This is a genomic window from Burkholderia sp. AU33545 (assembly GCF_020419685.1).
GTDB lineage: Bacteria > Pseudomonadota > Gammaproteobacteria > Burkholderiales > Burkholderiaceae > Burkholderia > Burkholderia diffusa.
In genome coordinates this window covers 1,028,234-1,082,882 of sequence record NZ_JAIZRQ010000001.1, presented here as the reverse complement: position 1 = coordinate 1,082,882, position 54,649 = coordinate 1,028,234, and the positions used below count along the sequence as shown (strand labels likewise).

General features: G+C 64.3%; 57 protein-coding genes, 6 tRNA genes and 4 pseudogenes (2 of these 67 cut by a window edge). 31 read left to right on the top strand and 36 right to left on the bottom strand.

What is annotated here, in order from left to right:
* Both mnmH and LGM71_RS05030 read right to left on the bottom strand, forming a co-directional pair.
* A protein-coding gene (mnmH, locus tag LGM71_RS05035; protein WP_226114144.1) for a tRNA 2-selenouridine(34) synthase MnmH crosses the window boundary here: on the bottom strand, window positions 1-150 show its start. It extends 978 nt beyond the left edge of the window; only the first 150 of its 1,128 coding nucleotides appear in the window; the start codon lies at window positions 148-150; its stop codon lies off the left edge, out of view.
* Between the two features lie 64 nt (window positions 151-214).
* The gene (locus LGM71_RS05030) at window positions 215-1,168 is read right to left on the bottom strand and encodes a LysR family transcriptional regulator (protein WP_059606636.1); all 954 of its coding nucleotides are present in this window, start codon (window positions 1,166-1,168) and stop codon (window positions 215-217) included.
* A 164-nt stretch (window positions 1,169-1,332) separates the two neighbouring features.
* Here LGM71_RS05030 and LGM71_RS05025 point away from each other — a divergent pair, with 164 nt between their 5' ends.
* Entirely contained in the window at window positions 1,333-2,754 is a 1,422-nt protein-coding gene (locus LGM71_RS05025; RefSeq protein WP_226114143.1) for a M20 family metallopeptidase, read from the top strand.
* Between the two features lie 35 nt (window positions 2,755-2,789).
* Window positions 2,790-4,076 carry an MFS transporter gene (locus LGM71_RS05020; protein WP_226114142.1) on the top strand — a complete coding sequence of 429 codons (1,287 nt, stop codon included), beginning with the start codon at window positions 2,790-2,792 and terminating at the stop codon, window positions 4,074-4,076.
* A gap of 85 nt (window positions 4,077-4,161) precedes the next feature.
* On the opposite strand, the gene LGM71_RS05015 is transcribed toward LGM71_RS05020, so the two are convergent.
* Window positions 4,162-5,214, bottom strand: a complete 1,053-nt coding sequence (locus LGM71_RS05015) for an NADP(H)-dependent aldo-keto reductase (RefSeq protein WP_226114141.1) — start codon at window positions 5,212-5,214, stop codon at window positions 4,162-4,164.
* Between the two features lie 201 nt (window positions 5,215-5,415).
* A complete protein-coding gene (locus LGM71_RS05010; protein WP_059606628.1) occupies window positions 5,416-5,853 on the bottom strand; it encodes a PaaI family thioesterase in 438 nt (145 codons plus the stop codon).
* A gap of 169 nt (window positions 5,854-6,022) precedes the next feature.
* On the opposite strand from LGM71_RS05010, the gene LGM71_RS05005 reads away from it, so the two are divergent.
* Window positions 6,023-6,505 (top strand): winged helix-turn-helix transcriptional regulator, encoded by a 483-nt coding sequence (locus tag LGM71_RS05005; protein WP_059606626.1) that lies wholly within the window; start codon window positions 6,023-6,025, stop codon window positions 6,503-6,505.
* 206 nt (window positions 6,506-6,711) lie between these two features.
* Window positions 6,712-7,335: a phospholipase D family protein gene (locus LGM71_RS05000; RefSeq protein ID WP_264160329.1), complete on the top strand. Its 624-nt coding sequence runs from the start codon at window positions 6,712-6,714 to the stop codon at window positions 7,333-7,335.
* A gap of 182 nt (window positions 7,336-7,517) precedes the next feature.
* Here the strand turns inward: LGM71_RS05000 and LGM71_RS04995 are convergent, their stop codons facing one another.
* Complete coding sequence (locus tag LGM71_RS04995; protein WP_226114139.1) at window positions 7,518-7,736, bottom strand: hypothetical protein; 219 nt, start codon at window positions 7,734-7,736, stop codon at window positions 7,518-7,520.
* A gap of 293 nt (window positions 7,737-8,029) precedes the next feature.
* On the opposite strand from LGM71_RS04995, the gene LGM71_RS04990 reads away from it, so the two are divergent.
* A complete protein-coding gene (locus LGM71_RS04990; RefSeq protein ID WP_226114138.1) occupies window positions 8,030-9,001 on the top strand; it encodes a sensor domain-containing diguanylate cyclase in 972 nt (323 codons plus the stop codon).
* Between the two features lie 73 nt (window positions 9,002-9,074).
* Here the strand turns inward: LGM71_RS04990 and LGM71_RS04985 are convergent, their stop codons facing one another.
* Both LGM71_RS04985 and LGM71_RS04980 read right to left on the bottom strand, forming a co-directional pair.
* Entirely contained in the window at window positions 9,075-9,548 is a 474-nt protein-coding gene (locus LGM71_RS04985) for a VOC family protein (protein ID WP_226114137.1), read from the bottom strand.
* Between the two features lie 119 nt (window positions 9,549-9,667).
* Complete coding sequence (locus LGM71_RS04980; protein ID WP_124522221.1) at window positions 9,668-9,976, bottom strand: phosphatidylserine/phosphatidylglycerophosphate/cardiolipin synthase; 309 nt, start codon at window positions 9,974-9,976, stop codon at window positions 9,668-9,670.
* A 203-nt stretch (window positions 9,977-10,179) separates the two neighbouring features.
* Between LGM71_RS04980 and LGM71_RS04975 the strand changes: the two genes are divergently transcribed.
* Window positions 10,180-10,923 (top strand): DUF695 domain-containing protein, encoded by a 744-nt coding sequence (locus LGM71_RS04975; RefSeq protein ID WP_226114136.1) that lies wholly within the window; start codon window positions 10,180-10,182, stop codon window positions 10,921-10,923.
* A gap of 411 nt (window positions 10,924-11,334) precedes the next feature.
* Here LGM71_RS04975 and LGM71_RS04970 read toward each other — a convergent pair whose 3' ends face one another.
* Complete coding sequence (locus tag LGM71_RS04970) at window positions 11,335-11,880, bottom strand: hypothetical protein (RefSeq protein ID WP_226114135.1); 546 nt, start codon at window positions 11,878-11,880, stop codon at window positions 11,335-11,337.
* A 396-nt stretch (window positions 11,881-12,276) separates the two neighbouring features.
* Here LGM71_RS04970 and LGM71_RS04965 point away from each other — a divergent pair, with 396 nt between their 5' ends.
* Entirely contained in the window at window positions 12,277-12,741 is a 465-nt protein-coding gene (locus tag LGM71_RS04965; protein ID WP_226114249.1) for a plasmid fertility inhibition factor family protein, read from the top strand.
* A 909-nt stretch (window positions 12,742-13,650) separates the two neighbouring features.
* Here the strand turns inward: LGM71_RS04965 and LGM71_RS04960 are convergent.
* Both LGM71_RS04960 and LGM71_RS04955 read right to left on the bottom strand, forming a co-directional pair.
* Window positions 13,651-13,860 (bottom strand): hypothetical protein, encoded by a 210-nt coding sequence (locus LGM71_RS04960; protein ID WP_124906084.1) that lies wholly within the window; start codon window positions 13,858-13,860, stop codon window positions 13,651-13,653.
* Entirely contained in the window at window positions 13,857-14,276 is a 420-nt protein-coding gene (locus LGM71_RS04955) for a class I SAM-dependent methyltransferase (RefSeq protein ID WP_413226849.1), read from the bottom strand. Before LGM71_RS04955 ends, LGM71_RS04960 begins: the two co-directional genes overlap by 4 nt.
* Before the next feature lie 441 nt (window positions 14,277-14,717).
* Here LGM71_RS04955 and LGM71_RS04950 point away from each other — a divergent pair.
* Together LGM71_RS04950 and LGM71_RS04945 are read left to right on the top strand one after the other, a co-directional pair.
* A pseudogene (locus LGM71_RS04950) lies at window positions 14,718-14,993 on the top strand (cytochrome C); the annotation flags it as partial.
* A gap of 31 nt (window positions 14,994-15,024) precedes the next feature.
* Complete coding sequence (locus LGM71_RS04945) at window positions 15,025-15,579, top strand: c-type cytochrome (RefSeq protein ID WP_226114248.1); 555 nt, start codon at window positions 15,025-15,027, stop codon at window positions 15,577-15,579.
* Between the two features lie 108 nt (window positions 15,580-15,687).
* Here the strand turns inward: LGM71_RS04945 and LGM71_RS04940 are convergent, their stop codons facing one another.
* The 3 genes from LGM71_RS04940 to LGM71_RS04930 form a co-directional block, all read right to left on the bottom strand.
* Window positions 15,688-16,035: a hypothetical protein gene (locus tag LGM71_RS04940; RefSeq protein ID WP_124626086.1), complete on the bottom strand. Its 348-nt coding sequence runs from the start codon at window positions 16,033-16,035 to the stop codon at window positions 15,688-15,690.
* A gap of 80 nt (window positions 16,036-16,115) precedes the next feature.
* The gene (locus LGM71_RS04935) at window positions 16,116-16,736 is read right to left on the bottom strand and encodes a hemerythrin domain-containing protein (protein ID WP_151048576.1); all 621 of its coding nucleotides are present in this window, start codon (window positions 16,734-16,736) and stop codon (window positions 16,116-16,118) included.
* A gap of 481 nt (window positions 16,737-17,217) precedes the next feature.
* Window positions 17,218-18,303: an NAD(P)/FAD-dependent oxidoreductase gene (locus LGM71_RS04930; protein WP_226114133.1), complete on the bottom strand. Its 1,086-nt coding sequence runs from the start codon at window positions 18,301-18,303 to the stop codon at window positions 17,218-17,220.
* A 502-nt stretch (window positions 18,304-18,805) separates the two neighbouring features.
* On the opposite strand from LGM71_RS04930, the gene LGM71_RS04925 reads away from it, so the two are divergent.
* From LGM71_RS04925 to LGM71_RS04910, 4 genes are all read left to right on the top strand, one after another.
* Window positions 18,806-19,513 (top strand): succinate dehydrogenase iron-sulfur subunit, encoded by a 708-nt coding sequence (locus tag LGM71_RS04925; protein WP_226114132.1) that lies wholly within the window; start codon window positions 18,806-18,808, stop codon window positions 19,511-19,513.
* A gap of 311 nt (window positions 19,514-19,824) precedes the next feature.
* Window positions 19,825-20,349 (top strand): aspartate carbamoyltransferase, encoded by a 525-nt coding sequence (locus tag LGM71_RS04920; RefSeq protein WP_226114131.1) that lies wholly within the window; start codon window positions 19,825-19,827, stop codon window positions 20,347-20,349.
* Between the two features lie 170 nt (window positions 20,350-20,519).
* Window positions 20,520-20,714 (top strand): hypothetical protein, encoded by a 195-nt coding sequence (locus LGM71_RS04915; protein WP_174919771.1) that lies wholly within the window; start codon window positions 20,520-20,522, stop codon window positions 20,712-20,714.
* Window positions 20,715-20,759: 45 nt separating this feature from the next.
* The gene (locus tag LGM71_RS04910; RefSeq protein ID WP_226114130.1) at window positions 20,760-21,017 is read left to right on the top strand and encodes a hypothetical protein; all 258 of its coding nucleotides are present in this window, start codon (window positions 20,760-20,762) and stop codon (window positions 21,015-21,017) included.
* Window positions 21,018-21,087: 70 nt separating this feature from the next.
* Here the strand turns inward: LGM71_RS04910 and LGM71_RS04905 are convergent.
* The 4 genes and pseudogenes from LGM71_RS04905 to LGM71_RS04890 all read right to left on the bottom strand — a co-directional run bounded on the left by LGM71_RS04905 (window position 21,088) and on the right by LGM71_RS04890 (window position 23,651).
* A protein-coding gene (locus LGM71_RS04905) for an IS3-like element ISBcen15 family transposase (protein ID WP_226114129.1) occupies window positions 21,088-22,217 on the bottom strand; the annotation gives its coding sequence in 2 pieces (ribosomal slippage) (window positions 21,088-21,965 and window positions 21,965-22,217; 1,131 coding nt in all).
* Window positions 22,218-22,356: 139 nt separating this feature from the next.
* Window positions 22,357-22,634, bottom strand: a pseudogene (locus LGM71_RS04900) (transposase); the annotation flags it as partial.
* Window positions 22,635-23,132: 498 nt separating this feature from the next.
* A tRNA-Met gene (locus LGM71_RS04895) sits at window positions 23,133-23,209 on the bottom strand.
* Between the two features lie 142 nt (window positions 23,210-23,351).
* Window positions 23,352-23,651, bottom strand: a complete 300-nt coding sequence (locus LGM71_RS04890) for an H-NS family nucleoid-associated regulatory protein (RefSeq protein WP_124626076.1) — start codon at window positions 23,649-23,651, stop codon at window positions 23,352-23,354.
* 204 nt (window positions 23,652-23,855) lie between these two features.
* On the opposite strand from LGM71_RS04890, the gene LGM71_RS04885 reads away from it, so the two are divergent.
* Window positions 23,856-24,329, top strand: coding sequence for a DNA cytosine methyltransferase (locus LGM71_RS04885; RefSeq protein WP_226114128.1), 474 nt, complete (start codon window positions 23,856-23,858; stop codon window positions 24,327-24,329).
* 184 nt (window positions 24,330-24,513) lie between these two features.
* Here LGM71_RS04885 and LGM71_RS04880 read toward each other — a convergent pair whose 3' ends face one another.
* The gene (locus tag LGM71_RS04880; protein WP_059683247.1) at window positions 24,514-24,750 is read right to left on the bottom strand and encodes a hypothetical protein; all 237 of its coding nucleotides are present in this window, start codon (window positions 24,748-24,750) and stop codon (window positions 24,514-24,516) included.
* A 609-nt stretch (window positions 24,751-25,359) separates the two neighbouring features.
* Between LGM71_RS04880 and LGM71_RS04875 the strand changes: the two genes are divergently transcribed.
* Window positions 25,360-25,605: an integrase gene (locus tag LGM71_RS04875; protein WP_226114127.1), complete on the top strand. Its 246-nt coding sequence runs from the start codon at window positions 25,360-25,362 to the stop codon at window positions 25,603-25,605.
* An 87-nt stretch (window positions 25,606-25,692) separates the two neighbouring features.
* Here LGM71_RS04875 and LGM71_RS04870 read toward each other — a convergent pair.
* The 8 genes from LGM71_RS04870 to ssuD all read right to left on the bottom strand — a co-directional run bounded on the left by LGM71_RS04870 (window position 25,693) and on the right by ssuD (window position 30,805).
* Window positions 25,693-25,768 (bottom strand) — tRNA-His (locus LGM71_RS04870).
* Between the two features lie 59 nt (window positions 25,769-25,827).
* On the bottom strand, window positions 25,828-26,814 hold the full coding sequence (dusA, locus tag LGM71_RS04865; RefSeq protein WP_264160328.1) for a tRNA dihydrouridine(20/20a) synthase DusA: 987 nt from the start codon (window positions 26,812-26,814) through the stop codon (window positions 25,828-25,830).
* 126 nt (window positions 26,815-26,940) lie between these two features.
* Entirely contained in the window at window positions 26,941-27,195 is a 255-nt protein-coding gene (locus LGM71_RS04860; RefSeq protein ID WP_059524526.1) for a hypothetical protein, read from the bottom strand.
* 55 nt (window positions 27,196-27,250) lie between these two features.
* Window positions 27,251-27,448 carry a hypothetical protein gene (locus LGM71_RS04855; RefSeq protein WP_174908059.1) on the bottom strand — a complete coding sequence of 66 codons (198 nt, stop codon included), beginning with the start codon at window positions 27,446-27,448 and terminating at the stop codon, window positions 27,251-27,253.
* Window positions 27,449-27,588: 140 nt separating this feature from the next.
* Window positions 27,589-27,804 (bottom strand): TOBE domain-containing protein, encoded by a 216-nt coding sequence (locus tag LGM71_RS04850; RefSeq protein ID WP_006400187.1) that lies wholly within the window; start codon window positions 27,802-27,804, stop codon window positions 27,589-27,591.
* A gap of 58 nt (window positions 27,805-27,862) precedes the next feature.
* On the bottom strand, window positions 27,863-28,822 hold the full coding sequence (locus tag LGM71_RS04845) for an ATP-binding cassette domain-containing protein (protein ID WP_226114125.1): 960 nt from the start codon (window positions 28,820-28,822) through the stop codon (window positions 27,863-27,865).
* Window positions 28,819-29,631, bottom strand: coding sequence for an aliphatic sulfonate ABC transporter permease SsuC (ssuC, locus tag LGM71_RS04840; protein ID WP_059603273.1), 813 nt, complete (start codon window positions 29,629-29,631; stop codon window positions 28,819-28,821). Before ssuC ends, LGM71_RS04845 begins: the two co-directional genes overlap by 4 nt.
* 16 nt (window positions 29,632-29,647) lie before the next feature.
* Window positions 29,648-30,805, bottom strand: a complete 1,158-nt coding sequence (gene ssuD / locus LGM71_RS04835; protein WP_124905121.1) for an FMNH2-dependent alkanesulfonate monooxygenase — start codon at window positions 30,803-30,805, stop codon at window positions 29,648-29,650.
* 341 nt (window positions 30,806-31,146) lie between these two features.
* Between ssuD and LGM71_RS04830 the strand changes: the two genes are divergently transcribed.
* Window positions 31,147-31,575 (top strand): hypothetical protein, encoded by a 429-nt coding sequence (locus tag LGM71_RS04830; RefSeq protein WP_124629676.1) that lies wholly within the window; start codon window positions 31,147-31,149, stop codon window positions 31,573-31,575.
* 124 nt (window positions 31,576-31,699) lie between these two features.
* On the opposite strand, the gene LGM71_RS04825 is transcribed toward LGM71_RS04830, so the two are convergent.
* Genes LGM71_RS04825 through LGM71_RS04815 form a run of 3 tightly spaced genes read right to left on the bottom strand, consistent with a single transcriptional unit; the run spans window position 31,700 to window position 33,719 of the window.
* Window positions 31,700-32,848 carry an enoyl-CoA hydratase/isomerase family protein gene (locus LGM71_RS04825; RefSeq protein ID WP_226114124.1) on the bottom strand — a complete coding sequence of 383 codons (1,149 nt, stop codon included), beginning with the start codon at window positions 32,846-32,848 and terminating at the stop codon, window positions 31,700-31,702.
* A gap of 31 nt (window positions 32,849-32,879) precedes the next feature.
* Window positions 32,880-33,218: a DMT family transporter gene (locus LGM71_RS04820; protein ID WP_124629674.1), complete on the bottom strand. Its 339-nt coding sequence runs from the start codon at window positions 33,216-33,218 to the stop codon at window positions 32,880-32,882.
* A 3-nt stretch (window positions 33,219-33,221) separates the two neighbouring features.
* The gene (locus LGM71_RS04815; RefSeq protein ID WP_124629673.1) at window positions 33,222-33,719 is read right to left on the bottom strand and encodes a heme-degrading domain-containing protein; all 498 of its coding nucleotides are present in this window, start codon (window positions 33,717-33,719) and stop codon (window positions 33,222-33,224) included.
* Between the two features lie 216 nt (window positions 33,720-33,935).
* On the opposite strand from LGM71_RS04815, the gene LGM71_RS04810 reads away from it, so the two are divergent.
* From LGM71_RS04810 to LGM71_RS04780, 7 genes and pseudogenes are all read left to right on the top strand, one after another.
* Window positions 33,936-34,012, top strand: a tRNA-Met gene (locus tag LGM71_RS04810).
* A 172-nt stretch (window positions 34,013-34,184) separates the two neighbouring features.
* Window positions 34,185-34,730 (top strand): NUDIX hydrolase, encoded by a 546-nt coding sequence (locus LGM71_RS04805; protein WP_059603283.1) that lies wholly within the window; start codon window positions 34,185-34,187, stop codon window positions 34,728-34,730.
* An 11-nt stretch (window positions 34,731-34,741) separates the two neighbouring features.
* Window positions 34,742-35,506, top strand: a complete 765-nt coding sequence (gene aat / locus LGM71_RS04800; RefSeq protein WP_226114123.1) for a leucyl/phenylalanyl-tRNA--protein transferase — start codon at window positions 34,742-34,744, stop codon at window positions 35,504-35,506.
* Between the two features lie 33 nt (window positions 35,507-35,539).
* Window positions 35,540-36,370, top strand: coding sequence for an arginyltransferase (locus LGM71_RS04795; protein ID WP_059603289.1), 831 nt, complete (start codon window positions 35,540-35,542; stop codon window positions 36,368-36,370).
* A gap of 179 nt (window positions 36,371-36,549) precedes the next feature.
* Complete coding sequence (locus LGM71_RS04790) at window positions 36,550-37,587, top strand: quinone-dependent dihydroorotate dehydrogenase (protein WP_059603292.1); 1,038 nt, start codon at window positions 36,550-36,552, stop codon at window positions 37,585-37,587.
* 102 nt (window positions 37,588-37,689) lie between these two features.
* Window positions 37,690-38,484, top strand: coding sequence for a cystine ABC transporter substrate-binding protein (locus LGM71_RS04785; protein ID WP_059603294.1), 795 nt, complete (start codon window positions 37,690-37,692; stop codon window positions 38,482-38,484).
* A 122-nt stretch (window positions 38,485-38,606) separates the two neighbouring features.
* Window positions 38,607-39,292: pseudogene (locus tag LGM71_RS04780) on the top strand (amino acid ABC transporter permease).
* Between the two features lie 64 nt (window positions 39,293-39,356).
* Here LGM71_RS04780 and LGM71_RS04775 read toward each other — a convergent pair.
* The 6 genes from LGM71_RS04775 to rnr form a co-directional block, all read right to left on the bottom strand.
* The gene (locus LGM71_RS04775) at window positions 39,357-40,343 is read right to left on the bottom strand and encodes a Gfo/Idh/MocA family protein (protein WP_124629671.1); all 987 of its coding nucleotides are present in this window, start codon (window positions 40,341-40,343) and stop codon (window positions 39,357-39,359) included.
* A gap of 101 nt (window positions 40,344-40,444) precedes the next feature.
* The gene (locus LGM71_RS04770) at window positions 40,445-41,161 is read right to left on the bottom strand and encodes a FadR/GntR family transcriptional regulator (protein WP_059603302.1); all 717 of its coding nucleotides are present in this window, start codon (window positions 41,159-41,161) and stop codon (window positions 40,445-40,447) included.
* Window positions 41,162-41,444: 283 nt separating this feature from the next.
* Window positions 41,445-42,137 (bottom strand): ribose-5-phosphate isomerase RpiA, encoded by a 693-nt coding sequence (gene rpiA / locus LGM71_RS04765; RefSeq protein ID WP_175816708.1) that lies wholly within the window; start codon window positions 42,135-42,137, stop codon window positions 41,445-41,447.
* A 107-nt stretch (window positions 42,138-42,244) separates the two neighbouring features.
* Window positions 42,245-43,117: an N-acetylmuramoyl-L-alanine amidase gene (locus tag LGM71_RS04760; RefSeq protein WP_226114122.1), complete on the bottom strand. Its 873-nt coding sequence runs from the start codon at window positions 43,115-43,117 to the stop codon at window positions 42,245-42,247.
* 117 nt (window positions 43,118-43,234) lie between these two features.
* Window positions 43,235-43,978, bottom strand: coding sequence for a 23S rRNA (guanosine(2251)-2'-O)-methyltransferase RlmB (gene rlmB / locus LGM71_RS04755; protein WP_059467602.1), 744 nt, complete (start codon window positions 43,976-43,978; stop codon window positions 43,235-43,237).
* Window positions 43,979-44,129: 151 nt separating this feature from the next.
* Window positions 44,130-46,583, bottom strand: a complete 2,454-nt coding sequence (rnr, locus tag LGM71_RS04750) for a ribonuclease R (RefSeq protein ID WP_226114121.1) — start codon at window positions 46,581-46,583, stop codon at window positions 44,130-44,132.
* 249 nt (window positions 46,584-46,832) lie between these two features.
* Between rnr and LGM71_RS04745 the strand changes: the two genes are divergently transcribed.
* From LGM71_RS04745 to LGM71_RS04735, 3 genes and pseudogenes are all read left to right on the top strand, one after another.
* Window positions 46,833-46,919 (top strand) — tRNA-Leu (locus tag LGM71_RS04745).
* 183 nt (window positions 46,920-47,102) lie between these two features.
* A pseudogene (locus LGM71_RS04740) lies at window positions 47,103-47,841 on the top strand (hypothetical protein).
* 113 nt (window positions 47,842-47,954) lie between these two features.
* Window positions 47,955-48,041 (top strand) — tRNA-Leu (locus tag LGM71_RS04735).
* A gap of 340 nt (window positions 48,042-48,381) precedes the next feature.
* On the opposite strand, the gene LGM71_RS04730 is transcribed toward LGM71_RS04735, so the two are convergent.
* Window positions 48,382-48,945, bottom strand: a complete 564-nt coding sequence (locus LGM71_RS04730; RefSeq protein WP_059532936.1) for a flavodoxin family protein — start codon at window positions 48,943-48,945, stop codon at window positions 48,382-48,384.
* Between the two features lie 433 nt (window positions 48,946-49,378).
* On the opposite strand from LGM71_RS04730, the gene LGM71_RS04725 reads away from it, so the two are divergent.
* From LGM71_RS04725 to LGM71_RS04705, 5 genes are all read left to right on the top strand, one after another.
* Window positions 49,379-49,465: transfer RNA gene (locus tag LGM71_RS04725), tRNA-Leu, on the top strand.
* Window positions 49,466-49,804: 339 nt separating this feature from the next.
* Window positions 49,805-51,052 carry an ROK family protein gene (locus tag LGM71_RS04720; RefSeq protein ID WP_059608591.1) on the top strand — a complete coding sequence of 416 codons (1,248 nt, stop codon included), beginning with the start codon at window positions 49,805-49,807 and terminating at the stop codon, window positions 51,050-51,052.
* Complete coding sequence (locus LGM71_RS04715) at window positions 51,039-52,592, top strand: sugar ABC transporter ATP-binding protein (RefSeq protein WP_151050873.1); 1,554 nt, start codon at window positions 51,039-51,041, stop codon at window positions 52,590-52,592. The genes LGM71_RS04720 and LGM71_RS04715 overlap by 14 nt, the downstream gene beginning before the upstream one ends.
* Window positions 52,593-52,632: 40 nt before the next feature.
* Window positions 52,633-53,670 carry an ABC transporter permease subunit gene (locus LGM71_RS04710; protein WP_059532942.1) on the top strand — a complete coding sequence of 346 codons (1,038 nt, stop codon included), beginning with the start codon at window positions 52,633-52,635 and terminating at the stop codon, window positions 53,668-53,670.
* Between the two features lie 100 nt (window positions 53,671-53,770).
* Window positions 53,771-54,649 carry the 5' portion of an ABC transporter substrate-binding protein gene (locus LGM71_RS04705; RefSeq protein ID WP_124625723.1) on the top strand. Its footprint extends 66 nt past the window's final position, so the window shows 879 of its 945 coding nt (coding positions 1-879); the start codon lies at window positions 53,771-53,773; its stop codon lies off the right edge, out of view.

Below are 54,649 nucleotides of genomic sequence, written 5' to 3'. Positions count from 1 at the left end.
CGTGCCGACGATCACGCGCTCCTCGTTGCTGAGCACGGGCGCGTTCATCGCGCCGGGAATATGGTCCTCGGCGAACTCGAGCGGCGTGCGCACGTCGATGATCTCGTCGAACTCGCCAGCGCGATCGAGGGTGACAATCAGGTTCTTCAATTTGGCGTCGAACAGGGGCGATGCGGCTCGGCGAGCCGCACGGGAATGGAAGGCGGATTCGCGATTATCTCATGCCCGGGCGTCTCGGGCCGCGCACGGCAACCGGCGGGGGCGATGCGCTGCTCATCACGTCGATCAGATGGTCGCGAAACGCGCGCACCGACGCGGGAAGATCGCGCCCCGCCATCGTCTGCACCTGGATGCTGCGCTCACGCAACTGGGGATTCGTGACGGGCACGGCGACGAAGCCGTCCGCGTCGAAACGGTCCCGCACCGACAGCAGCCCCGTGAACATCACCGCGCCGGTACGCTGCGCGTAGCGATACATCACCGCGGTGTTGTTGCTGGTCAGTTCCGGCTCGAGCATGAGCCCGTCGAGCACGCACGCGATGTCGATCAGCTGGCGCACCGTCGTGCCGGCCTCGGGCAGCACATGCGGGTGCCGCGCGACATCGGCGAGCGACACCGAATCGCGCGCCGCGAGCGGATGGTCGCGCCGCACGAGCGCGAAGACCGGCGCACGCTCCGTGTGTTCGACGCGCACGCCCTGCTCCGGCGCGAGGCTGAACGTCAGCCCGATGTCTGCATCGCCGTCGCGCACGCGCCGTGTCGCCTCCGCCGGCGACACGACCCACACCGAGAAATCGACGCCCGGGTGGCGCGCCTTGAAGCTTGCCAGCACGCCTGGCAGGAAATCGATCGCGAACCCCTCCGAGCAGGCGACCTTCAACAGGCTGCCGTGCAGCGCCTCCAGCCCGCCGATTTCCTTCATCACATGCTCGGCCTCCAGCAGGCTACGCTGCGCGAAGCCCAGCAGCCGTTCGCCGGCCTCCGACAACGCCATCCCGCGCGGCCGGCGCTCGAACAGCGGCGCGCCGAGCTCGCTCTCGAGCTTCGCGATCTGCCGGCTGATCGCCGAGACGGCCACGTGCAGCCTCGTGGATGCGTCGCTGATCGACCCGGTGCGCGCGACTTCGACGAAATACCGCAACGCAAGCCCATGCAGGAAAACCGCCATCGTTCTGTCCCCGGGCCCGTCGTCCAGGCCGCTCCGCTTTGCCTTTTCGGCAAAGAAATGTTCGAAATTCGATCATTGTGACAAAAAAAACGGCTTTCTAGAATCGATCGCACTCCCGGCCCTGCGCGCCGCGCCCGCCGGAAAACCGATACAGGAGACACGTCTTGAGCCGTACCGCCGCCATCCAGCACGCGCTGAACCAGTTCGAATCGGGCGCGGTCTTCGCGACCCTGAGCCGCCGCGTCGGCCTGCGCACCGAAAGCCAGGACAGCAGCTCGAGCGCCGCGCTGCGCGCCTACCTGACCGACGAGATCGCGCCGGAGGCCACGCGTCTGGGTTTCACGTCGCGCATCGTCGAGAACCCCGTCGACGGCGGCGGCCCGTTCCTGCTGGCGTCGCGCCACGAGGACGACGCGCTGCCGACCGTGCTCGTCTATGGTCACGGCGACGTCGTGCGCGGCTACGACGCGCAATGGCGCGCGCCGCTGTCGCCGTGGACGTTGACCGTCGACGGCGATCGCTGGTACGGCCGCGGCAGTGCCGACAACAAGGGTCAGCACACGATCAACCTGGCCGCGCTGGCGAGCGTGCTCGACGCGCGGGGCGGCCGGCTCGGCTTCAACGCGAAGCTGCTGATCGAGATGGGCGAGGAAACGGGGTCTCCGGGCCTCGACGCGCTGTGCCGCCAGGAGCGCGACGCGCTCGCGGCCGACGTGCTGATCGCGTCCGACGGACCGCGCGTCACCGCCGAACGTCCGACCGTGTTCCTCGGCTCGCGCGGCTCCGTCAACTTCAAGCTCAGCCTGCGCGCACGCGACGGCGGCCATCACTCGGGCAACTGGGGCGGCCTGCTGCGCAACCCGGCGACCGTGCTCGCGAATGCGCTCGCGAGCCTCGTCGACGCGCGCGGCGCGATCCGTGTCGCCGGGCTGCGCCCGCCGCCGATCCCGGCCGCCGTGCGCGCCGCGCTCGCCGACCTGTCCGTCGGCGGCGGTCCCGGCGATCCGGCGCTCGACGCCGACTGGGGCGAGCCGGGCCTCTCCGCCGCCGAGCGCGTGTTCGGCTGGAACACGTTCGAAATTCTCGCGTTCAAGGCCGGCAATCCCGACCATCCGGTCAATGCGATTCCGCCCGTCGCATTCGCGCACTGCCAGTTGCGTTTCGTGGTCGGCACTGACTGGCAAGCGCTGCATGCGCACCTGCGCGCGCATCTCGATGCGCACGGCTTCAGCGACATCGAGATCGACGTCGAACGTGGCGCGCCGGCGACGCGCCTGCCGCCGGACGATCCGTGGGTCCGTTGGGCTGTCGCGTCGCTCGCGCGCACGACCGGCAAGAAGCCCGCGATCCTGCCGAACCTCGGCGGCACGCTGCCAAACGAAGTATTCGCCGATACGCTGGGGCTGCCGACGCTGTGGGTGCCGCACTCGTATCCGGCGTGCTCGCAGCACGCGCCCGACGAGCACTTGCTCGCGAGCGTCGTGCGCGAGGGACTGCAGATGATGGCCGGCCTCTTCTGGGATCTCGGCGAGGCCGCGCCGCCTGTTCGCCACGCGGCACCCGCCGCGGCCGGCGCCGCCCTGTAACGCGCTTTGCCCCTTTCTCGGGACCTGCTCACACGATGAATACGACCACCCTGACCTCGCAGGACGCCGCGCGACCCAGCGCCGCGAAGATCCGGCGCATCATCTTCGCCGCATCGATCGGCAATGCGCTCGAATGGTTCGACCTGATCGTCTACGGCTTTTTCGCGGTGACGATCGCCAAGCTGTTCTTCCCCACGACGAGCGAGGCGACGTCGCTGCTGCTCACGCTCGGCACGTTCGGACTGTCCTACCTGATCCGGCCGATCGGCGGCTTCGTGCTCGGCGCCTACGCGGACCGCGCGGGCCGCAAGGCGTCGCTGCTGCTGTCGATCGGGATGATGATGGCCGGCACGCTGCTGATCGCGCTGATGCCGACCTATGCATCGATCGGCATCCTCGCACCGCTCGGGATCATGCTGTCGCGGCTGATGCAGGGCTTTTCCGCCGGCGGCGAATTCGCGAGCTCGACCGCGTTCCTCGTCGAACACGCGCCGCAGCGGCGCGGCTTCATGTCGAGCTGGCAGTTCGCGAGCCAGGGCCTCGCGACGCTGCTCGCATCGGGCTTCGGTGCGCTGCTGACATCGACGCTGAGCGTCGCGCAACTCGAAAGCTGGGGGTGGCGCGTGCCGTTCCTCTTCGGTCTCGCGATCGGCCCGGTGGGGCTCTACATCCGCCGCTACGTCGACGAGGGGATCGAGTTCAAAACGCAGGCGCGCTCCGAAGCACCCGTGCGCGAGCTGTTCGCGGACCAGAAGATGCGCGTGCTGCTGTCGATCGGGGTGCTCGTGATCTCGACCGCGATCAACTACATGGTGCTGTACATGCCGACGTATGCGATCAAACAGCTCGGACTGCCCGCGTCGACGGGCTTCGCGGCGACGCTCGCGACCGGCTTCGTGCTGACGCTCGTCACGCCGCTGGTCGGCCATCTGTCCGATCGCACCGGGCGGATCCGCGTGATGGCCGCGGCAGCCATGCTGATGCTCGCCACCGTATGGCCGACGTTCGTGTGGCTCACGCATCACGCGTCGTTCGCGACGATGCTCGCGGCGCTGATCTGGATCGGGCTGCTGAAGGCGACGTACTGCGGCGCGCTGCCGGCGCTGATGGCCGAACTGTTTCCGTCGCAGACCCGCGCGACCGGCCTCGCCGTCAGCTACAACACGGGCGTCACGCTGTTCGGCGGCTTCGCGCCGTTCGTGATCACGTGGCTGATCAGCGCAACCGGCAACCGGCTGTCGCCGGCGCTGTACCTGATGGGTTGCGCGGTGCTGAGTCTCGTCGCACTGATGGTCGCGCGCGCGCGGCTCGGGATGCGCTGAACGCGCTCACGAAGGAAACCGCGGCGCGGCAATGCGCGTCGGACGCGGTCCGTCGCGGCGCCGTGCCGCGCGGGCCGCTCGCCGTTTACGGCGCCGGGTTCGGCTGCAGTTCGTGCAGCGCGTCGATCTCGGCGAGGATCTCGTCGGACAACGTCACGTCGATGCTGCCGATGTTCTCCTTCAGTTGCGCCAGCGACGTCGCGCCCACCAGGTTGCTGCGCACGAACGGCCGGCTGTTGACGAACGCGAGCGCCAGCTGCGCGGGCGACAGCCCGTGTCGTTTCGCGAGCGCGACGTAGCGCGACGTCGCCTCGACGGCCTGCGGCTTGCTGTAACGCTGGAAACGCTCGAACAGCGTGATCCGCGCGCCGGCCGGACGCGCGCCGTTCTCGTACTTACCGGACAGCCAGCCGAACGCGAGCGGCGAATACGCGAGCAGGCCGACGCCATCGCGATGCGTGAACTCGGACAGGCCGTTCTCGAACGTGCGGTTCAGCAGGCTGTACGGATTCTGGATGCTGGCGATGCGCGGCAAATCGAGCTTCTCCGCCGCGCGCAGGAACTGCGCGACGCCCCACGGCGTTTCGTTCGACACGCCGATCGCGCGGACCTTGCCGGCCTTCACGAATTCCGCGAGCACGCCCAGCGTTTCCTCGATCGGCACCGTGTACGCATCGTCGACCCACGGATACGCGGGGCGGCCGAACGTCGTCGTGCTGCGATCGGGCCAGTGGAGTTGATACAGGTCGACATAGTCGGTCTGCAGGCGCTTGAGACTGCCGTCGAGCGCCTCGGTCAGGTTCTTGCGGTCGAACTGGTTGCCTTCGCCGCGAATATGACGCGGATTGTGCGGCTGCCGCGCCGGGCCCGCGATCTTCGTCGCGAGCACGATCCGGTCGCGCTGCGCACGATGCTGCGCGAGCCAGGTGCCGATGTACTGCTCCGTGCGTCCCTGGGTATCGGGCTTCGGCGGCACCGGGTACATTTCCGCGGCATCGATCAGCGTGACGCCCTGCCCGAGCGCGAAATCGATCTGCTCGTGGGCGTCGCGTTCAGAATTCTGCTCGCCCCACGTCATCGTGCCGAGACCGATCAGGCTGACCTCGATGCCTGAATCGCCGAGTGTGCGGTATTCCATGCTGTTCCTGTCGCGTCAGTGGAAAGCAGGAACGCTATCACATTGAAGCGAGCGCTTCAGACGGCCGATGCGTTCGCTTACAGGCCGCCTTCGATGTGCGCCCGACCCTCGCTCATTCGCGGTACGGCGGCCTTCGCGTGTGCGTGCATGGTCCCGATGATGCCGGACGGCCGGGCTGGCATCAGGACGCCACCCGCCGCGTCATTGCGGCCGCTGAATGAAGCAAGTCGCCGATGCGTGCGCGACGATTTTGTCGTCCGGCGTCTTCAGTGTGCCTTCCGCGACGCCGAGCGAACGCGACAGGTGAATCACGCGCCCCTCCGCGATCAGATCGACGTCGCGCGGCACGGGGCGCAGCATTTTCACGTGGAGGTCGACCGTGCCGTAACCGACGCCCGCATCGAGCATCGAATGCACCGCGCAGCCCGTGACCGAGTCGAGCACCGTCGCGGCGAACCCGCCGTGCACGCCGCCGAGTGGATTCAGGTGCCGGCCGTCCGCACGCGCGGACATCTTCACGTAACCGAGCTCGACGCCCAGCGGCCGCATCGGGATCGTTTCCGAGATCGACGCGAGCGGCAGATCGCCCGCCGCGGCCGCGCGCAGCAGTTCGAGACCGGACAGGGAAAGCGGATTCATCGGGTTGTCTCCTGATTGAAAGCGCGTCGCCGCGCGAGTAAGTTCTAAATTGGAACTTATTATTGACAACCGCACCGGGCTTGTCAACGCAACCACCGCCCGTTGCAACCGAAGGCAAGTTCTATAATCCACCCCGCTCTTACGCTGAACCGCCGCACGAGAATCGATCATGAAATGGGATGACATCGGCACGCTGAACTGTTCGGTCGCGCGCACGCTCGCCGTGCTCGGCGATCGGTGGACCATGCTGATCCTGCGCAACGCGTTTCTCGGCTGCCGCCGCTTCGATGCGTTCCAGACGCAACTGGGCCTCACGCGCCACGTCCTGGCCGAGCGGCTCGCGCGCCTCGTCGACGAAGGCGTGCTCGTCAAGCGCGCGTATCAGGCGCGCCCACCGCGCTTCGAGTACCGGTTGACGGAAAAAGGCCTCGACCTCTACCCGGCCCTGCTCGCGCTGATGACATGGGGCGATCGCTGGAAGGACGACGGCCAGGGGCCGCCGGTGCAATTGCGCCATCGCACCTGTGGTCAGCTGATGCACGCGGTCGCGGTGTGCTCGGCGTGTGGCGAGCCGCTTGACGCGCACGACGTGCAGCCGGAGCCCGGGCCCGGGTGGATCGCACGCGAGGCGGCCGGACCACTCGATGCCTGACGCATGGCGCGAAGCGGGTGTCGTGCCGCATGGCAGCGCCGCACGATCACGGAGCCAATGCAGTTACCGCTCGGCACGATGAACGTCATCACGTCGACCGCGCCGGACCGTCACACGATGTCGCGCATTCGCATCCGCGCGTGACCGCGCCGCCGTGTCTGCGTTACACTCACGGCCCGCTGTCTCAAAATCATTCGCTGTCCAAGATGTTGTCGCGCCAACGCCTCGCCGCTGCCTGCCTCGCCGCCTCCCTGCTCGCCACGCCCTTCGCCGCCTTCGGCAAGACGCAAAATGAATCGCTGCTGCAGCAGGCGATCGACTTCATCGGGCGACTTCTGCCGGCCCCGACACATGAGGCGCCCGCCACGCAGGTTGTCGAATCTGCGTTCTCGCCCGATGGCGGTGCCGAGGCGCTCGTGCTGAAGGCAATCGGCGCCGCGCGCACCTCGATTCGCGTGGCAGCCTACTCGTTCACGTCGCCGCCCGTCACGCGCGCGCTGCTCGCCGCGAAACGGCGCGGCGTGAATGTCGCGGTCGTCGTGGACGACAAGGGCAATCGCGCGAAGAGCAGCAAGCAGGCACTGAACCTGCTCGCCAACGCGGGCATTCCGACACGCACGATCGACGCCTATGCAATCCACCACGACAAGTATGTCGTGGTCGACGCCGAGCATGTCGAGACGGGCTCGTTCAACTACAGCGCCTCGGCAGCCAGCCGCAATTCCGAAAACGTCGTCGTGGTCTGGAACAATCCGCAACTCGCGTCGCGCTACCTTGCGCATTGGCAAAGCCGCTTCGACCAGGGTACGCCGTACCGCTCGACGTACTGACCGTTCGTACGCGTGCGATCGTCAGACGCCGTTCGCATGCGGCGCGGCCGACGCGCATCGTTGCGGGCATTCGCGCCGGGATGTCGTCGATGATCGGTGCGCATAGCACGCCGGTCAATCTGGCCGAATGGCCTGCATACCGGCCATGACGGCGCCGCGATCGGTGGAATCGGTTGATGAAATCAGTGGATGTCGGGTGATCGCTCCGCGATCTGCGTGGTCGCGACACACCAGCTCGCATGCGCACGCGCATCGCTGGCCGAAGGCTGCGGTCGATCGCGAGTCCCGCCCGGCAGCGCGCCGAGCACACAGTCCGCACTGAAGGTCAGCGTGTCCTGGACCATCGGATAGAGCAGATACAGCGCCAACGCGAGATACCCCGCGTACAGAATTCGAACCATGGTGCGGTGGATGAGCGATTGATCTTGCCCTGTTTACGGCATCGCGCCGAAGAGCTTGAGCCGCCGGGCATCAAATTGCATGCCCGGCAGCGACGCACGACATGTGAAATGTTCGCGTCGCATCGACATGGCAACTCCGCACAACACGGCGTGCAGCGCAATGGCGAATGCGCGATACTGTTCGGCGTGCGCGGCGATATCGGCACGAATGCGCCGACGGGCTTGCGCACGCGCCGAGTGACATACAGACGATCGATAACCGGCTCCGCAGCCGGGACCAGAGACAAAAACCAATGCAGATTGCTTCCAAACCGGTCGACGAGGCGGCCCGGCTCGAGACGCTTCATTCATTGTCGATCCTCGACACGCCGCCGGAAGAACGGTTCGACCGCCTTACGCGCCTCGCGCGCCGGCTGTTCGACGTTCCGATCGCACTCGTCAGCCTCGTCGACGAGAATCGCCAGTGGTTCAAGAGTCATCCGGGTCTCGACGCCACGCAGACCTCGCGCGACGTCTCGTTCTGCGCACATGCGCTGCTCGCGGACGACACGATGGTGATCCAGGACGCGCGCAACGACGATCGCTTCCACGACAATCCGCTGGTCACCGGCCAGCCCGGCATCCGCTTCTACGCGGGCCGGCCGCTTGCCGCGCCGAACGGCGCACCCGTCGGCACGCTGTGCCTGATCGACACGCGGCCACGCGAACTCTCCGTCGACGAACTCGCGCTGCTCGGTGATCTCGCGCACATGACCGAACGCGAAATCGCGGCGCTGCATCTCGCGACGACCGACGAGCTGACCCAACTGACGAACCGGCGCGGCTTCGAGATTCTCGCGCGCCACGTGCTGAGCCTGTGCGAGCGCGTGCGCCGGCATGCGGTACTGCTCTTCTTCGACCTGAACGACTTCAAGGCGATCAACGACCGCTTCGGCCATGCCGAAGGCGACCGCGCGCTCGTGGCCTTCGCGGACACGCTGACCGGCGCACTGCGCGACAGCGACGTGATCGCCCGACTCGGCGGCGACGAATTCGTCGTGCTGTTGAGCGCCAGCGATCCGGCCGACGTCGGCGAGCCGATCGAGCGCGTCACGCAGGCACTCGCGCTGCGCAACGCGGCCGACGCACGCGGCTATGCGATCCGGTTCAGTGTCGGCTACGTGGCATACGATCCCGCGCAACATCGCACCGTGGCCGACCTGCTCGAATCGGCCGATCGCCACATGTACGACGACAAGCAGCGCCGCAAAGCCGCCGGCGCCTGAGCACGGATGAACCGCTCGCCGATACGCGGCACCGCCGCCGCAAGCCGCGTTCGGTCCGATACGCGCCGTTCGGTCAGCTTCCGCAGGGGGGCGCGCTCGCCATCGCTTCCGCGATCTGCTCGGGCGTCAGGTCGCGCTTGTGGGTCGCAATCGACCAGCGATGGCCGAACGGATCCTCCACCTGGCCATAGCGATCTCCCCAGAACATGTCGGCGGCCGGCATCCTGACCGTCGCGCCGGCCGCGACGGCCTGCGCGATCGCCGCATCGGTGTCCGGTACGAACAGGTGGAGGCAGACCGGCGTGCCGTTCAGCGTCTTCGGCCCGAGTGCGCCGTGCTCCGGCATTTCATCGACGAGCATCAGTGTCGAATCGCCGATTGCGAGGCACGCGTGCGCGAGCCGGCCGTCCGGGGTCGGCAGGCGAAACCGTTCGGTCGCGTTGAACGCACACTTGTAGAAGTCGATGGCGGCGGCGGCGCCTGCGCAGATCAGATGCGGTGTCAGCGTGCGCATCCCTTCCGGGATCGGTTTGACGGACGTGGCCATGGGTGTCGCTCCTTCAGTCGGTTATCGTGGCGGAAATCGGGACGGACGCACGATGCGCACGCCTCCGATGCTACGACGGGCGGACTCGACGGAAATCGACACGCCTGCAGACATTTTTTTCAGATCTGCGGTAGGTCACGCAGCGTACGCGACTCGCTAGTCGCATCGATGTCGAGTTCGATCCCTTCCGACGCGTCGCGATAGAGCACGCGCTTCAGTCTCGGCCCCACCGCCGTCCCGTCTGCTTCGTCAAACACTGCGCGAACGTCGTTGCCGGCTGCAAGCGCGCGCGCAACTTCCGCCACCGACGCCTCGCTCGGCGTCGCCGCCCACGACCGGTCCGCCGGATTGACGGCCGCCCAGCGCACGTGCGTCACACGCGCGCTGAGCACGTCGATTCGGACACCATTCACCGCGAACATCGACATCGGAATCTCCTTCGAAACGATTGCGGCCGGACGAACGCCGGACGATGGAAACCGGCGATGGCGCGACAGCACGCGAATTCGACCGCCGCCGGACCAGCCTGACGCACGATCATCCCCGCACGCGGCTTCGGCCAACGCGATTTTCGATGATACATTGGGACGCTTTGCAACCGTCAACAGACAATCGTGCACGGGAGAAACACATGACCGACGCCTGGGGAACCTTCCCTGCCAGAATGGGCGACCATCAGGCCTTCATCAGCTTCAATCACGGCTTTGCGGAAATCGCCGATAGCGATCCGCGCACGTCGCTGTTCAGCGTGCGCGTCACGTTCGCGCATCCGACGCCCGACGGCCTGCCGAGCAGCGACGAGTTCGCCGGTCTCACGAAAGTCGAAGATCTGCTGGACGCCGCAGTGACCGCGAAAAACGGCGTGCAGGTCGGCCGCATCACGGTCGAAGGCAACCAGGATTTCCTGTTCTACGTGCCGTTCGACGAGGAAGCCGCAGCCGGGATCGTCGACTCGCTGGCCGAGCACACGACCTACGCGCTTCAGTACGCATACCAGGACGATCCGGACAAGGAAACGTACTGGCGCACGCTCTACCCGACCGACGACGACTGGCAACTGATGCGCGACATGCGCGTGCTCGATGCGCTGCGGCAGAAAGGCGACGTGAGCGACGCGAGCCGGCGCGTGATGCACTGGGCTTACTTCCCTGAACCGAGCGACGCGCACCAGTTCGCCGACTGGGCCGAGTCGAAAGGCTATCTGGTCGAATCGGTCGCGCCGACCGAGGACGGCAAATCGGCCGTGAGGTTTGCGCACGAAGGCACGATGGTGCTGGCCGACATCACGCACCATACGCTCGAGATCAATCGCGAGGTGCGCTCGCTCGGCGGCGAATACGACGGCTGGGAAACCAGCGTCGAGCAGGCGGGCTGATCCCGCCGACACGCGCGTTGCGCGCGTGTCGGACCTCGACGGGTTCGGTACAAAAAGCATCCCGGCAGCGCGACTATGCGCCGCTGGGACCAAGGCATCGCCGGCCGTAACCGGCAATGGGCCCAAGCAACCGCTCAGGCACGAGGAAAGCGATTCATGCGGCTCGGGCGAACGGATGCCGTGGCGCGAGACGCCGCCTGCCGAACGCCTGTCCGTTTCCGCCAACGCGGCTTGCATGCGTCGTGCGGGGAAAAAGCCCCCGCTCCTGCGCGAGCGAGCGGGGAAATGGTTGACCGGGCCGGGGTAGAACGGTCAACCGGCCAGATTGTGATCGCGCCCCGTGCAACCGTCTGTGCGGCAACTCACCCTTTCATACGGAGAGTCCGTGTGCCTGGCGCAGCATGCAGCACGTCACGGCCCAAGCGGGACGCCTGCGGCCGGTGCGGCAATCACGAGGATCACGGGAAGCGACACGATGGCCCCGATCATCATTACGCCGTCGGCCGCCAGCGTGACGGGGGGCGCGAGCACGCGCAGGGCCTTGCCGCCCTTCGTCAGGCGATCGTCGACCTCACTCTTGCAGGTATGGGAAAACGACCACGTCTTACCTCGCTCAAAATCGCCGGCCCGATAGCGCGTACCGTTCAGCGCGCCGTCCATGCTCAGTTCGCTCCGGTCGAGATCGCTGACGATTTCAACGACGACCTCACTGACGATTTTCGCGGCTGAAGCATCGCCGTCGACCGTAATGTCGACTGCATCGGCGGCAGCAGCCTGCGCCACAGGGATTTCGATCAGTGGCGCGCCCTGCGGGCTGACCAGCTGTGCCAGCCAGTCGACGAGATTGGCGTGCGCGTCGTCCTCGTCGGCGAAGTCATTGCGTTTCAGAAAACGTTCGAACATGACCGACGCGAACGTCTTGCCTCGCGAAATGGAATCCAGCTGCCAGTCGACCACGGCGACTCGCCCCGTTTCCCGCGTTTCGAGTGTCGACGTGAAGCGGTAATCGAGATATTCGATCTCAAGTTTCGGGGACGTGACTTTCTCCGGCCAATCCGCCCGCTCGGTTCCTATGACGCGCTGCGCCGGTCCGGCTTCACGCGCTGCGTGAATCTTGTGTGAATCCGGGGCTATACGTCATTCCGTGCAGGCAGTATCGCGATATTCTCGCGAGCTATCGACCTCGACTGAAAATACATGGCCGTCGCGTCCGGTATCCGTTGCGTGATCGATTCCGCGCCTCGGTCGTTCGCGCATGATTTCGCCCTGTCGATTCCGGATATCCGACTGCTCCGCGGCTGCGGCCGTGCTGCTACACTCCCGCCACAAAAATCGCTTGCCCCCAAGGAAACAATGTCACTCGCTCGGGCACAACATGATGGTGTCGATGTCTGGATCATCCAGCTTTCGGGGCATGCCGCCTATGCCTCCACGCATCTCAAGCGTGTATTCGCATCCGACGACTCGCGACATCGCGTCGTGACGGTCGACCTGACGAAACTGCTCGCCTGCGCCGATCGCGACACGACGGACTATGTGTTGCCATCGGTTCAGTACTGGGCGCCCGGCAAGGCCGCCGGCATCCGCGACTTCCTCGACCCGGCCCAAGCCCGGATTCCCGAGATGCCCTTCATCACCTTTCGCGAGACGAGAACGCGGATGCTGTTCGGCATTCCGGGGCTGTCGAAAGTCGGCGTCGCGTCGTTCCGAAACGGTCAGCATCGCGCGCGATATCTGGCGTATGCCGGGGCAACGAACCTGCCGGTCGAGGTACATGAAACGGAGGCGGATTTGCTCATGCGGTATTGCGGCGAGTGACTGGCGCGATGCGCCATCTTTTCCGTCTCTTGCGGAATCGGTCGGGCAACGTGCGAACGCTGGACCCGGTGCCGGCAGGCCGTCAGGCTTCGATCACGTAGATCCGGTCAGCGACTTCCGTCGAGCCAATGAAGCTCGTTTCAGCGCCTGCCAATCGCATCCATTGTGCTCGTCGAAGCCAATCGCGCTGACATTGCCCTCAAGCCCGGAAAGATGAACCCTGTCCGCACCGATATTTTTGACTGTGGGTTGAATCGCGAGTCGCACAAGATGCTGCACGAGGGCACCACTGGCAAAAAAATGTCCCGACGCCTTCCGGGTTGTCGGGACCGAACGGCCCTGCAAAGCTGAGGGCACGAGGAATCGAAATATTACACCAATGTAAGACTGTCAATCTTTGGTGGTTTATGCCAAGTCACTGGCTTATTCCGCCAATCTGCAGGTTTCAGCTCAGCATCATGTGATGCCTGAATCACCGGCCGACGTTCGAAGAGCCAACACACAATGAGTCGGCGACGGTTTATTCGCGTCTCAATTTGCCCTCTGCTTCCTCTTGATGCGCAAGATGAACCTCCCACTGCCTCAAGCTCCAGAGGTGCCAATAGCGCGGATGAAACACCATCGTCCAGAAAGTAATGTTGCACGGCAGGCCGATTTTCCGGCAGATTTTTGCCATTTGTTCCGTCCGGAAATGATGTGCTACCAATGGTGCTGCGCATGCAATTATGAGTAACTCGAGCCAGAAGTTCTGAATCATATTTCAACTGAATGTATCGGACTGGAAGAGCCACGATTCCCGGAGATGGTTCGCGACGGTTTTTTTCATGGCCTTTGTATCGGCGCATCTCGGTCACTGCATTGTTTCGAAGATCAAAATTTTCGATCGACCGAACATCAGCGTGAATCCCGTCAGGAGGCGGCTAAGACGCGCAACGCCGGGTATGTTCCGACGGCAGTTCCGCCCGTGATTTTCCGGGTCCACAGGATCGAGAGGTGCTTCAGGAGCAGGTAGAACGGGAGCAGCGCCATGCGCTCGCAGCGATCGATGCGGGTATCCTTGAGCGTGCAGCCCATCGCACCAAACACATAGATCAGTTGAAGCGGCGTGAACGGACTCACGTGGCCACGACCAGGCGACGCCCCGTGAAACTGCGAGCACGAATGCAGATTCGAAACATTCGGCGTTGAAACGATGATGATGCCATTCTGCCGCTTTCGCGGACCAACTCCGAAATTGAATTCGCCGGATGCAATACGTGTTCGCCCGCTTCAAGGCAGGTGACTGCACTGAACTCGTCATTCTGGAACGGGAGGGGAGCTTCCATGTCGGCTACGACGGAATCGTCGTAGCCATGGATGTCTGCCTGCACTACATCATGGCCGAGCGCATTCAATGATGCGGCGAACACGCCGGAACCTGACGGTATATCGAGGATTCTGGTCTTCCCGTGGCACCGGGCTGCGAAATACTGGAGCACCTGGTTCATGTATTCCGTTTGACCGTGAAGGTAGCAGCTGTGGTCGCGATGTTTCATTTTATGGTGCTGGCGGCGATAGGTATAAGTCTGTATACCAGCCGACAATCGCGACTCATATTAGATATGTCTGAAAAGTGATTCGTTTGACAGAAAAATGGGGGCGATCTTACTTTTCTTGGTATCGCCTTCGGATGTTGTGCTTCAGCGAGCCGCGTTTTCGCTGAATTGTCGCGTGCAGCAGAGACCGATCAGCCGAGGCAAGCGACGCCTGGCCGGCGAGATGCAACGCTCCACGGTTGGCCGTGCAATATTCGTTGCGGCTCAACTAGTGACCTGCTCCCCGCGTTTAGTACGGTGACGGTGTAGAGTCCGTTCCAGAGAGGAATGGCAATGAAAAAGCGATTCACCGAAGAACAAATCATCGGCATCTTGTAGGAAGCCGAGGCTGGCCTGAATCCGCCGTCTCTACCGGCCATTCGATTCCGCAGGAGCGCCTGCTGCTATTACTACCAGCGCAAGTACGGTGCCACGCTGGGGTACTTCTCGACGACAGGAAATGCGGATACGGGGCTATACGGCGCCGTTCCAGTGACAGGGAGTGCAAATGGCTTACCCGATACGCGAGGCATCATTCTCGAACTCGACTACCTGCCGATGCCGCAAGTGAAGCTGTCCGTGCAGTACACCTGGTTCCTCAAGTTCAATGGCGCACGATTCAACTATGACGGAAGCGGACGGAACGCCAGCGATAACAACACGCTGTATCTGCTCGCCTGCTCTTGGCATCCTCGCGATCCTGATCGGGATGCCATCAACCACGCACGCCGAAGATGGCGCGCGCCTCGCGGCCCAGCTTTGCGCTGCTTGCCACGGCGTACACGGACATAGCGAATCGCCGATTTTTCCCCGGCTGAGCGCTCAGACACCGGAGTATCTGACTGCGCAGCTCAAAGGATTCCGTGAACATGCGCGCGGCGAAACGGATGCCCGTTCGTACATGTGGGCAATCGCGTCGCAACTCGACGATGCGACGATCGCATCGCTGGCCGACTATTACTCGCACCAGGAGCCGGTGCGCGGTGCACCGGGCGACGCGGCAACGATGTCGAAGGGACAGGAAATCTTCGAACATGGCGTGCCTGATCGCGGAACTCCCGCGTGCTCGTCGTGCCACGGCGCACAGGGCCAGGGAATCGGCCAGTTTCCGCGCCTTGCCGGCCAGCACAAGGAGTATCTGCTTCGTCAGATCGAAGTCTTCAGGAACGGAACACGCGCAAATGCGCCCGTCATGACCGCTGTCGCGCATACGCTGGACGCCGATCAAGCGAAAGCCGTCGCAGAGTGGCTGGAGTCCCATTAGTCCTCGCCGCCCCTCGTTGACGGGCGGAAGTCGGATGGCCGCTCGCGACATCCGTAATGAGATGCTCGCGATTTCGGCCAAACGACAGTTCGCCCCGCGCCACTTGCGCTATAGCGCGTACTGCAATGCCAGGTCGAAACCGATTACGACCAGCGAGCAGCCGAGGCCGGCCAGGACGTTTCCGACACGATGTTCGAAATCGTGATGGCGGCTGATCCAGGCTCCAATCAGGAAAACGCCTTCGAAGACGACCTGAAGCGCAACAAACACGAGCATTAACAGGAACTCGTAGCCCATGAACCGGAAGTTCGAGAAGTTCACGCCGTATTCGGCGACCGACCTGCCCACCCTGAGCACTTCATATGCCAACAACAGGATCGGAAAGACGTAACTGGCGACGTAGGTGGGAACACTTGCGTGCCGCAGTTCCAGATGAAAGTGGTGAATGGCTTGCATATCTCCTCCTGCGTCGGCTTCCGGTACTCAAAAGCCTTCCTGCATTTCGTGGTGGCAGATCCTGCTGATCCGCATGTGCATCACATGACCGGCCGTCCATCGAACGACGCGACTGAACAGCCAGCGTCCTGATCCGGGATGGTTTGGACGATCATCGAGAACAATTTGCCCAGATCTTCTTCAAGCTTTTCTCCGTCGAATGGATCGCGATTGGCGCCAAAGGCGGCGTCGATCTCTGCCCAATCATCCATTGTCAACAGACGTTTGGCGGCCGGCAGAATCAGTGTCTCTTCCAGACACCGGTGGTCCGCATAGAACTCCGCATAATCGTCCATCAGCGCGCCCAGCGTACGAAGCGCTGGCGCGCCCTTCAACTCGTACCGGGTCAGCGCGTGCTCCAGATTTCTCAACTTCAATTCGCCTCGATCGTGCTGTGACTCCAGTTCATCAAGGACGCTGTCGAACTCGTCGGTTCGATCCCGCAATGGCCTGAACAGGTAGCGATCCTCTTTGGGATGGTGTACCTGTTGCGGGTATTCCCGAATGTAGTAAAGCATCGCCCGAAACACCATGAGGCCCGGAACGGGTGCCCCTGCAACAAGCAGATGGACAAAGCGCTGCATGCCCCCGATCACGGTAAGCAACTGGTCGTGCTCCTGGAGGATGACGGTTATAGCGCTACGCGGCCTAAGCAACGGCATCTCAACCTCCGCACCGGAAGGTGAAGTTTATTTGCGAATCAGCTTACTGACTCACCCCGACAGCGAGCGAGAAAGCCTGTTTCGATACTTCAATGTTGGTCATCCGCCGACCGACATCAAAGTGCACCAACACCGCCGCGTTGATGGAGATCAACGATCTGTGCGGGCATCATCACCGGGATGTGTTCCGATGGCGGCCTACGCCCCTTTCAATCGACTATAGGGCAAATGATTCCTTGGCATTTGTCTGGTCTTTATCAGATGCATCATCTGTTCCTTGACCCGGCGAAACCTCAACGGCAGCTTCCGAGGTACTCCAGCCTTTCGCTCAACCAAGCAAAGCAGCCGCGGCGGTTTGACACCGTTGTTGTCATTCGAGGCCTATTGCGTCCTGCTTTGGACGAGTGACGACGCGTTTAGCAACGTCGACACGATGCTTGATTCCTCGCCTTCCCCGTCGCGCCCAGGTCGGTCCATGTCTCTAAAGCGCGGAGAAATCCCGGGCGCCCCGCGAGGGATGAACGGCGGCCACGCGCTCGGCGAGCTTTGCATCGTAGCTCGAGTGCACATGCACGCGTTTCTTGTCGGGACACGCATAGACGTATGCTTTGCGCAGCGCGAGCGATGCCTCATGAAACCCGGACAGGATCAGCTTCTGCTTGTTCGGATAACCGGCGATGTCGCCTGCCGCGAAGATACCTGGCCGTGAGCTTTCGTAGTACGACGTATCGACGACGATCCGTCCGGCCTGCACGGCGATCCCCCAGTTGGCGATCGGACCAAGGTCCGCGACAAGTCCGTAGAGCACGAGCAATTGATCTGTGTCGAGGCACACCGAGCCACCGATCTGGCGAACCTCGATCGATTCGAGTGTCCCCCCGGGCGCATTCAGCCCAGCAATCGTGCCAACCACGAAATCCATCTCGCCCGCCGCGACCGCCTGCTGCAACCGGGCGATGCTCGAGTCCGTCGCGCTGAAGCCGTTCCGCCGATGAACGAGCGTGACGCGCCCCGCGACCGAGCGCAGCGCCAGCGCCCAGTCGAGCGCGGAGTCGCCACCGCCCGCGACCACGACGTTTTTTCCTGCGAAGCCGTTCACGTCGGAAACGCTGTAATGGATGCACCGGCCTTCAAGGAACGACGCCTCGTCGAGTGCCAGCCGTTGCGGCACAAACGCTCCGTTGCCAGCAGCAATCAAGATCGCCGCGGCATCAAACGCATACCCTTTGTCGGTGCGAGCGAGCCATCGACCGCCCTCGAGCCGGTCAAGCGTCTCGATACGCTGACCGAGATGCATCGGAGGATCGAAGGGCCGGCATTGCTCGACGAGGCGATCGACAAGATCGCGTGCAGTGCACGATGGTATGCCAGGGATATCGTAGATCGGCTTGTCCGGATACAGTGCGATGCACTGGCCACCCGGGCGCTCGATCCCGTCAACGATCCGGCACGACAGGCCGATCACGCCTGCCTCGAACGCGGCGAAAAGGCCCACGGGACCTGCACCGACAATCAGCACGTCGGTTCTTAAAGGACTCGCAAGCGAGGAATTTTCCGGTGATGTCACGTGTCCTCCTCGTGAATGTCATGCGGGGCGCAGCACTACGCCTGCATTTTTCCCATATCGAGCCGGTACAAACTCGCAACGACTCCATTACCGCACCCGTCGACTACTCCAAGGTTCAAGGAACGCGGCCCCGCCGGCTCCAAGCCGTCATCGCAAGTATCCATTTGTATCATGGCGTGATATACATGGATACATCGACGTGGAGCAAATCCCTGCGGTTTCCTCTCGATAAAGCGAGAGCGAGTGATCTATGACGCGATGTGACTGTCGTAGCACCTCGGGCGAAATAGACCCGACCCGTTTTCTACATTGCGCCCAATTTTTCGCAGAACGGCCGTGGCTGGGAGTGGTTGGGGCGTCCGATCAAGGCGAACAATGAATTTAGGGCGCGGGTGACCGGATGCTCCGTCTGGAATACCGTCGGTCTGCAATCGACAGGAACGAAGTGACGGGGAGATAACGCGCGCCGGATACGCGATCCGTTCCACAAAGGAGGAACATCGTGAGTAGAACAAGGACGTTTGAAATCTTCCGCTACGATCCGGACCGGGATGCCAGGCCGTACATGCAAACATACGAGATCGAGGTGCCCTCGACTGACAGGATGTTGCTGGATGTCCTTGTCCGGCTCAAGGCACGGGACGAGACGCTCAGCTTTCGGCGTTCGTGCCGTGAAGGCGTGTGCGGCTCGGATGCAATGAACATTAACCGCAAGAACGGGCTCGCCTGCGTCACCAACCTCAACGACCTTCCCCGCCACACGGTCCTGCGTCCGCTGCCTGGGTTGCCGGTCATTCGCGACCTGATCGTGGACATGACCGCGTTCTTCAAGCAATACCACTCGATCAAGCCCTACCTGATCAACGACACGCCCCCGCCGGAGCGGGAAAGGCGCCAGACGCCTGAGGAACGCGATCAACTGGACGGTCTGTACGAGTGCATCTTGTGCGCGTGCTGTTCCAGCGCATGTCCCTCGTACTGGTGGAATCCCGATAAATATGTCGGTCCTGCCGGGCTCCTGCAGGCCTATCGCTTTCTGGTCGATTCCCGTGACGAGGGTACGAGTGAGCGGCTGGACAATCTTGACGATCCGTATCGCCTCTTCCGGTGTCGGACGATACTGAACTGCACGGACGTCTGTCCCAAAGGCCTGAATCCGGCCAAGGCGATCGGGGAGATCCGCACCATGCTCGCGCGCCGGACGATCTGAGTGACGCAACCTGACGCTGCGATACTTTTATGGCAATACCCCGTGCGACACCGGGGGAATTGATCGACGTTCGACCGCTCAGTGATGCATTGCTGGATTCGAAATCGATCACCCTCGTGCGGTCGGACCACTTGGAGGTTGTCCGACTCGTGATTCCAGCACGCAAATGTCTGTCTGCGCATGAGCAACGATCGCAGACTATGGGTTTCGATCCGGGAACCGCTGGCCATACGAATTGACCAGGGTGATCCACGCACTGACGTATGGGAAACTTGCATCAGCTTTCACGGTTTCCAGGGAGGAGCGAAGCAATGAAAAAAATCATGACAGCGGCGGCAGGCGCGCTGATCGGTGTATCGATCGCGGTTGCAGGGGAGCCGGAGCAGACCACGTCGCACGAGGACATGATGTCGAACCACGACATGACGTCGCACCGGGCGGAGGTGGCCCGCAAGGGTGCGACTGTGATGCCGTTTGATCTGGCGCGGACCACCCATTTTTTCGACGATACCGGAAGCGGTGGGATTGAGACAATCACGGCGAACGACAAACACGACACCAGACAGGTCGCGCTTATTCGTTCTCATCTGGCAATCGAAGCTCAACGTTTCCGCCGCGGCGACTTCGCCGATCCTGCGGCGATTCACGGCCACGATATGGCAGGGCTCGCCACCCTGACAAGGGCGGGTGAGAAGCTTCATATTGAATACAGGAGCCTGCCCTCCGGAGCGAGCCTGACTTATGCAAGCAACGACCCGGACGTGATTGCCGCTGTTCATGCGTGGTTCGCGGCCCAGCGTTCCGACCACGCCGCGCACTCCCATCTTCCCAAATAGCTCGGGCGCAATGTAGTCACCAACCATCGGCTGCGCGGGGACGTCGGTAATGAGAACGACATGATCCAAGGACAAAAGTCCGTTGTCTGGGCGAAGCCGACGTTTGAACGTCCACGTGAAAGTGTGGGCCAACGTCTGTTGCTGGCTGACCTCCGTCGGTACTGAGCCCCTTGACCGCCAAGGCCGAACGCACCGAGCACACCAACCAGTTAATCAAGGCCATCGGGTCGGACGGGCGGCACTTCTTCTATAACCCGCAGCACGACCGTTACGCACGCATCGAGCTCGACAGCCGAGGACGCGTGTGGTTCGTCGACGATTACACCGATAAGCGCGTCTGTACGCACGACACCCGTGGCCGCTAGCGCAGCTTCACGCACGGCGGCACGCTGCGCGGTCTGGTTGAGCGCATGCGCGACTACGTCACCACCGGCTGGCAACTGCCGCGCGACGTCATTGCTACGCCGTACATGGGCGACGCCGCGGGAGATAACGTATGGGGTTATGAGCGCGAGGCCGCGGCCGCCGTGCGCGACGCCGCATTTATCCTGCCGATCATGGCGCCCGCGCCGTGGCCCAGCGACACCCCGCGAGACTACTACGTCATCAGCATGCACCGCACAATGCGGGAGCACCGCACAATGCGGGAGCACCGCCTCTGGAGTTGACCCTGTAATCCAGGACGAAGCATCACACTAAGGTTGCCAAATTGAGGCTAGCCCAATTTCCATCCCGGTCTTAGTTGGAAAATTCCGGCTCTTCGGGGCGGGCCAAATCGGCCCGATCGGTGCACTGGCGGGCGAATTCCGCCGGTGTCATCCACTGCAGCGCAGAGTGAGGACGCGCCTCGTTATAGTACTCGCGCCAGACTTCGATTTTGCGTCTGGCATCTTCCAGCGACAAGAACCAATGTGCGTTGAGGCACTCCTCCCGAAAGCGCCCGTTGAAGGATTCATTCTTCGCATTGTCGGTCGGCTTGCCAGGACGCGAGAAGTCAATCTCCACGCCATTTTCGTACGCCCATTTGTCGAGCGCCTTCGAAATGAACTCGCTGCCGTTGTCTGCCTTGATATAGCGGGGAAGCGGACGATGCTGCGCGAGCCGAGTCAGCGCGGCGACAACGTGTTCGCCACGCAATGAGCCGTCGACTTCAATCGCCAAGCATTCCCGCGTGTAGTTGTCCACGATCGTGAGCGTGCGCAAGCGGCGACCATCAAACAGCGCATCGGCGACGAAGTCCATACTCCAGATTTCGTTGATTGCGCTCACTGACTGCTTTGGCTGCCTGCGCCGAGCCGACTTGTTCCGCCGAGGTCGTTTGTGGCGCAACGAAAGCCCGAGTTCCCGATACACGCGTTCGACGCGTTTATGGTTGTCTCGCCAGCCTTCCCGGCGAAGCATCACGTATACGCGGGGTGCGCCGTAATGCACCCGCACTTCCGTGATCTCCTTGATGCGCATCTCCAGCGCGCTTTGATCCCGCGCGACCGACTCGTAACGGTAGACCGTGCGGGACAGTTGCAACAACGCGCAGGTCTGCCGCTGGCTTGCGCCGAAACGCTGCATCAAGTCCGTGACAAGCTCACGGCGCCGAGAAGGCTTCAGAGCTTTTTTGACAGCACGTCCTGCAGCATGGCCTTGTCCAGCGACAAATCTGCTACGAGCCGCTTGAGCTTCGCGTTCTCTTCTTCAAGCTGCTTCAGCCGGCGCAGCTCCGATGGCGACAGCCCGCCGTACTTCGTGCGCCAGTTGTAAAACGTCGCGTCGCTGATCCCCATCTTGCGGCAGACCTCCGCGACCGGCGTGCCCAACTCGGCCTGCTTCAACGCGTATGCGATCTGCTCTTCGGTGAACTTGCTCTTCTTCACGGCATGACCTCCAAGTCTCGATGACATCGTCATGCCGGAATTTTCCACCTCCAAATGGGACAGTTTTGTGGGCTAGGGTCAAAATCCATTGAGCGCCGGAACTCGCGAGGCGAGCGATACTTCAGTGCGCTGTGGGGATCTCCATTGTCTTCTTGCCGAGCATCCGCTGCAGCTCGCGAATCTGCTTGAGTGCATCGGCCAGCTCCGATTCCGGGACCACTTCCTCACCAGCTTTGAACGCTGACAGGCTCCCGCCTTGGTACAGCTTGCGCCAGTGGAACAGCAGGTTTGGTTCGCGCCGTGCTGGCGCGCAACCAGCGAAACCGACTTCCCCGGCTCGAAACGCTCGCGAACCATCGCCAGCTTCTGCACCGCCGTCCAGCGCGGCCGACGCTCCGGGCCCGTCAACACTTCCATCACTTCCTACCTGGCGTTAGTCAAAAGCACAGTCTTATGCCTGCCCGCTAGTTTAAGTGAGAGGCTATGTCCGGTGTTTCAGGGGGCTGCTCCAATTGCCGCGAACGGTATTTGGTTTCCACTTGACGGCCTTGTGTGCGTGCTGATCGCAGTGCGTCTCACCATCCGCAACAAGCGCACCGCATCCCCGGTGCTTGCAGGGCTTCGTCTGTCGGGCGGGCATAGACGTACCTCATGCGGATTGGACGCGTAAACGAAAAAGCCCGCGAGGCTTTCACCATGCGGGCTTCAACAAATGGTCGGGTGATGAGATTCGAACTACCCACTCCAGCCGACAAGGCCAGGCGGCCGCTCCAATCCGGGCCATTGCCCAGCCAACCAGGCAAGCCTCTCGAGTCGTCTTCGGCCTCTAATTTACACCCAGCCTCAAATGCTACTCGATCATGTGATGGCACAAAGCAAAAAGCCCGCTTGCTGTCGCAGAGCGGGCTTCGGTATTGGTTGCGGGGATAGGATTTGAACCTATGACCTTCGGGTTATGAGCCCGACGAGCTGCCAGACTGCTCCACCCCGCGGCCGAGATTGTAGGCGAACTGGCGCATCACTGCAATCAAAAAAGCCCGCTTGCTTTCGCATGCGGGCTTCGCTTGGACGCACATCGCGCCCGACGTCGTCAATACAACGAAACGCGAGCGAGTTTACAGCCCCAAAGTTGATTTACTCCTGGATCAGGAATCGATTCCGATTCTTGACATCCTTAATCCAAGCCGGCGCACGGCCACGGCCCGACCAGGTCGCGCCAGTCTTCGGATCGCGATATTTCGCCTCCGCCGGAGTCTTCGGTTGCTTTGCCGACTTGCCACGACGCACTCCGAAGATGTCCTTTTCGGTGATACCGTACTCCGCGACCTTGGCACGAATGTCATCAATAGTGGATTGCATCTCAGCCCGGCGCGCAGCCTCTGCTTTCTCGGCCAATGCCTCCGCTTGGGCTTTCAGTTCCTTGTAGGTCGCCATGCATTCCTCCAATTGTTGTGTTATGCATATGATAGACGCTTTGGCTTAAGCGAAGGAGCACATCGATATCCTGCAAGTGCCGCTGCACACAACCACCACTTAGTTTCGGAGAATGTGATCGGCATAACAAATACCTGAATAGGTCCATCGATGGCCTTTGCTCTGACCGGCCTTCATCTTTTTGTACTCGTCCTTGTCGCGCTCATGCAACTCCTACGGTGGACACGAATCGCCCGGCTCGACGCGTCGATCGACACGATCACGACGCAGGACCATCATCACCAGGTGACATCGAACCTTGTGAAGTCGCGCGGCACGAGCCGCGAAGGCGCGCCGGTCGACGACCCGCTGCACACGGTCAGCGCCGGCGGCACGCATCCTGCCGAGGTACGCGCGCTCCTGATCAAGTACTACAGCGAGGGCGGCCAGTGGCAGGACGCGCGCGAGCCGCTGCACACGTTCCCGACGCGCGGTCGCATCGGCCTGATCACGATCCACGGCAAAGACGACGCGATCGTCGACATCGGCATGCGCATGCTCGCACCGCGCGAGCTGGCCCGCGCGCAGGGGCTCCCCGACAGCTACGTGCTCGACCCGGTCGTCAACGGCGAGCCGCTGTCGAAATCGGCGCAGGTGCGCATGATCGGCAACAGCGTGTGTCCCGACGTCGCGGCCTGACCACCGAGGACCACACCATGACCACCCCAAACGAAAATAGCCCGCTCACGCTGAACGCGAGCGGGCAAGAAAACAGAACAGCAATCGAGGCACGAGGACTGTCCTCAGGAGATAACGGCACGCCGGCCTAGAACCTTAGGCAAGGAAAGGGCCTAGCTCTCGAATTGATGGCCAAGGACGCAGATCACTCGGCGGGACCAAGCAAAACATCAATCGCCGCCTGACCCGCGATCTCGGCCACGAGGTATGCCCAGCGTCGGGTAAATGGGCCGTTTCGAATCTGTATCCGATGTCCACGCGCACCGAGGATACCGAGATTGTCGTGACCCTTGATCTGGAACGTGACGTCGTACATGTCCGGAGCGGATGAGGTCAGTTGTACATCAATTTCAAAGCCGCGGTACTGGATTGTTCTCTGCATGACGACCTCCGCAATATGACTCGGAGCCTAGCACGAATGCAATACAACGCTCCGACGTCCTGAGGACTACACCATGACCACCACCGACACCCTGCGCCCAACCGCGCAGGCAAGCCTCGAGGGGCTGCGTCGCGCGCGATCGTGCACGACGAGTACGGCATGCTGTCGCGCCCGGCAGTCCCGTAGTTCGACGAGGACGTGAATTACGAGACGTTCTTCGCTGCGTTCGGTATCGAAGCCGCGTTCATCCACATGGAGAACTCGGTTCGTGCGCGAGAAAACGCGCGAATCGATGCGTGAGCGCCTGAGGTGGGAAGAACAGGAGACGCGCGCCGCCGCGCGGTCTGAGGCGCTCATCAAGACGCTGTCGGAAAGTGGGTCGCCGGTAACGACTTCGATTTTGCGGACTTTGTAGACGTCCTCTTGGACGTTACGTGCGCCACTTTGCGTCTGGGTATCAGTCCTGGCCGCAGATCGACGAAGCGGCAGGCGTGAACAGGGTGAAGCGCGCGAAGCAGCGCGGAGAGAAACGCGGCGAAGTCATCAAGCACATCGAGATCACGCCCACCCTGTCGGAACTCATTGCGCGCCTGCGACGACTGTCTGTACGTGTTCTCCAATCGCTACGCGACCCACTACTCGCCGGCCGTCTTCAAGACCGAGTGGTCGAAGCTGATGAACAATGCGTTGGAACTGAAGAAGATCGGGAGGCGCTTCACGTTCCACGACCTGCGCGCGTATTACGTGACTCGGCATAAGGCGGAACGTGGCGAGTTGCCGGATCCGCATGCGAATCCGGCGACGACGGCGCGCGTCTACGATCGAACGAAGATGGTGAAGCGGGGAGGTATGTAATTCCCAATTAGGGAATTCCAAAACAAAAACGGCACTGTCTTTGTGGACAGTGCCGTTTCTAACTACTGGATACCGCTTGGAATTCTTTGGGGTGGCTGATGGGACTCGAACCCACGACAACAGGAATCACAATCCTGGACTCTACCAACTGAGCTACAGCCACCACTGATACTGCTTTGTTTCTTCGCTGTTTCGTTTCGTGTTCAGCAGCGAAGAACAAGATTATACGAAGACTTTTCCGTCTTGCAAAGCATTTTTTTCAAAATTTTCGAGAGCGTCGTTCAGATGCGTGCGTGCCTCGTCGAACACGGCCAGATCGCCACGTGCGAGCTTCTTGTTGTCCGACAGCACGCGACGCCAGCCGCGCGCGCCCGCGACGCCGCGATACAGCCCGAGTGCGTGCCGGACGATCGCACCGAGATACGTGCCGCGCTTCAGTTCCGTCGCACAGTATTCGATCAGTTTCGCCTCGGCCTCCTCGCGCGTCGGCATCGCCGCAGTCGACCCATAGAAGCGCGCATCGACGCCCGCGAGCACATACGGGTTGTGATACGCCTCGCGGCCGAGCATCACGCCGTCCACATGTTCGAGATGCTGCGCGACTTCGTCGAGCGTCTTGATCCCGCCATTGATCACGATCTCCAGCGACGGGAAATCGCGCTTCAGCTGATAGGCGTAGTCGTACTTGAGCGGCGGGATCTCGCGGTTCTCCTTCGGCGACAGCCCCTTCAGGATCGCATTGCGCGCGTGCACCACGAACGTCTCGCAGCCCGCCTCAGCCACCGTGCCGACGAAGTCCCGCACGAACGCATAGTCCTCGACCGCGTCGACCCCGATCCGATGCTTGACCGTGACCGGCACCGACACCGCATCGCGCATCGCCTTCACGCAATCGGCAACGAGTTGCGGCTCGTTCATCAAGCACGCGCCGAACGCACCGCGCTGCACGCGCTCGGACGGACAACCGCAATTCAGATTGATCTCGTCATAGCCCCACTGCTCGCCGAGCTTCGCGGCGCGCGCGAGATCGTCCCGTTCGCTGCCGCCCAGCTGCAGCGCGACCGGCGATTCGTTCGGCGTGAACGCGAGATGCCGCTGGGCGTCGCCGAACAGCAGCGCGCCCGTCGTGATCATTTCCGTATACAGCCACGTGTCGCGCGTCAACGTGCGATGGAACGACCGGCAATGACGGTCGGTCCAGTCGAGCATGGGCGCGACGGAAACGCGGCGGGGGGGAAGCGAGGACGATGCGGACATGGAATTCGGGGCAGCAAGCGGCGCGGGAAACAACCCGAGATTTTACCGCAACGCGACCAGGCCGGCCCGGCAGCCTGACTAGACCGGCCCGCCCTCGCCCAGTTCGGCGTCGACGGCCCGCCGCGCCTCTTCGAGTACGCGCTCGATCACGCGCCGTTCGGTCAGCAGCATCCCGTCGACTTTCACGAGCCGCCAGTCGATCCGCACGGCCGCGCCCTGCAGCACGCGGTAGTGCGCATGCTCGCCGTCCCACACCTGCTCGGTCTTCACTTCGATCTCGTAGCCGCGGTACGGCTCGCTGAAATCGCCGAGATCGCTGCCTCTCGGTTCCATCGCTCGCTCCGTGGCGAAGCAACGCCGGGCCGCCTCGGCAGCCGGCGCCGTGCGCTCAATCGTATTCGTTAGACAAAACGGACTTGCCGTCGGCGGTCAGGTCGACACGGTCGGCCGCCGCCTGATAGATCAGCCCTTCGTTCAGCAACGCATAGACGACATCGTCGAACGCGGCGGGGACCGGACGGGTGTCGCCGAACTGGTCGACCCACTTCAGCGCCTCGATGGCTTCGGGGGAAAGGATGGGGGTCATGCGTTGCCCTCCGGCGTCGGTGTCGTTCCATCCTAGCACTTCGTCCGGACGGCGAATACCGAGGCAAACGCACAACCAAAATACCAGGCGCGACGGATGGCCGGATGGCCCGTCCGCGGCGCCCGGCATCGGAAACACGCTCAGAGTCGCGCGATCGACACTTCGGTGGATTTCACGAGCGCGACGACTTCCGCACCCACCTTCAGTTCAAGTTCGTCGACCGAGCGCGTCGTGATCACCGACGTGACGATGCCGAACGGCGTCTCGACGTCGACCTCGGAGACCACGGGCCCGCGAATAATCTCCTTCACCTTGCCTTTGAACTGGTTGCGCACGTTGATTGCAGTGATGCTCATCGGGTTGATCGCTCCGAACAAAAAAAGTCTGAGAACGGGCGGCCGGTGCCGCCCGGATTTAAACGGCCCAGCGAATCTGCCCGGCCGGCCGTACGTGATCGGCTTCAGCCGCGACGTGCTGCCCGGCACCGCCGGGCCCGCCCGCGAGCACACGCTGCAGCACGCGGTCCTCGAGCGCCGCGAACGCGGCCGACGCGCGCGCACGCGGCCGGTCGAGCGGCACCGGTTGGTCGAGCGCGACACGTCCCTGCTCGATCAGCAGGATCCGGTCGCCGAGCGCCACGGCTTCCTGCACGTCGTGCGTGACGAGCAGCGCGGTGAACCGATGCTCGCGCCACAACCGTTCGATGAGCGCATGCATCTCGATGCGGGTCAGCGCGTCGAGCGCACCGAGCGGCTCGTCGAGCAACAGCAATTGCGGCCGGTGCACGAGTGCACGGGCGAGCGCGACGCGCTGCCGCTGGCCGCCGGACAGCTGCGCGGGCCAGTCGTTCGCACGCTCGATCAGACCGACTTCGTCGAGTACCGCACGCGCCTGATCGCGTGCGCCGCGGCCGAGGCCCAGCATCACGTTCTGCAGCACGGTCTTCCACGGCAGCAGCCGTGCATCCTGGTACATGATCCGCGTGTCGAGCGCACCGCCGCCGTCGCCGCGCGTCACGAGCGCGCCGCTGCTCGGTTCCTCGAGCCCCGCGACGAGACGCAGCAGCGTGGATTTCCCGCAGCCGCTGCGGCCGACGATCGCGACGAAGCTGCCGCGCGCGATGCCGAGTTCGACGTTGTCGAGCACGGTGCGCGCGCCGAAGCGCTTGCTGACGCCCGACAGCGTCACCGCGTCGTCCTGTGCCGTGCCGCCCGTCCGCCGCCGCGCAAGCGGAACGACGGATGCACCGCCGTTCCGGTCGACGATCGCCGCATTGCGTGCGTTGTCGTCCGTCACGCGTGCGTGCGCCAGCTCGGCCTCAAGGTCTGCACCGGCGAGCGGGCCGTAGGAGACCGCCGAAGTCGTCGCATTCATGCCTTTGCTCCAGATTGATAAGCGGGGTGCCAGCGCAGCGTCACGCGCTCGATCGATTTCGCGAGCACGTCGGCCAACTTGCCAAGCACCGCATACAGCAGGATGCCGACCACCACCACATCGGTTTGCAGGAATTCCCGCGCGTTCATCGTCATGTAGCCGATGCCCGACTGCGCGGAGATCGTTTCCGCGACGATCAGCATCACCCACATCAGCCCGAGCGCGAAGCGCACGCCGACGAGAATCGACGGCAATGCACCGGGCAGGATCACGTCGCGATACAGCGCGAAGCCGCGCACGCCGTAACTCTTCGCCATCTCGATCAGGTTCGCGTCGACCGAGCGGATCCCGTGATATGTGTTGATGTAGACGGGAAAGAACACGCCGAGCGCGACGAGAAACAGCTTCGCCTTCTCGTCGATGCCGAACCACAGGATCACGAGCGGAATCATCGCGAGCGCGGGGATGTTGCGGATCATCTGGATGGTCGAATCGAGCGCGACCTCCGCTGCTTTCGACAGGCCGGTCGCGAGCCCGAGCGCCAGGCCGACGCCACCGCCGATCGCGAAACCGAACAGCGCGCGCCAGGTACTGACCTTCACGTTCGCCCACAGCTCGCCCGATGTCACGAGCGACCACGCGGCACGCACGACCGCCACCGGCTCGGGCAACACGCGGGTCGACAGCCAGCCGACGCGCGCGCCGACCTCCCATGCGACCAGCAGCACGAGCGGCACGAGCCACGGCGCGATGCCGCGCCAGGCGCGGGCGGCCACGGCCGCGCGCGTCGTCGACGTCTTCGTTGTCATCTCAGGCCTCCTTCGTTCAGCTCTGGCTCGCCTTCGGCAGGTAGTTGTTGCCGACGATCTCGCCGAACGGCCCCGACAGCGGACCGGACGGCCGCGCCGCACCCTTGCCCTTGATCAGCGGGAACACGAGCTCGGCGAAACGGTACGACTCCTCGAGGTGCGGATAGCCGGACAGGATGAACGTCTCGATGCCGAGATCCGCATATTCGCGCATGCGTTCCGCGACCTGCTCGGGGTTGCCGACGAGCGCGGTACCCGCGCCGCCGCGCACGAGACCGACACCGGCCCACAGGTTGGGATACACCTCGAGCGCCTCGCGGCCGCCGCGCTTGCCGCCGTGCAGCGCGGCCATCCGGCGCTGGCCTTCCGAATCCATGTTCGCGAATGCCTTCTGCGCGCGAGCGATCGTCTCGTCGTCGAGACGACTGATCAGGCGCTCGGCATCGCGCCAGGCTTCGTCCTCGGTCTCGCGCACGATCACGTGCAGGCGGATGCCGAACCTGATCTTGCGGCCGCGCGCCTCGGCGCGGGCGCGAATATCGGCGATCTTCTTCGCGACGGCCTCGGGCGGCTCGCCCCAGGTCAGATAGGTGTCGATGTGATCGGCGGCGATCGCGTGCGCGGCCGGCGACGATCCACCGAACCACAACGGCGGATGCGGGCGCTGCACGGGCGGATACAGCGCCTTGCCGCCCTTCGATTGAAGGTGCTTGCCGATGTAGTCGAACCCGCCGTTGTCGTGCGATGCGGACAGCAGCCCGCGCCAGATGTTCAGGAAGTCGTCGGTGATTTCGTAGCGCGTGTCGTGGTCGGCGAACAGTCCGTCGCCTTCGAGCTCGGCGGCATCGCCACCCGTTACGACGTTGATCAGCAGGCGGCCGCCCGACAGACGGTCGAACGTCGCGGCCATCCGCGCCGCCAGGCCGGGCGATGCGATGCCGGGACGCACGGCGACCAGGAACTTCAGGCGCTGCGTCGCCGGAATCAGGCTCGACGCGACGACCCACGCATCCTCGCAGGAACGGCCAGTCGGCAGCAGCACGCCTTCATAGCCGAGCGTGTCGGCCGCGACGGCGATCTGCTTGAAATAATCGTAATCCGCGGCGCGCGCGCCTTCAGCGGTGCCGAGGTAACGGCTGTCGCCGTGTGTGGGAATAAACCAAAAAACATTCATCTGCTGCTCCTGCTTGACTGTTCTTGCCGGAATCTGGATAAAACGAGCCCCTGCTCGCGTCGCGGATGAGCGACGCATGCATGGTGTGCGTTCGAATCGGGATGGCTCGCCGGTCAGGCCGTGCCGCGGGCGAGTACGCTATTGCACGGCTGTTTCTGGGAAATCAGTCTATGGATCGCTGCAGGGCTTTGGAACGATTTTTTTGAGCTTAGGTTTTCCGCTTTCGTGATTAGCACGACGCTCCAGCGAATATCGCGTCGGCCGGGCCCTATAATGACGCACCTATCCGAATAACTTCGCCCGGACGGCCCCGGCCGGCCGCGCGTGCAATGCACTCACCGATGCAGAAAGTCATCCTGCCGTTCCTGTCCGGCTTCCTGGCCGCCCTCTTCTTTCGCGAAGCGACGCTCGCGCTCCTGCATACGGCCGACCTGATCGCCGCCACCGGGTTCTCCACGCAACCTTTCGCGCCGCTCGGCATTCCTGAATTTGTTGCGAACGCATTGATCAGCGCGTGCTGCGCGATTCCGATGGCGTGGCTGCTGCGCGTGACGCCGGATCGTGAGGCGCCGTGGATCGGCGCGCTGGTGTTCGGCGGCATCGTGCTGACGGCCGCCCGCGTATTCGCGATCGATCCGCTGCGCGGGATCTGGCCGTCGGGCAACATGATGCCGGTGCTCGCCGCCGGTTTCGCAGCGAACGCGGTCTGGGGCTTCGGCGCGCTCGTGTTCATGCGCGCGTTCATGTCGGACGACGCCGGCGACGAATAACGCACGTCTTGCGGCAAGGCCCCCGGCCCACTGCCGCCAGGCCGGGTCGGCATCCCCAAATGAAAAGGCCGCCTGCGCACAATGCAGGCGGCCTTTTTGCTTTTCGCGTCGATACCGCGGCGCGTCAGTCCTTCAGGTTGCGCAGCGGATGCGTGTCGGGCGTCCACGGGCTGTCGAACATCGCGAGGACGTCGGTGCGGTCGATATCGGCGATCGACTTGAAACGCCAGGCCGGCTGATGGTCCTTGTCGACGATCAGCGCGCGCACGCCTTCGATCACGTCGCCGTGCGCGAACGTAGAACGCGTGAGGTCGAGGTCGCGCCGCAGGCAATCGGCCATCGTCGCCCCGCGCGCCCGTTCGACGACTTCGAGCGATACGGCCATCGACAGCGGCGACAGCTGGCTGCGCATCGCATCGGTCGCCTTCCCGACCCATCCGTCGACCGCAGCGCAATCCTGCTCGGCGTCGAGCGATGCGAGGATCGCACCGATATCGGCTTGCGCGAAATGCCGGTCGATCCCGGCGTGCGCGTCGGCCAGCGCCGACGTGTCGGGCGTCGGCACCACCTTGTGCGACGCGGCCGCGTCGGCCACGCACGCGACCGCCTGCACGCCGCTGTCGATGCGCGCGCTGCGCAGCGTATCGAACAGCGCCGGCAGCGCGGCATCGGGCAGGTATGCGTCGGCAAGCTGCGCATACAGTGCGCCGGCCGCGTCGAGCGTTGCGCCGGTCACCGCGAGATAGGCGCCGATCGCGCCCGGCGTGCGCGCGAGGAACCAGCTCATCCCGACATCGGGGAACAGGCCGATGCGCGTTTCGGGCATCGCCATCTTCGTCGAGTCGGTGACCACACGCAGGCCGCCCGTATGCCGTGCCGCCTGCGAAATGCCCATGCCGCCGCCCATCACGACGCCGTGCATCAACGCGATGTACGGTTTCGGATAGGTGAAGATCGTATGGTTGAGCGTGTATTCCTCGATGAAGAATGTATCGACCGCATCGCGGTCGTCACGCTGCCAGGCGTCGTGGAAGAAACGCACGTCGCCGCCCGCGCAGAACGCGCGGGGATGCGGGCTGTGCACGACGACGGCGACCACGTCGGCGTCGTTGCGCCACGCGTCGAGCGCCTGCTGCATCAGCCGGATCATCCCGACCGACAGCGCATTCAGCGCCTTCGGCCGGTTCAGTTCGAGATAGCCGATGCGGTTCGCGACATACGCGCGGACATCGGGCTGGGCGGATTCCGCGGAAGCGGAAGTGGAATCGGTCATGTGTGTCATCCGGCGTATCGCGGGCGCACGCTCAGTGCGCCTGCATCTTCGAGAACAGGTTCAGCACCACGACGCCCGAGATGATCAGCCCGAGGCCGATCACGGCCGGCAGGTCCGGCACCTGGCGATAGAGCAGCATCGCGACGAGCGTGATCAGCACAATGCCGGCACCCGACCACACGGCATAGATGATGCCGACGGGCATCGTGCGCAACGTGAGGGACAGACAGTAGAACGCGATGCCGTACCCGGCCACGACGAGCACCGACGGCCAGAGGCGCGTGAAACCGTCCGCCGCGCGCAGCGCGGACGTGCCGACCACTTCCGCGACGATCGCGATCGCGAGCCATGCGTAACCCGGAAGCTGCATCGCTCAGCTCCTTGCAAGTGCCAGCACGGCGTAGTCCTGCCCAAGCTCGGCGCACAGCGCTTCGACGACGAACTCGTGATCCGCGCGCTGCGGCAGCCCCGATGCGGTGATCGAGCCGATCACGCCGGCCCCCGCGACAGTCAGCGGAAACGCGCCGCCGTGCGGCGAATATTCCGAGATCGGCAGTCCGTGCTTCTCGGCGAGCGTGACGCCGGCCTGCTGCATGCGCAGGCCGATCGCATACGAGCTGCGGCGGAAATGCGCGACGACGTTGCGCTTGCGGCGCACCCAGTCGGCGTTGTCGGGGGTCGCACCGGCGAGCGCCGCATAAAACAGCGGCTGGCCGAACGTGACGATGTCGATCGCGATTGCATGACCGCGCGACGTCGCGAGCGCATGCATCCGGTTGCCGAGCGCCCAGGCGCGAGCCGGGTCGAAATGGGGAAACACAAGCGCCTGTTCCTGCGCGCCGATCGATTGCAGATCGTGAGCGATGTCCATGAATCCGTCGATGCAGTAGTCAAGTGTTGCAACGGCACCGACGCAATTCGCGCGCGACTCCGCTGCAGGAATGAACGACACAAGCAAACCGCTCGATTCTAGCTCACGCGCCTGCCGTACCGGCCCTGCAAGCGCCCCGCCGGCGATTGCGACGCGATTGTCAGAAAGTGCTTGCAAGCGTTCCGGATAGTCCATATAATTCATTTCTTCGACGGACGCGGGGTGGAGCAGTCTGGCAGCTCGTCGGGCTCATAACCCGAAGGTCGTAGGTTCAAATCCTACCCCCGCAACCAACGTCCCGATTCATGCAAAAAGCCCGGCTCAATGCCGGGCTTTTTGTTTTTCGGCGCCCGATTCCGCGCATCACACGTTGCGCTTCGCACCGCACGCCGCGCGCATGCGCTCGCGTTCAAGAATGCCCCGCCCCGGTGATACACTCGCATCACCTCGTCCCTCCCACTCGACATGAAATTCTGCTCCGTCTGCGGTCACGAAGTCATCGCGCGCATTCCTCAGGGCGACAACCGTGAGCGCTTCGTCTGCGATCACTGCGGCACGATCCATTACCAGAATCCGCGTAACGTGGTCGGCACGGTGCCGGTCTGGGGCGAACAGGTGCTGCTGTGCCGCCGCGCGATCGAACCGCGCTACGGTTTCTGGACGCTGCCGGCGGGCTTCATGGAGATGGGCGAGACGACGGCCGAGGCCGCCGCACGCGAAACGCTCGAGGAAGCCGGCGCACGCGTCGAGGTGCAGAACCTGTTCACGCTTCTCAACGTGCCGCACGTGCACCAGGTCCACCTGTTCTATCTGGCGCGGCTCACCGATCCGGCTTACGAGGCCGGCGAGGAAAGCCTCGAAGTCAAGCTGTTCGACGAAGCCGACATTCCGTGGGACGAAATCGCGTTCCCGACCGTCAGCCAGACGCTGCGCTTCTTCTTCGCCGATCGCGCCGCCGGCGACTACGGCGTGCATACCGGCGATATCTTCCGCTCGCTGCGCAACGGCTGAGCCCGCGCCCCATGGTCCCCTGGCTCGGCCCGGACGATCCGTTTCCGCCCATCGAACGCGCGCTCGGTCCGGCGACCGGCGCGCCGGGGCTGCTCGCCGCGAGCGCCGACCTGCTACCGTCGCGCCTGATCGAGGCCTACCTGCGCGGCATCTTCCCGTGGTATTCGGACGGTCAACCCGTGCTGTGGTGGAGCCCCGACCCGCGGATGGTCCTCGTGCCAGCCGAATTCAAGGTGTCCCCGTCGCTGCGCAAGACGCTCAGGCGCGTGCTGCGCGACCCCGCGTGGGAAGTGCGCGTCGACCACGACTTTCCGGGCGTGATGCGCGCATGCGCGCAGGCGCCGCGTCGCGGGCAGCGCGGCACCTGGATCACGGCCGAAATCATCGACGCGTATACGACGCTCTATCGTTCCGGCAACGCGCACAGCATCGAGACGTGGCATGACGGGCGCCGCGTCGGCGGCCTCTACGGCGTCGCGTTCGGACGGATGTTTTTCGGCGAATCGATGTACGCGGATGCCACCGATGCGTCGAAGATCGCACTGGCGACGCTCGTCGCCCATCTTCGCGAGCAGGGGCTGGAGATGATAGACTGCCAGCAGAATACGTCGCATCTAGCGTCGCTCGGCGGCCGCGAGATCGCACGCAAAGCCTTTGTCGCTCACGTGCGCCGCGCGGTAGCCGAACCGCCGATTCCGTGGCAGTTCGACAAGCGCGCGCTCGCCGCACTGACGGGCCCCGCAGAACCGGCCGCCCCCTCCGGGATCGAGCGCTAGCGCGGCACTCCCTCCCTGCATCGAGAGCTGCCCATGACTCACCCGACTGAGCTGCCGCTTTCACCGCTTTCGGCGCTGCAATTCTATGCAACGGCGCCCTATCCGTGCAGCTATCTGGACGGCCGCGTCGCGCGCTCGCAAGTCGCGACGCCGAGCCACCTGATCAATTCCGATATTTATACCGAGCTCGTGAAGGCCGGTTTCCGGCGCTCGGGCGTGTTCACCTATCGTCCATACTGCGACGGCTGCCGCGCCTGCGTGCCGGTGCGCGTGCCGGTCGGCGCGTTCAAGCCGTCGCGCACGCAACGCCGGATGTGGAAGCGGCACCGCGCGCTCGTCGCGACGGTCTCGCCGCTGCACTACGACGAGGAGCACTACGCGCTCTACATGCGCTACCAGTCGGCGCGCCACGCAGGCGGCGGCATGGATCGCGACAGCCGCGACCAGTACGAGCAATTCCTGCTGCAGAGCCGGATCAATTCGCGCCTCGTCGAATTCCGCGACCTCGACGCGCCGGGCGGCGAGCCCGGCAAGCTGCGCATGGTCAGCATGATCGACATCCTCGGCGACGGACTGTCGTCGGTCTATACATTCTTCGAGCCGGACGACCAGCACACGAGCTACGGCACGTACAACATCCTGTGGCAGATCGAACAGGCAAAAAGCCTCGGCCTGCCGTACGTGTATCTCGGATACTGGATCCGCGAGAGCCCGAAGATGGCCTACAAGGCAAACTTCCATCCGCTCGAAGGGTTGCTCGACGGCCGCTGGAAAGTGCTCGATCCGGATCGGGTCGACCTGCCGCCGGTCGACGCGGCACTCGCCCGCGCGCCGCTGCCCGGTGGACATTCCGGGTCGGGCTGACGTGAGCGACACCGGCGCGGTTGCACGAGAGCGGCGCGCGTCCGTCCCGGTCATGAAGCGGCTGACGCGCGGCACGGCGACCGCCGCCGCGGGCCGCCATGAAGCGAAGCCCGCCCTTGCCGCACAACTCCCGGTAAAATAGCGGGTTGTCATTCATTCCGGCCGTCCGCCCAATTCCCGTGTTCAGTTCCCTCTATCCGCTGGCCCGCGCATCCCTGTTCAAGATGGATGCGGAAGACGCTCACCACCTCACGCTGCGCGCGCTCGGCGCGGCCGGCCGCACTGGCCTCGCCTGCGCGCTGTCGGCCCGCGTGCCCGATGCGCCGCGCACCGTGATGGGGCTCACGTTCCGCAACCCGGTCGGCCTCGCCGCCGGCCTCGACAAGGACGGCGCGGCCATCGACGGCCTCGCGGCGCTCGGCTTCGGCTTCATCGAGGTCGGCACGGTCACGCCGCGCCCGCAGCCGGGCAACCCGCGCCCGCGGATGTTCCGCCTGCCGCAGGCCGAAGCGCTGATCAACCGGATGGGCTTCAACAACCACGGCGTCGACCAGTTCGTGAAGAACGTCCAGGCCGCCCGCTATCGTGGCATCCTCGGCCTGAACATCGGCAAGAATGCCGATACGCCGATCGAACGCGCCGCAGAGGATTACCTGTACTGCCTCGAGCGCGTGTATCCGTTCGCGAGCTACGTGACGATCAACATTTCGTCACCGAACACGAAGAACCTGCGCCAGCTGCAGGGCGCGGGCGAGCTCGACGCGCTGCTCGCCGCGCTGAAGGACAAGCAGCAGCGCCTCGCCGACCTGCACGGCAAGCTCGTGCCGCTCGCGCTGAAGATCGCGCCCGATCTCGACGACGAGCAGGTCAAGGAAATCGCCGACACGCTGCTGCGCCACAAGATCGAAGCGGTCATCGCCACCAACACGACGCTGTCGCGCGCAGCCGTGCAGGGCCTGCCGCACGCGGACGAGGCCGGCGGCCTGTCGGGCCGCCCGGTGTTCGACGCATCGAACGAAGTGATCCGCAAGCTGCATGCCGAAGTCGGCAGCGCGGTGCCGATCATCGGCGTCGGCGGCATCTTCTCGGGCGAGGACGCACGCGCGAAGCTCGCGGCCGGCGCGTCGCTCGTCCAGCTGTACACGGGCTTCATCTATCGCGGCCCTGCACTCGTCGCCGAATGCGTGAAGGCGATCGCGCACGAACGCGCCGCGTAATATAGCTATAATCAAACGATATTTAGATGTCGATTGCGTTTTTGCTATGATCGACCTCACATTCAGAATCAAGCGCCCCGCTGGGGCAAGGAAGCCCACACGATGAAAATTTCGCTGCTGAAGAAGCTGCTGGTCGCCGGCCTGATCGGTACGTCGTTCGCTGCCGCCACCGCGCATGCGGCCGACCTCCTCGACGAGGTGAAGCAACGCGGCACGCTGCGCGTCGGCCTCGAAGGTACGTTCCCGCCGTTCAACTCGAAGAATCCGCAAGGTGAACTCGTCGGCTTCGACGTCGACATCGCGAAGGCCGTCGCCGCGAAGCTCGGCGTGAAGACCGAGTTCGTCACGACCGAATGGAGCGGCATCATCGCGGGCCTGCAGGCCGGCAAGTTCGACGTGATCGCCAATCAGGTCGGCATCACCGACAAGCGCAAGGAAACGCTCGACTTCTCGCCCGCGTACACGTACTCGTCCGCTCAGCTGATCCAGCGCAAGGACGACACGCGCCAGTTCAAGTCGCTCGACGACCTGAAGGGCAAGAAGCTCGGCGTCGCGCTCGGCACGAACTACATGGACATGGCGAAGTCGGTGCCCGGCGTCGACGTGAAGACCTACCCGGGCGCGCCGGAGTACCTGCGCGACCTCGCCGCCGGCCGTCTCGATGCGGCGCTCAACGACCGCCTGATGCTCGCGTACCTGACGAAGAACTCGCAACTGCCGCTGCGACCGGGCGCGAACGTCGGCTCGGCGAACCCGTCGGGCATCCCGTTCAAGAAGGGCAACCCGAAGTTCCAGAAGGCGATCGGCGACGCGATGGCGCAACTCGAAGCCGACGGCACGTTCACGAAGATCTCGGACAAGTGGTTCGGCATCGACGTGACGAAGCCGATCAAGTAAGCACGCCTCTGTTTCCCGCCTGACGGCGGGCCGGAAAGGGCGGCATCCGAAACGATGCCGCCCTTTGTTTTATCGGTCCGGTTTATGATTGCGCTTTCGCGCACGCTTTCGCTTCGTATTCCATGTCGACAACGTCCCTGCTCGTCCAATCGCTGCCGGTGCTCGCCCAGTGCTGACCGTCAAGTTCGCCGTGCTGTCGATGGTGTTCGGCCTGCTCGGCGCCGTCGTGCTCGCGATGATGGGCATCCGGCAAAGCGAGCCGCTCGACGGCTTCGAACGCATCTGGGTCAACGCGCTCGCGGGGCTCGCGCGCGCGTACGTGAGCCTGATGCGCGGCACGCCGCTGCTCGTGCAGATCTTCGTCATCTATTACGGGCTGCCAAGCCTCGGCATCTCGCTCGACCCGACGCCGGCCGGCGTGATCGCACTGTCCGCGAACGTCGCCGCCTACATGTCCGAAAGCATGCGCGGCGCGATCAACGGCATTCACCGCGGCCAGTGGCTCGCGTCCTACAGCCTCGGGCTGTCGTGGGGGCAGACGCTGCGCTACGTGATCGGCCCGCAGGCACTGCGCATCGCGGTGCCGAGCCTGTCGAACAGCCTGATCAGCCTGATCAAGGACACGTCGCTCGTATCGGTGATCACCGTGACCGAACTGCTGCGCAGCGCACAGGAAGTGATCGCGGCGACCTACCAGCCGCTGCCGCTGTACCTGGCCGCCGCCGCTGTCTACTGGGTGCTGTGCCAGATTCTCGAATGGGTCCAGCGTTGGTACGAAAAGCGCCTGTCGCTGCCCGCGCGGCACTGATCACGAAACATCTCCCGCCGGGCCGCGATTGCGCGCCCGGCTCCCGCCTTCCCTTCCTTCCCGCCTACTCGCCCGAATAGCGCACGCCGAGCGCCGCGCGTGCCGCGTCGGTCATCGCAATCATTCGCCGCGAATGGTCGTGCGTCATGATCGGGCTCTCGAGTTCGCCGGCGCGCAGCAGGTCGCAGAAATGCGCGGTCTCGTAGTTCAGGCCACCGCCATCGATCGGCGCATCGAGTTCGACCGTGCGCCCATCCGCATAGCGAATCGTCGCCCGCGCGGGGTTCCACCACTTCTCGTGAATCGTCACGTGCCCGCCTGCCGCGGCGATCAGCGCGTCACCGCGTCCCATCACGTCGAGCCCGCAAAAGAGCTGTGCGATGCCGCCGTTCGCGTGACGGCTGTTCAGGCTCGCGAACACGTCGACGCCCGTGGCGCCGATGCGGCCGAGCGTCTGCACGTCGACTGCCTCGCCAAGCCAGTCGACCGCGAGAAACGCTTCGTAGATCCCGATGTCGAGCAGCGCGCCGCCGGCGCGGTCGAGTCGATAGACGGAATGGTCGTCCGGCACCGACGACGACGCGCAGCCCGCGCGCACGAGCCGGATTTCGCCGATCGGGTCGTCGTGCAGGTGCGCGCGCAACTGACGATACAGCGGAAAGAACGGCGGCTTCATCGCTTCCATGAAGAGCCGTCCGGCAACGCGTGCCGCATCCAGCACGGCGTCGAGTTGCGTCGCGTTCAGCGTCGCGGGTTTTTCGCACAGAACGGCCTTGCCGGCGGCCAGCGCCGCTTGCGCGTAGTGCGCGTGACTGTCGTGGAGCGTCGCGATATAGATCGCGTCGATGTCGCTCGCGAGGAGCGCGTCGAGGCTGGCGGCAGGCGCGCCGCCGCAGCTGTCGCAAAAGGCGGTTGCCGCGTCGGCGCGGCGTGCCCATACGCCGGCGAGCGTGGCACCCGGCACGTGAGCGAGGCTTTGCGCGAATCGGCGTGCGATGCTGCCTGCGCCGACGATGCCGAAGCGCACCGGGCGGTTGTCGAGGTCGTTCATCCGGATCTTCCGTGTCGGTCGTATGACGGTGGCCGGCACGCTGCCGGTCGGCCGTCATGATAAACGGCTCGCCGGCGCACGGATAAGCGACGCGTGTCGATTCAGGCGCGCACGGGTACGTCGACGGAGAAATCGCGCGAAATCTCGTCGGCGCTGAAATCGATCAACGCGAGCGAAGCCGCTTCGGCTTCGCGCGGGTCGCGGCGTTCGATCGCATCGACGACGCGCGCATGCGCCTTCACCGCGACGTCGTGCGCCCCCTCCTTCTGCGCAACGCGCGGATTCACCAGGCGAACCGCGCCGCGCACGATGGCCGCCATCTGCTGGAAAAACTGGTTGCCGCTCGCCTGAACGATCCGCGTGTGCAGCAGTTCGTCCGCCGTGTCGTATCCAGGGTCGCCCGGCTGCAACACCTTGAACGCTTCGAATGCCTCACGAATGCCCGCGATGTCGACCGCCGTCGCACGAACGGCCGCCTGCGCGGTCGCGCGCGGTTCGATCAGCATCCGGAATTCGATGACGTCGCGCATGAACTGCGGATCCGGCTTTGCACGGAACCGCCAGCTCACCACGTCTTCATCGATCATGCGCCAGTCGCGCATCGGTCGAACGCGCGTACCGACTTTCGGACGCACGTCGAGCATGTCGCGCGCAAGCAACATCGACAATGCTTCGCGCATCACCGTACGGCTCACGTCGAACTCTTTCGACAGCACGTCCTGCGGCGGCAAGATGCCGCCGTACTTGTCTTCGACGATACCCGAGACAAGCCCATCCATCACTTTGGCGACCAGTGACCGGTCTTTGCCCTGCTCCATGACACCTCCCCGTGCGTCGATTTGCGAACACCTGCTCCGCAGTTCCGCCGGCCCTGGTTACTACTGTTCTTATGATCTATAAGTTGATGAGTTCGGGGATATTTCGCTATCTGGTAAACACCTGACAGGGTTATCCCTCTTTCTGATGTGGTGATTTATAAGGCTTCAAAAAAAGCCCGGAAAGCGCGCTGCGCTTGCCGGGCCGGGCTTTCCGTCGAATTTAAACATGCAATCCATTACGGCATCCTGACGCCATTACGGACTGCTTCTCATTCAGTTTCGATTAATCGGGATAAACGATCGTTTCAACGCCGTTTGCCGTGCCGAGCAGGCACAGATTCGCGCCGCGCTCGGCGAACAGGCCGACCGTCACGACGCCCGGCCATGCGTTCACCTGCGCTTCGAAACCGCGCGGATCGGTGATCTGCAGCCCCTTCACGTCGATGATTTCGTTGCCGTTGTCGGTGATGTACGGCGCGCCGTCCTTCGTCACGCGCAACACCGGCACGCCGCCCAGCGCGGCCAAGCGCCGGCCGATCGCCGTGCGCGCCATCGGCACGACCTCGATCGGCAGCGGGAATGCGCCGAGCACCGGCACGCGCTTGCTGCCATCCGCGATGCAGACGAACGTATCGGCCACCGACGCGACGATCTTCTCGCGCGTCAGCGCACCGCCGCCGCCCTTGATCATTGCGCCGCTTGCGTCGATCTCGTCGGCACCGTCGACGTACACCTGCAGCGATTCGACCTCGTTCAGGTCGAACACCTTGATGCCGTGCGATTTGAGGCGTTCGGTCGTCGCGATGGAACTCGACACGGCGCCGCGGTAGCGCGATTTGACGGCCGCGAGCGCGTCGATGAAGCAGTTGGCAGTCGAGCCGGTGCCGACGCCGATCACGGCGCCTTCCGGCACGTTCTGGATCACATAATCGGCGGCTGCCTGGCCGACCAGGCGTTTGAGTTCGTCTTGAGTCATGGGGTGGGAATACAGCGGGATTGCGGAAAACCGGCAGTTTACCGGACTCGGATGACGACCCGGGCTTTTTCGGTGCGTGTTGCGGCACCTCGCGCGCTGATCGATCGTCAGGGCGCGCCCGTTGCGGCACCGTCCTCCGCAGGTGGCGTGGCGGGGAAATACTTGTCGAGCAGCGCTTGCGCGATCGCATCGGTCCCGGCGTCCGGGTTGCCCGCATAGTCGGATGGCCGGAAATGCATCTGAAACGCCGAGAATACGCGTTGCGTGCGCGCGTCGAGCACGCCGTCGGTTGGCACGTCATAGCCGTAGCGTGCAAGCTTCAGCTGCAATTCCCGCACGTCGACGAGCGCGTGCGGATCGCGACCGCCTAGTCGCGCGGCTACGGTCGCATCGTCCGGCCACGCGCCGACGCCGGCTTGCGCGAGCGCGTGCCACGGGAACAGCGGCCCCGGATCGATCTTGCGTTGTGGCGCGATGTCGCTGTGCCCGACCACGCGCGTCGGCAAAATTCCGTAGCGCGCGACGATGTCCTTCGACAGGCGGATCAGCGCATCGACCTGTTCGGGCGGATACGGCTGCCACGTGCGGTCTTGCGGATCGAGCGGGCCGCGGTTCACATTCTCGATGCCGATCGACGCCGCGTTGAGCTCGGTCGTGCCCTGCCATTCGCTGATACCCGCATGCCATGCGCGTTTCGATTCGGGAACGAGCTGGTAGACGACTGGCATCCCGTATTCGACGCGTGGTTGCGGCGGCACGACGTAGTGCGCGCTGACTGAATCGCCCGTCAGCGTGCTCAGCGATCTCGCTTCGTCGCTTTCGGTGTAATGCATCACGAGAAAGCGGATCCGCGAATCGGCGCCGCGCGCATGCAGGCTCGTATCGGCGTAGTAGGTACCGCGCTCGACCAGCGACGGCGATGTACAGGCGGCCAGCAGGCCGAGGATGGCGCACAATGCGCCGAGGCGAAACAGGGTCATGGTCCGCGAGTTCCGGGAGCCGCGTGCCGCGCGCAGTCGCGGCACGCGTCGTTCGGGGCTTAACGGCCCGCGCATCGCGCGAGGCCGCGTGGGTCAGCCCGTATATCAGCCCGTGTATCAGCCCTTCACGCGCCGCTGCCGCACCGCTTCGTAAAGGCACACGCCGCTCGCGACCGACACGTTCAGACTTTCGACGCTGCCGGCCATCGGGATACTCATCACTTCGTCGCAGGTGTCGCGCGTGAGCCGACGCATGCCTTCGCCCTCCGCACCCATGACGATGGCGACAGGACCATCGAGCTTCGTGTCGTACAGCGTCCCCGGCGCCTCGTCCGACGTGCCGATGATCCACACGCCGGCCTCCTTCAGCTCGCGCAGCGCGCGGGCGAGGTTCGTGACCGTGATGTACGGCACCGTGTCGGCCGCGCCGCTCGCGACCTTCGCCGCGGTCGCGTTCAGGCCGACCGCGCGGTCACGCGGGGCGATCACCGCATGCGCACCGGCCGAATCGGCGACACGCAGGCATGCGCCGAGGTTGTGCGGATCGGTGACGCCGTCGAGCACCAGCAGCAGCGCCGGACCCTGGATGCCGTCGAGCAGTTCGGACAGGTTCTGAGCGAGCGGAACGTCCTCGACGCGCGCGACGACGCCCTGGTGGCGCTCGGTATGCGCGAGACCCCACAGGCGGGTTTCATCGGCTGCGATCAGCCGCACGCCCGCTTCTTTCGCGGCGTGCAGGAAGTCCTGCATGCGGCGGTCGCGGCGCGTCTGGTCGTACAGCACCTCCGCAACCGTCGACGCATCGTGCCGCAAACGTGCGGTCACCGCATGAAAACCGTAAAGAACCTTCAGACGTGACATGACTGGAACAACCTTCGATCAAACGTGCGGCCGCGCGATGGGCGCAGCCGCGATCCATGGAAAAGGAAAGCGCCGCGTTGCCGGCCGGTGACCGGTAGAACGCGGCGTCTCTCGATACTGCAGGGGCACGCGCGTGCGCTGCCCCAAACGCTCAATACTTTTTGCGGGCGTGTACCTTCTTCGCGGCCGTCTTCGCCGGCGCGCCGCCCTTCTTCTTCGCCGCACGCGTGTCGTTTACCGCGGCGGCCGGTGCGCTGGCCGTCCGCTTGCGACGCGGCGCGGCTTCCTCCACCGGCGGCAACGAGCGCACGCGCGGGCCGCCGCGATCGTTGCCGTTGCCGACAGCAACCGGCGCCGATGCGGGACGCGGCGCCTTCACCGGCGTGTCGCGCACGAGGCGGAAGTCGATCTTGCGCGCATCGAGATCGACGCGGCTCACCTGCACGCGCACGCGATCCGACAGGCGATAACGGATGCCCGTGCGCTCGCCGCGCAGCTCGTTCTTGATCTCGTCGTACTGGAAGTAGTCCGAGCCGAGTTCCGTGACGTGCACGAGCCCTTCGATGAACAGCGTGTCGAGCTGCACGAAGATGCCGAACGACGTGACGCCGTTCACCATCCCGCCGTATTCCTCGCCGAGCTTGTCGCGCATGAAGTAGCACTTGAGCCAGGCCTCGACGTCGCGCGACGCTTCGTCGGCACGCCGCTCGTTCGCCGAGCAATGCAGGCCGAGCTCTTCCCAGATCGCGGTGTTCACGCGCGAACGGCCGCGCGCTTCGTCGTCGGCCTGCTGCATCGCGCGGGCGCGTGGCGACAGCGCGGTGTTCAGCTCGAAGCCGTCCGGTGCCTTCGGCGTGTACTTCTTGCCCGACAGGATCGCGTAGATCGCGCGGTGCGTGAGCAGGTCGGGATAGCGGCGGATCGGGCTCGTGAAGTGCGCGTACGCCTCATACGCGAGACCGAAGTGGCCGATGTTGTCCGGGCTGTAGACGGCCTGCTGCATCGAGCGCAGCAGCATCGGCTGCAGCATCTGCGCGTCGGGCCGGTCGCGAATCTGCGCCATCAGCGCCGCATAGTCGCTCGCATGCGGCTTCTCGCCGCCGCCGAGCGACAGGCCCATGCCGCGCAGGAACGCGCGCAGGTTCTCGAGCTTTTCCGGCGTCGGCCCCGCGTGCACGCGGTACAGGCCCGCATGCTTGTTGCGCTTAAGGAAATCGGCCGCGCAGACGTTCGCGGCCAGCATGCATTCCTCGATCAGCTTGTGCGCATCGTTGCGCTGACGCGGTACGATCTGTTCGATCTTGCCCTGCGAGTTGCAGACGATGTACGTCTCGGTCGTGTCGAAGTCGATCGCGCCGCGCTTCTGGCGTGCGGCGAACAGCGACTTGTAGACGCCGTACAGATCCTGCAGGTGCGGCAGCAGGTCCGCGCGGCGCGCGGCCTCCGGCCCCTTCGTGTTCGACAGCACGGCCGCGACTTCGGTGTACGTCAGGCGCGCGGCCGAATGGATGACCGCCGGATAGAACTGGTACGCCTTGATCTCGCCGCGCGCAGTAATCACCATGTCGCACACGAGCACGCAGCGGTCGACCTGCGGATTCAGCGAGCACAGCCCGTTCGACAGCTTCTCCGGCAGCATCGGGATCACGCGGCGCGGGAAATAGACCGACGTGCTGCGCTCCAGCGCGTCGGCGTCGAGGCCGCTGCCCGGCTGCACGTAGTGCGACACGTCGGCGATCGCGACGATCAGGCGGTAGCCGTCGCCGCGCCCGACCTTGGTCGGCTCGCAGTAGACGGCATCGTCGAAGTCGCGGGCGTCCTCGCCGTCGATCGTCACGAGCGGCACGTCGCGCAAATCGACGCGGAAGCGCAGGTCGGCCGGACGGACCGCGTCGGGCAGCGCGGCGGCATCGTCGAGCGCCCGCTGGCCGAATTCGTGCGGCACGCCGTATTTGCGCACCGCGATCTCGATTTCCATGCCCGGATCGTCGATGTCGCCGAGCACCTCGACGACGCGGCCGAGCGGTTGCGAATGGCGGCTCGGGAAGTCGGTCAGTTCGACGACGACGACCTGCCCGACCTTCGCCTTCTTCACGTTCTGCGTGATCAGGATGTCGTGGCCGATGCGCTTGTCTTCGGGTGCGACGATCAGCGCGCCGTTCTCGTTGAGCAGGCGGCCAATCACGCGCTTGTTCGCGCGCTCGGTCACTTCGACGACATGGCCTTCCGGACGGCCGCGGCGATCGTAGCCGACGATCCGCGCGAGCACGCGGTCGTTGTGCATGACCTTTTGCATTTCGCCGTTCGGCAAGAACAGGTCGTCCTGGCCGTCGTCGCGGATCACGAACCCGTAGCCGTCGCGATGCCCCTGCACGCGGCCGGCGACGAAATTCGACGGATGGGTGAGCTGATAGTGGCCGCGCTTGTCGAGGCGGATCTGGCCGTCGCGTTCCATCGCGGCGACACGCCGGAAGAACCCTTCGCGTTCCTGGCGTTTGATCGACAACGCTTCGGCGATGTCGTTGGCTGCCAGCGGCGCGTCGCTCGTACGCAGCACGCCGAGAATTTCTTCACGGCTCGGAATGGGGTACGGATATTTGCTCAAGGGTTTGTCGATGATTGTTCTCGTTGCGTTGACTGATGGTGCACGGCATCAACATAGAAGTGTCCGTCAGACAGTTCTATAGTGACGGCGGCGGATCATTCTATCACCCGCCTGTGTTGCCAAAAGACGCGAATGCCGCGTGCAGGCGCCGCAGCGGCGGGTTTGCAGTGCATTGCAAAAAAATGTTGACACAATTAATTGGGGCGCTATAATTTCACTTCTTTGCAGCAAGCAGCTACTGCAAAACGTGCCCAGGTGGCGGAATTGGTAGACGCACTAGGTTCAGGTCCTAGCGGTGGCAACACCGTGGAGGTTCGAGTCCTCTCCTGGGCACCATCTGTTTTTGAAAAGGTCGGCTTTATGCCGGCCTTTTTTCATTTCAAGCCTTGCATTACGCGTGCTGGCCGCGCCATATGCCCATCGCACCGATCGATAGCAGCATTGATCGGTTATCGATTGCCCTCCCCGCTGGTACGTCAGCCGCCTTGCTTTCAACGAATCCAGCGAGGAACACGGCCCATGACGTCGATGACCCGCCGCGCGTTCGCACGCGCGATGCCGGGCCCGCATCCCGGTGCACGCCGAGAACACCCCATCCACGCTGCGCATCGGACATCAAAAATCGTCGACGCTCAAGACGCGCGGCACGCTCGAGCAGTCGCTCGCGCCGCTCGGCCTGCGCGTGTCGCGCCATGAATTCGCAAGCGGCTTGCCACTGACCGAGCCGCTCAACGTCGGCGCGGTCGATTTCAGCGCCGACGTGCCCGACACGGCTCCCGTCTTCGCGCAAGCCGCGCATGCGCGCTTCGTCTTCGTGTACGTCGCGCAGCAAGCGCCGTCACCGAAAGCGCAGGCCATCATCGCCAAACGCGACAGCGCGCTGCCCGCGCTTGGCCGATCTCAAGAGCAAGCGCATCGCCATCACGAAGGCTGTCGGCAGCCGCTACCGGGTGCTTGCCGCCCGCGCACACATAAAGCTCGCCCCCCCCAACGACGCGGCATTCCACTACCTGACGCCGGCGGACGGCCGCGCAACGTTCGAACGCGGAAGCGTCGATGCATGGATCACGCGAGATCCTTACATCGCATCGGTCGACGCGAACGACGTGCGAATTCCGCAGCCTCTCAGAACTTCGGTGGGCATCAGAACATCGCCGATACGTTCCGCGCAGCAGCTTCGCTGCCTGCCCGCGGCGACACGGCTGAATCGCGGCGCTGGAATTTCGCTGCAAAGCGTGCAGTTCCGATCGGCGCGTGATGCTGCGACCACGCGCCGCGCGATGAAATTTTTATCGCCGTCGCTCGAATTGTATTGACAGACTCTCGAGACACGCTAAAATAGCGGTCTTCGCATCGCAGCAAGCGAAACGTGCCCAGGTGGCGGAATTGGTAGACGCACTAGGTTCAGGTCCTAGCGGTGGCAACACCGTGGAGGTTCGAGTCCTCTCCTGGGCACCACTTATTTAAGAAAGGCCGGCTTTTAGCCGGCCTTTTTCTTTTTCAGCCTCAGCAGGCGAAGCGCTGCGCGCTCTACGTGAGGGCTCGAAAAGCTGCATTTTCAAGCGCAACTCGGGGGCGCACCCGTGTTGCCAAGCCCCCCCCTCCCGTGCGCCATCCGGTTTCCAAAAACGAGCGGCTTATCCCGGCCTTTCGTCATTTCCGACTCAAGCAACGAAGCAAAATCGGGGGGCGCGAATGTCGCGATGCCCGGCGAACTCAGCGGACACGCGACAATCACATCGCCCCCCTCACCGATCCAGCAGCCGAACGGCCCATCAAGACCGGCCCGCCGCCGACCTCAGGCGCCGTTCCAGCGTTTCGCGGCAATCGCGACACGCTCGCCCAGCACTTCCGCCGTCTTGCGATCGCTCTCCAGGATCGCATCGCCGCCCTCGTCTGCATTTGCCTGCGCCATCGCACCGAGGAAGGACCCGAGCCGATTCAGATCGTTGACTGAACCCGCACTGCTGTTGTTGCCGGGCATCAGACCGAGGCTGACCCACAGCATCTGATGCTGGGCGGCGAAGACCGCCAGTTGTTGCAACGTCGACAGTTTGTCGCCGCTTTGCGAAGCCGACACCGTGAAACCGGCCGCCAGCTTGTCACGCCACTTGCCCCAATGTTTCGACGATGCGTCCATGAAGCCCTTGAACTGAGCGGACGCGCTGCCCATGTAGGTCGGCGAGCCAAAGATGATCGCCTTCGCATCGCGCTCCAGGTACTCCCAGTGTTCGTCGATCGCGTCGACGGGGATCAACTTGACCGACGCGCCGTCGACTTTCTCGACGCCGCGCGCAACTGCGTCGGCAATAACGGCTGCGTGGCCGTAGCCGCTATGAAAAACCACTGCGATTTCTGACATGACGAACTCCTCGGCGCGGATCGTTCCGCAATAAACGTTACCGCGATAGTAACAGAAAAGATCGAAATACAACCGACTTCGCCCCACATGCGCCGCACGCGCCATTGCATGCCGACATCTACATGCACACGGCCCGCCAGGCGAGCGGACAATCGCTGCGATCGCATCCCATAACCGCAGGACAGCGCGCACGACAGGATGCCATCGACAACAATTTCCCTGGCGACACACGTAAGTGTGCACTCGGGAAATTCGCTCGATCCTTTCCGGCAATGATTCCCTCACACCCGCATCGACCGACCACGGCATTCAGACGCGACAACCCAGGCGCGCCCTTTTTTACACCCATCCAAACGATCGTACAGAAATCTGTTGACACGTTCTTGGGGCACGCTATAATTGCGGTCTTTCGCGATGCAGCAAAGCGAAACGTGCCCAGGTGGCGGAATTGGTAGACGCACTAGGTTCAGGTCCTAGCGGTGGCAACATCGTGGAGGTTCGAGTCCTCTCCTGGGCACCATCTGTTTTTGAAAAGGTCGGCTTTATGCCGGCCTTTTTTCATTTCCGGCTCCGGAATCACTGCGGGCGCCCTTGCGGATACACCGCAGCCGCAGCGCGACTCGCACCAGCCCGCCGATCCGAACCGAGTGCCGGGCGGGTTCCACGCCGGCCCTCCTGCACGCGGATCGCCTCACTTCGGTGATTCGCTCCGCTCTTGCCTCCTCCCCGCCGCGTCCATCGTCGCCCCAGAACGAAATCGGGATTTCCCTAGGCTGACACGCCGCCGCTCACGCGGTTAAATAAATCAACGTGATTTATTTAATGCGTCGCAACCGACGCGCCCATGGAAGGAGACGCCATGAGAAGCCCGCACATCGGCCAGGGAAGCAACTCGGCCAACGTGCGCCGTTACAACGAGCGCCTGCTGTTGAAGACGCTGCGCCGTGCGGGTAGCGCGTCGAAGGCCGACCTCGCCCGTCTCGCGAACATGACGGGCACGGCGGTCGGCAGCATCATCGCGTCGCTCGCCGATGCAAAGCTGATCGCATTCGCCGGCCGCACCGAAGGCCAGCGCGGCCAGCCGGCCTCGCTGATCCGCCTCGATCCGCGCGGCGCGTTCGGTATCGGCGTCCATCTCGACCGGATGCGCATCGAGACGGCGCTCGTCAATTTCGCGGGCGACGTGCTCGGCCGCCGCTCCCATGACACGTTGCTCCCCCCGCCGGCCGACGTGCTCGAAATCGTACGGCACGACATCGATGCGATGCAGGACCTGCTCCCCGCGCATGAGCGCGCGCGCCTGACGGGCGTCGGCGTCGCGCAGCCGTACAACCTCGGCGCATGGATGCGAGAGCTCGGCCTCGCGCCCGACACGTTCCGCGCATGGGAAGACGTCGACTTCGCGAGCGACCTCGGGCGCACGCTGTCGCTGCCCGTGTTCGGCGAAAACGACGGCAACGCGGCCGCGATCGCCGAACTGTTCTACGGGTACGGCCGGCAGTGCGACGACTTCGTGTACCTGTTCATCGGTCCCGCGATCGGCGGCGGCATCGCGATCGACGGCGACTGCCTGCGCGGCGTGACCGGCAATGCCGGCGACATCGCCGTGATTCCTGTGCCGCCGAGCCGGCTGGCCTCCGCGCCGCCGCCTCGCGGCCCGTGGGACATCCTCCTCGCCCGCGCATCGCTGCACGCGCTCGTACGCCACCTGCGCCATCACGGCGAGACGGTCGAGAACCGCGCCGACCTCGAGGCCTGCATCGCGCGCGGCCTGCCGGCGGTCGACGAATGGATCGACGACTGCGTCGACGCACTCGCCCCGGCATTGCGCGCGGTGCTGTGCGTCGTCGATGCGCCGGTGGTCGTGCTCGATGCCGATACCGACGCGGGCCTGCTCGATGCGCTGATGACTCGCCTGCGCGCGGCGCTCGTCGCCACCGCGCCGGAAGCGCGCGGCACGCCGACGCTCGTGCGCGGCACGTTCGGCGCCGACGCCGGTGCGATCGGCGCCGCGACGCTGCCGATGTTCTTCAACTTCTCCCCGCGGGCCGGCATCCTCAAGGGCGCCCGCACCGAATCGCAGGAGGTCAACCATGTCGCATTCTGAGTCGCCCCGGCCGCTGCTCGAGATGCGCCGGATCAGCAAGACGTTCCCGGCCGTGCGCGCGCTCGACAACGTCAGCCTGACCGTCTATCCGGGCGAGATCCACGCCCTGATGGGCGAGAACGGCGCGGGCAAATCGACGCTGATGAAGATCCTGTCGGGTGCGTACCGCGCCGACGCCGGCGGCGAAATCCTGATCGACGGCGAGCGCATCGACGTCGACGGCCCGCTCGCCGCGCGCGATGCGGGCGTCGCGGTGATCTACCAGGAGCTGTGCCTCGCGCCGAACCTGACCGTGGCGGAAAACATCTACGTCGGCCGCGAACTGCGGCGCGGCAACCGGCGCTGGGGCACCATCGACCGCGCGGCGATGGCGCGCGGCTGCCAGGACGTGCTCACGCGTCTCGGCGCCCCGTTCGGGCCCGACACGCTCGTCGGCACGCTGTCGATCGCCGAGCAGCAACTCGTCGAAATCGCGCGCGCCGTGCACACCCGCGCCCGCATCCTCGTGATGGACGAACCGACGACACCGCTGTCATCGCGCGAGACCGAGCACCTGTTCGGCCTGATCCGCCAACTGCGCGAGGAAGGTCTCGCAATCATCTACATCAGCCACCGGATGGCCGAGATCTACGAGCTGTCCGACCGCGTGTCGGTGCTGCGCGACGGATCGTACGTCGGCACGCTCGAGCGCGAATCGCTGTCGGCCGAACGGCTCGTCGCGATGATGGTGGGGCGCGACATCTCCGGCTTCTACAAGAAGGAACATGCGCCGTACGACCCCGGCCATCTGCTGCTGTCGGTACGCGACATTGCCGACGGCGACCGCGTGCGCGGCTGCAGCCTCGACCTGCATGCGGGCGAGGTGCTCGGCATCGCCGGGCTCGTCGGCGCGGGCCGCACCGAGCTCGCGCGGCTGATCTTCGGCGCGGAACCCCGCACCCGCGGCGACGTGAAGCTGGGCGATCGTACGTTCGGCGCACATTCGCCACGCGACGCGATCGACGCGGGCCTCGTCTACCTGACGGAAGACCGCAAGCGCCAGGGCCTGTTCCTGGACATGAGCGTGCGCGACAACATCAACATCTCCGTGTGCAACCGCGACGCGCGGCTCGGTGCGCTCGATCTCGCACGCGGCGCCGAACGCGCGCGCGACGCGATCGCCTCGCTGTCGATCCGCGTGCCGAACGCGAACGTAAACGTCGGCGCGCTGTCGGGCGGCAACCAGCAGAAAGTGCTGCTGTCGCGCCTGCTCGAGACGAAGCCCCGCGTGCTGATTCTCGACGAACCGACCCGCGGCGTCGACATCGGCGCGAAATCCGAGATCTACCGGATCATCAACGAACTGGCCCGTGCGGGCGTCGGCGTGATCGTGATCTCGAGCGAGCTGCCGGAAATCATCGGCGTCGCCGATCGCGTGCTCGTGATGCGCGAAGGCGAGATCGCCGGCCAACTCGGCGGCCACATGCACACACCCATCACGCAGGAGGCGATCATCGCGCTCGCCACCGGCTCGCAGGCCGAACTCGCCGACGCGCACTGACCAAGGCCCCTTCATCTCCCTCTTTCGTCCAGGTACCGACATGATCAACCCGACCAAGCAGCGGAACCTCGCTTCCGCGACGGCCCATCCGGTGGCCAACCGTACGCCCCTGATGCGCGGCGCCGATCATCGCGCGCGCATGCAATCGCTGATGCGCACCGCCGGCATGCTGCCGGTGCTGCTGGTTCTGTGCATCGGCTTCGGATTCCTGACCGACGGCTTCTTCACGCTGCAGAACCTGTCGATCGTCACGCAGCAGGCCTCGATCAACATCGTGCTCGCCGCCGGCATGACCTTCGTGATCCTGACGGGCGGCATCGACCTGTCGGTCGGCTCGGTGCTCGCCGCATCGGCCGTCGCCGCGCTGCTCGCGTCGACCATTCCCGGCTGGGGCTGGCTCGGCGTGCCGATCGCGCTCGCCGTCGGCCTCGTGTTCGGCGCGATAAACGGCGGCCTGATCTCGTTCCTGCGCCTGCCGCCGTTCATCGTCACGCTCGGCGCGATGACGGCCGTGCGCGGCGTCGCCCGCCTGATCGGCAACGATACGACCGTCTTCAACCCGCAACTGCCGTTCGCGTTCATCGGCAACGGCACGATCCTCGGCGTGCCGTGGCTCGTCGTGATCGCATGCGCGGTGATCGCGCTGTCCTGGTTCATCCTGCGCCGCACGGTGCTCGGGATGCGGATCTATTCGGTCGGCGGCAACCCGGAAGCCGCACGCCTGTCGGGCATCAACGTGCGGGCGATCCAGCTGTTCGTGTATGCCGCGTCGGGTCTGCTCGCGGGCCTCGGCGCGGTGATGTCGGCCGCGCGGCTTTATGCGGCCAACGGCCTGCAGCTCGGCCAGTCGTACGAACTCGATGCGATTGCCGCGGTGATCCTCGGCGGCACGAGCTTCGTCGGCGGCGTCGGCTCGATCGTCGGCACGCTGATCGGTGCGCTGATCATCGCGGTGCTGACCAACGGTCTCGTGCTGCTCGGCGTGTCCGACATCTGGCAATACATCATCAAGGGGCTCGTGATCATCGGCGCCGTCGCGCTCGACCGCTATCGCCAGCGCGATTCGGCCCGCACCTGACACGCATTCCTCACCGCGCATTTCTCACCATTCAACCATCAGGGCGCAGGCAGGTCCTCCTGCGCCCGTCCGCCAACGGACCTTCCGGAGACACAACGACATGTTCAAGCACAAAGCCGCCCTGACCGCCGTCGCCTGCGCGCTCGCCTTCGGCGCCGCCACCGCCCACGCAGCCGACAAGCCGCTGAAATCGATCGGCGTCACGGTCGGGTCGCTCGGCAACCCGTATTTCGTGACGATCGTGAAGGGTGCCGAAGCACGCGCCAAACAGCTCAACCCGAACGCGAAGGTCACCGCGGTTTCTGCCGACTACGACCTGAACAAGCAATTCACGCAGATCGACAACTTCATCTCCGCGCACGTCGACATCATCCTGCTCAACGCGACTGATCCGAAGGCGATCGAGCCGGCGGTGAAGAAGGCGCAGGCGGCCGGCATCACGGTCGTCGCGGTCGACGTCGCGGCTGCCGGCGCGAACGCGACCGTGCAGACCAACAACGTGAAAGCCGGTGAGCTGGCGTGCGACTACCTCGCGAAGAAACTCGGCGGCAAGGGGAACGTGATCATCGAGAACGGCCCGCAGGTTTCGGCCGTGATCGATCGCGTGAACGGCTGCAAGGCCGTGCTCGCGAAAAACCCGGGCATCAAGCTGCTGTCGAGCGACCAGGACGGCAAGGGCTCGCGCGAAGGCGGGATGAACGCGATGCAGGGCTACCTGACGCGCTTTCCGAAGCTCGACGGCGTGTTCACGATCAACGACCCGCAGGCGATCGGCAGCGATCTCGCGGCGAAGCAGCTGAATCGCCCGAACATCGTGATCACGTCGGTCGACGGCGCGCCGGACATCGAGGTGGCGCTGAAGTCCAACACGCTCGTGCAGGCGTCGTCGAGCCAGGACCCATGGGCGATGGCGCAGCAGGCCGTCAACGTCGGCTACGGGATCATGAACGGACAGAAGCCGGCCAACCCGATGATCCTG

What these genes read in the sequence shown, in the direction of transcription:
- ssuC (WP_059603273.1), bottom strand. Translation starts at nt 29,631, where the DNA reads ATGACAACGAAGACGTCGACGACGCGCGCGGCCGTGGCCGCCCGCGCC.
- aat (WP_226114123.1), top strand. Translation starts at nt 34,742, where the DNA reads ATGGTCCCCTGGCTCGGCCCGGACGATCCGTTTCCGCCCATCGAACGC.
- LGM71_RS05015 (WP_226114141.1), bottom strand. Translation starts at nt 5,214, where the DNA reads ATGGAATACCGCACACTCGGCGATTCAGGCATCGAGGTCAGCCTGATC.
- LGM71_RS04785 (WP_059603294.1), top strand. Translation starts at nt 37,690, where the DNA reads ATGAAAATTTCGCTGCTGAAGAAGCTGCTGGTCGCCGGCCTGATCGGT.
- LGM71_RS04940 (WP_124626086.1), bottom strand. Translation starts at nt 16,035, where the DNA reads ATGCAAGCCATTCACCACTTTCATCTGGAACTGCGGCACGCAAGTGTT.
- LGM71_RS04710 (WP_059532942.1), top strand. Translation starts at nt 52,633, where the DNA reads ATGATCAACCCGACCAAGCAGCGGAACCTCGCTTCCGCGACGGCCCAT.
- rlmB (WP_059467602.1), bottom strand. Translation starts at nt 43,978, where the DNA reads ATGTCACGTCTGAAGGTTCTTTACGGTTTTCATGCGGTGACCGCACGT.
- ssuD (WP_124905121.1), bottom strand. Translation starts at nt 30,805, where the DNA reads ATGAATGTTTTTTGGTTTATTCCCACACACGGCGACAGCCGTTACCTC.
- LGM71_RS04760 (WP_226114122.1), bottom strand. Translation starts at nt 43,117, where the DNA reads ATGACCCTGTTTCGCCTCGGCGCATTGTGCGCCATCCTCGGCCTGCTG.
- LGM71_RS04995 (WP_226114139.1), bottom strand. Translation starts at nt 7,736, where the DNA reads ATGGTTCGAATTCTGTACGCGGGGTATCTCGCGTTGGCGCTGTATCTG.
- LGM71_RS04985 (WP_226114137.1), bottom strand. Translation starts at nt 9,548, where the DNA reads ATGGCCACGTCCGTCAAACCGATCCCGGAAGGGATGCGCACGCTGACA.
- LGM71_RS04965 (WP_226114249.1), top strand. Translation starts at nt 12,277, where the DNA reads ATGTCACTCGCTCGGGCACAACATGATGGTGTCGATGTCTGGATCATC.
- LGM71_RS04845 (WP_226114125.1), bottom strand. Translation starts at nt 28,822, where the DNA reads ATGAATGCGACGACTTCGGCGGTCTCCTACGGCCCGCTCGCCGGTGCA.
- dusA (WP_264160328.1), bottom strand. Translation starts at nt 26,814, where the DNA reads ATGCTCGACTGGACCGACCGTCATTGCCGGTCGTTCCATCGCACGTTG.
- LGM71_RS04975 (WP_226114136.1), top strand. Translation starts at nt 10,180, where the DNA reads ATGACCGACGCCTGGGGAACCTTCCCTGCCAGAATGGGCGACCATCAG.
- LGM71_RS05005 (WP_059606626.1), top strand. Translation starts at nt 6,023, where the DNA reads ATGAAATGGGATGACATCGGCACGCTGAACTGTTCGGTCGCGCGCACG.
- LGM71_RS04715 (WP_151050873.1), top strand. Translation starts at nt 51,039, where the DNA reads ATGTCGCATTCTGAGTCGCCCCGGCCGCTGCTCGAGATGCGCCGGATC.
- LGM71_RS04955 (WP_413226849.1), bottom strand. Translation starts at nt 14,276, where the DNA reads ATGAAACATCGCGACCACAGCTGCTACCTTCACGGTCAAACGGAATAC.
- LGM71_RS04990 (WP_226114138.1), top strand. Translation starts at nt 8,030, where the DNA reads ATGCAGATTGCTTCCAAACCGGTCGACGAGGCGGCCCGGCTCGAGACG.
- LGM71_RS05010 (WP_059606628.1), bottom strand. Translation starts at nt 5,853, where the DNA reads ATGAATCCGCTTTCCCTGTCCGGTCTCGAACTGCTGCGCGCGGCCGCG.
- LGM71_RS04880 (WP_059683247.1), bottom strand. Translation starts at nt 24,750, where the DNA reads ATGCAGAGAACAATCCAGTACCGCGGCTTTGAAATTGATGTACAACTG.
- rpiA (WP_175816708.1), bottom strand. Translation starts at nt 42,137, where the DNA reads ATGACTCAAGACGAACTCAAACGCCTGGTCGGCCAGGCAGCCGCCGAT.
- LGM71_RS04855 (WP_174908059.1), bottom strand. Translation starts at nt 27,448, where the DNA reads ATGACCCCCATCCTTTCCCCCGAAGCCATCGAGGCGCTGAAGTGGGTC.
- LGM71_RS04890 (WP_124626076.1), bottom strand. Translation starts at nt 23,651, where the DNA reads ATGGCGACCTACAAGGAACTGAAAGCCCAAGCGGAGGCATTGGCCGAG.
- LGM71_RS04775 (WP_124629671.1), bottom strand. Translation starts at nt 40,343, where the DNA reads ATGAACGACCTCGACAACCGCCCGGTGCGCTTCGGCATCGTCGGCGCA.
- LGM71_RS05000 (WP_264160329.1), top strand. Translation starts at nt 6,712, where the DNA reads ATGTTGTCGCGCCAACGCCTCGCCGCTGCCTGCCTCGCCGCCTCCCTG.
- LGM71_RS04815 (WP_124629673.1), bottom strand. Translation starts at nt 33,719, where the DNA reads ATGGACATCGCTCACGATCTGCAATCGATCGGCGCGCAGGAACAGGCG.
- LGM71_RS04730 (WP_059532936.1), bottom strand. Translation starts at nt 48,945, where the DNA reads ATGTCAGAAATCGCAGTGGTTTTTCATAGCGGCTACGGCCACGCAGCC.
- LGM71_RS04720 (WP_059608591.1), top strand. Translation starts at nt 49,805, where the DNA reads ATGAGAAGCCCGCACATCGGCCAGGGAAGCAACTCGGCCAACGTGCGC.
- LGM71_RS04980 (WP_124522221.1), bottom strand. Translation starts at nt 9,976, where the DNA reads ATGTCGATGTTCGCGGTGAATGGTGTCCGAATCGACGTGCTCAGCGCG.
- LGM71_RS04820 (WP_124629674.1), bottom strand. Translation starts at nt 33,218, where the DNA reads ATGCAGCTTCCGGGTTACGCATGGCTCGCGATCGCGATCGTCGCGGAA.
- LGM71_RS05020 (WP_226114142.1), top strand. Translation starts at nt 2,790, where the DNA reads ATGAATACGACCACCCTGACCTCGCAGGACGCCGCGCGACCCAGCGCC.
- LGM71_RS04910 (WP_226114130.1), top strand. Translation starts at nt 20,760, where the DNA reads ATGCGCGACTACGTCACCACCGGCTGGCAACTGCCGCGCGACGTCATT.
- LGM71_RS04825 (WP_226114124.1), bottom strand. Translation starts at nt 32,848, where the DNA reads ATGACCGATTCCACTTCCGCTTCCGCGGAATCCGCCCAGCCCGATGTC.
- LGM71_RS04830 (WP_124629676.1), top strand. Translation starts at nt 31,147, where the DNA reads ATGCAGAAAGTCATCCTGCCGTTCCTGTCCGGCTTCCTGGCCGCCCTC.
- LGM71_RS05030 (WP_059606636.1), bottom strand. Translation starts at nt 1,168, where the DNA reads ATGGCGGTTTTCCTGCATGGGCTTGCGTTGCGGTATTTCGTCGAAGTC.
- LGM71_RS04945 (WP_226114248.1), top strand. Translation starts at nt 15,025, where the DNA reads ATGCCATCAACCACGCACGCCGAAGATGGCGCGCGCCTCGCGGCCCAG.
- LGM71_RS04860 (WP_059524526.1), bottom strand. Translation starts at nt 27,195, where the DNA reads ATGGAACCGAGAGGCAGCGATCTCGGCGATTTCAGCGAGCCGTACCGC.
- LGM71_RS04850 (WP_006400187.1), bottom strand. Translation starts at nt 27,804, where the DNA reads ATGAGCATCACTGCAATCAACGTGCGCAACCAGTTCAAAGGCAAGGTG.
- LGM71_RS04805 (WP_059603283.1), top strand. Translation starts at nt 34,185, where the DNA reads ATGAAATTCTGCTCCGTCTGCGGTCACGAAGTCATCGCGCGCATTCCT.
- LGM71_RS04920 (WP_226114131.1), top strand. Translation starts at nt 19,825, where the DNA reads ATGAAAAAAATCATGACAGCGGCGGCAGGCGCGCTGATCGGTGTATCG.
- LGM71_RS04935 (WP_151048576.1), bottom strand. Translation starts at nt 16,736, where the DNA reads ATGCCGTTGCTTAGGCCGCGTAGCGCTATAACCGTCATCCTCCAGGAG.
- LGM71_RS04795 (WP_059603289.1), top strand. Translation starts at nt 35,540, where the DNA reads ATGACTCACCCGACTGAGCTGCCGCTTTCACCGCTTTCGGCGCTGCAA.
- LGM71_RS04885 (WP_226114128.1), top strand. Translation starts at nt 23,856, where the DNA reads ATGCAACTCCTACGGTGGACACGAATCGCCCGGCTCGACGCGTCGATC.
- LGM71_RS04770 (WP_059603302.1), bottom strand. Translation starts at nt 41,161, where the DNA reads ATGGAGCAGGGCAAAGACCGGTCACTGGTCGCCAAAGTGATGGATGGG.